The following is a 56,037-nucleotide window of genomic DNA, read 5'->3' as shown; positions in this document are numbered from 1 at the left end:
CTTCGTCATCCATGCCTTCGGGCAGAATGACGCCAGCGGCTGCAACGGCCTCTTTCTTCTCGGCAATCTTCTTCTGCGTGATCGGCAGAGCCACCGGGTTCATGATCGCCGAGGTCATGCCAGCACCCATTGCCATCGGCAGGAAGGCGTTGTTGATGCCATGGCGGTTCGGCAAACCGAACGAGATGTTGGACGCACCACAAGTGGTGTTCACGCCCAGTTCCTCGCGCAGGCGACGGACCAGAGCGAAAACCTGCTGGCCAGCGGTCGCCATTGCGCCGATCGGCATAACCAGCGGGTCAACGACGATGTCATGCGCGGGGATACCGAAATCGGCTGCACGCTCAACGATCTTCTTGGCGACATCAAAGCGGACATCGGGGTCTTCCGAGATGCCGGTGTCGTCGTTCGAGATCGCAACAACCGGAACGTTGTACTTTTTGACCAGCGGCAGAACCAGTTCCAGACGTTCTTCTTCACCTGTCACTGAGTTCAGCAGAGGACGGCCTTCGGCCGCATCAAGGCCAGCTTCCAGCGCACCCGGAACCGACGAGTCGATGCACAGCGGCACGTCAACCAGCCCTTGCACCAGCTCAACGATCTTGCGCATCAGCGGCGGCTCGGTTTCGTTCGGGTTGGGGTTCGAGTTGTAAACAACGCCCGCGTTGATATCCAGGACGGTTGCACCGGCCAGAACCTGGGCCAGCGCGTCTTTCTCAACGGTCGAGAAATCACCTGCTTCCAACTCTGCAGCCAGTTTCTTGCGCCCGGTCGGATTGATCCGCTCACCGATCACGCAGAAGGGTTCGTCAAAGCCCAGGACGGCGGTTTTTGTTTTTGATTCTACGACTGTACGGGTCATGTCCGATCCTTAGGAGTTTACAGGCTTTGCCGAGGCGCCGCCGTTGTTGATAGCCCAGTTGGCGTTGGTCTTGATGCCGCCAAGCGGGAAGAAGTGCACGTTGGTGATGTTGAAATCCGGGTTGGCCGCCTTGTGGTTCGCCAGTTCGGTGATCACATCGGTCGGCTCGTAAGGCAGCAGCAGCTTGGACACGTCCATCGCGCGCTTTTGCAGAACCTTCAGCGACGGGCCGACGCCACAGGCGATGGCAAATTTGATCAATGTCTGCAGCTTGGCTGGGCCTGCGATACCGATGTGAACCGGGATGTCGATACCTGCTTCTTTCAGGCTGTCGGCCCAAGCGATGATCGGCTTGGCATCAAACGCGAACTGAGTGGCCAATGCCATTTCGGCGTCTGTGGTTTCCGAAAACTTCTGTTTCCAGCGCAGAGCGTCGTCGACGTTCTTGGTCGAACCGTCGGGATCGATGTCCTTGTTTCCTTCCGGATGTCCAGCCACATGCAGACGCTTGAAACCCGCCTTGTCGAACAAACCGGATTCCAACAGCTGCATCGAGCTGTCGAAATCGCCGTGCGGTTTTGCGACACCACCGGCCAACAGCAGAGCCTGATCAACGCCTGCCTCGCCTTGGTACATGGAAATCCAGTTTTCCAGCGTCGCGGCGTCCTTGATGATCCGCGCCGGGAAGTGCGGCATGACCGGATAACCTTCGTCCGCGATCCGCTTGGCGGTCTTGACCATGTCCTCGATCGGCGTGCCTTCGATATGGGCAATGTAGACGCGGGTGCCTTCGGGCAGCAGCGCGCGGAAATCTTCGACCTTTTCGGCGGTGCGCGGCATCACCTCGATCGAATAGCCTTGCAAAAAGGCTTCGACGGTCGGGTTTACAGGGCCGTTTTCGACCGCATCACGTTTTTTGAAGTTCAGCAAAGCCATTGCGGCCTCCCATATAGATCTGGGGCTCATGCCCAACCGTCATTGGCGATCAGCGCTTTGATGCGGTCCTGATCGTACTCCGTTTCCAGACGCGTGGCTTCGGCCTCGGCAATCTCGGACGGTTCGCCTTCGACTGCAAAGGGTTTGGCCTTGCGCCATTCGGCCAGATAGGCATCGCTGTCCTTGGCGTTCACCTTCATGGCCGCACGGTCGATGGCTTGCTCAAACCGCTCCTCCAACTGCCGCTTTGCGCCACGGCGGCCTTTGCCGACGATGACTTGGGCTGGAATGTCGCGCCAGTATACGATGGTGACGTCAGGCATTGACTTTGATTCCTCCTAACCAGATGGACCGGTTCTAAACGTCTATGTGGGGGCAAGTCGGTCGAATTTCGACACACGGCGCATTTCCAGCGACCTTTTTGCCCACGATGGGATACAGGGCTTGTAACGAACTCTTCATCAAACGCGCACATCAAAATTCTCATCACTTTAATGAGCGTCTTGCACGACGCAATCGCGCGACCTATGGTCGGGGTAACTCGAAAAACGGAGGGCGTTTAAGATGGCGCCCAAGCGTCCCAGAGGTGCGGGCGCGTTCCCGAAGGCGGTCGAAAGCCCCGCGCCAGCAAGACCCGATCCAGATGCGTTGTATGCGGCGCTGGATTTGGGGACAAATAGCTGCCGCATGTTGATAGCCCAGCCCAAGGGCAGCGGGTTCCATGTGGTAGACAGCTTCTCCAAGTCCGTGCAGTTGGGCGCGGGTTTGGAACGGACCGGACGTTTGTCCAGGTCTTCGATGGCGCGCACCATTCAGGCGCTGCGCATCTGTCAGCAAAAGCTGAAACGCAACAAAGTCAGGCGGATGCGCCTGGTCGCGACCGAGGCTTGCCGTCGCGCGAAAAACTCGCGGGATTTCATCCGACAGGTGAAACGCGAAACAGGTCTGACGCTGGAGATCATCCAGCCCGAGGAAGAGGCGCGTCTGGCCGTCATCTCGTGCGCACCACTCGTCTCGACCAAGACCGAACAGTTGCTCGTCGTCGATATCGGTGGTGGATCCACCGAATTGGTCTGGATCGACATCTCATCGGTTCCACGCCGCGACCGTCCAGCGGCAATCATGCGGTTACACAATGGATTCCATCCCGCTGAAAGCCCCTTTCCTGCCGCTAAGGTGGTGGATTGGATCAGCGTTCCCTTGGGCGTTGCGACTTTACGAGACCAATTCCACGACGTCGAAAACGACTCCGCTCGCTTTGCCCTGATGAGCTGGTTTTTCGAAGAAAACCTCGCCGATTTCGCGCCCTACAAGGACGAACAGGCCCGCGAAGGGTTCCAGATCGTAGGAACTAGTGGGACTGTCACGACCGTTGCGGCCTCACATCTGGGGTTAAAGCGCTATGACCGGACCAAGGTGGACGGCCTGCGCATGACCAGTGATCAGATTGACAAAGTCATACGTGGGTATCTGGAACTCGGCCCGCAGGGTCGACGCCGTGATCCCCGGATTGGGGATGACCGGCAGGCGCTGATCATGTCCGGCTCGGCCATTCTGCAGGCGCTGTTAAGGTGCTGGCCCACCGACCGCCTTTCTGTGGCGGACCGGGGGCTGCGCGAAGGCCTGCTTTATGCACAGATGAGCGCGGACGGCGTGTTGGAAGACGGACCGTTTTGACAAAGGCCGCATTCGATATGCCGCTTTCAACAATTGCCATCGCCTATCGCTCGTCCACAGCAGCTACTACTGTATGCACCCTGGAGGCTGCTGGGTTTGACGTTTTTTGCCCCGGCTTTCATATCGCAAACAATTTTCCTCACTTCGCGCTGGGCATCGGTGGTATATCCATCGCTGTACCAGCGGCCCAGATGCCAGACGCCTTGGCGTTGCTGAAGAGTTTTTCAGAAAACTCTATGGAAAACAGCACCCTTGGCGACAGAGCATTGAATGGGCTGGGGTGGCTATTCTGCGGCGTTTCTTCTCCTTGGCCGGATTTGCTATTGAAAGATGCACCGATATCATCGGCTTGATACCCTTTCGGCGAACAGATAGACGCCTTGCAGTCTTCAGGAGACCCCAACTATGGCCAAAACACCAAGTGGCAAAAACACCTCGGGCCGTGGCCAACGCGACCTGAAGGTGAAAGTCAAAACAGCGCGCGGGCGCAAGCTCAGCTCGACCCGTTGGCTCGAGCGGCAGTTGAACGACCCCTATGTGAAGCGCGCCCAGGCCGAGGGGTATCGCGGGCGCGCGGCCTATAAGATTCTGGAATTGGACGACAAGTTTCGTTTTCTCGTTCCCGGCGCGCGCGTGGTCGATCTGGGGTGTGCCCCGGGTGGCTGGCTGCAGGTGGCAGTGAAACGCGTCAATGCTCTGGGTGAGAAGTCGGGTAAGCGCATCGGAACGGTACTGGGTGTGGACCTGCAAGAGGTTGAACCCGTGGCCGGTGCCGAAGCGCATGTTCTGGATTTCATGGAAGACGACGCCGATGTGAAGGTCAAGGATTGGCTGGGCGGCAAGGCCGATGTGGTTATGTCGGACATGGCGGCGGCCTCATCCGGGCACAAGCAAACCGACCACCTGCGCATTATGGCCCTGTGCGAAACAGCTGCCTATTTCGCGTTTGATGTTCTGGATGAAGGCGGCACGTTTGTCGCGAAGGTTCTGGCAGGCGGTGCCGAGGGCGATCTGCAGAAACTGTTGAAGCAGAAGTTCGACAAGGTCGCGAATGTTAAACCCCCCGCATCACGGTCGGACAGTTCCGAAAAGTTCGTGGTCGCGACGGGATTTCGCGGCTGAAATCAATCGTCCAGCCAGCTCCGATCGCCCGCCAGCACCTGCTCGCGCAGCGAAGCAGAAGCTATGCCTTGCAGCAACAAAGCCTCGCCGTGGTTGATGTATTCGGGCGGCTTTGCCCGCAACTCTTCGACCCTCTGTGACAGGGCCAGCGGCCGTTTCAACTGAGACGTATGGACCGGTTTAAGAAACATGTGTCACCTGTAAGCTGGCGCAAATCTTGCCTCAGCTTCATCAGTATCCCTGAAATTTGCCGGTAACGTGGCGGAATCCGGGCCAAGCCATGCCGTATCAGCGGCCCAGCTGCTCCTTGAGCTGTTGCAGGTTTGGATCGTCTGGAACAATCTCCAACCCCTGTTCCAAAACGTCCAGCGCCGCCTGCGGTCCGCGATTGATCTGCGCCAGTTGCACCAGCATCGGCCACGCCTCGGCACGTTGCGGGTCTAGTGCAACGACCTCCTGAAAAGCCTGTTCTGCAGCCAGAGAGTTGCGGAACGTCAGGGCCATCCCGCCCAACACAAGATGCGTTTCGGGAAAGTCCAGACGGTTGGAAATCGCGCCCTGCCATTCCGACATGCCCTGCCCTGACAATTGCTGCTGTTCTGCAGTCAGGGCTTGTGGCGGAATGGTGAGGACCTCTTTCGCAGCAGAGATGCGCACGTTCTTCAAAGGATCAGAAAGCAGCGGCTCAAGACGCTGAATCTGGTCGGGCAAGCTGGCCTGACGCTGCAGAGGCGCCGCATTGGCGCGAACCAGCGGGTCTTCATCGGTCAGCAACGGGGCCGTTCTGGCCGCCACGTCCGCGGACCCAAATGGCTGAAGAAGGTAAGCGGCTGTTGCCCGTACGATGCCCGGCTGCTCCGGGTCAATCGCGATGCCCAGCAAATCCTCGGGACTGTCAGCGCGCCCAAGCGTGGCCGCCTCAAATGCCGATCCGAAATGCGGTTCTCGGTGTGCGCTATCGGGGAACCAGCTTTCGATTTGCTGCGCAGCCCAAGCCTGACCCTGATCCTGATGGCAATCTGTGCAAGCATCCTGTCCCAGCCCCAGATCAGGACGCGGAATACGGAAGCTGTGATCGCGCCTGCCGTCCACGCCCATGTAAACACGCTCGATCATATGGCAGGACTTGCACTGCGCGCCGTCGCTGCCCGCGGGGTGGTTATGATGTTCGGGGGTGTCGTACTCTTTGGCCGTCAATGTCGGAAAATCTGGGTTCCCGGCTGGTGAATGGCACTGAGTACAAATCCCGTTTCCGTCCGCTTTCAACGTTGCACTGTGTGGTTCGTGGCAGTCCATACAACCGACGCCGCGATCATACATCTTGGACTGCAGGAAGGAGCCGTAGACGTACACCTCATCCATAATCTGTCCGTCGGGTTGGTACAGCCCCGGTCTGAGCACGGCGAGGTTATACGCGTCATGGTAGGGTGTTCCGGGTACAGGATTGCCATCCCGGTGCGCCTCGCGGCGGGAATGACAGCCCGCGCATTGCTGGATCTCTGCTTCGGTCTGACCCCTGCCCCAATCCATGCTGAAACCCGTATCGCCGAGACCTGCGGCAAGGCTTTGGCCCCCGACCCAGTCAATATGCGCCGAACCGGGCCCGTGGCAGGCTTCACATCCTACGCCAATCTCAACCTGTACTGAGCTGTATGCCCGGGTTTCAGGCTCATAGTTCTTTTTGAAACCAGTCGCGTGGCATTCCGCGCATCGCGCGTTCCAGTTTTTATAAGGCCCGGTCCAGTGCAACCCATCGTCGGGCGGCAAGTCCTGATCGGGGTAAAGGTGGAACCACTGCTTGTTCTCGGTATCCCAGACAACATCAAAGCTTTGCAATCGACCGGGTTCGGTTTCGAAAAGGTATTGTTGCAACGGCTCAATGCCTACAACAGAGTGAACGCCATAGGTGGTGGCCACCTCGTCTTTTTCGGTGACTTTGGCCTGCAACGAACCACTCGTATCGGTGAACTCGACCGACATGCCGTCATGGTCGAACCGCGTCCCACCAAAATCCGCGACGACCGCGCCATCGTCGACCTCGGTCCAGGCCAGCGCATGGTGAGATGTAGTCCACGCCGCGGCTTCGTCCTCGTGGCATTCGACGCATTGATCCGACCCGACATAGACGGGCGATTGACCAAAGGCTGCAATCGGTAAGAACAAACAGACGCCAAACGCCAAAAATTTCACTGATTACCCCGATTCTGTTCTTTTTCCAGATCCATCAGAGCACCGTTGTATTCGGCACCAAGGATCAAAATGGCAGCGCACAGGTAGAGAAAGATCAAGGCAGCCATGACACCAGCCAAACCGGCGTATGTGGCACTGTAGGTGGCAAACTGGGCGATGTAGATTGAAAACCCCCAACCTCCTGCGGCCCAAAGACCCAGTGTCAAAACCACCCCCGGCAGGATTTGCATCAACCTGTGTCGGCGGGTTGGCAGGATCATATGTGCCAGCACAACGATGCCTGCGGGCACCGCAACTGTAAACGTCCAGCGCAACCGGTCCACAGACAACCAGTCGGAAACGTTCAAATCCGTCTTCTCAGTTACCAACTGTGTGTAAAACGGTAAAACGACCTCGACCGCTGCGATCGCCAGGATAACCACACCGCCAACGATCACGAGACCAAGGCACAACAGCCGCGTTTTCCAGAACGGCCAGACATCCTTGTCATGATAGGCTTGGTTCATAGCTGCCCGCACCGCCATGACACCGTTCGACGCAAAGAAGATCGCCAAAAGACCACCCAGGGTGATGACGCCTGAACCAGACTCTTGCAGCACGGCACGCAGCTCGGCCACGATGGGGCCTGCGACATCTTTTGGCCAGGCGCCAAAGATCAGTTCGATCAATTCATCGGTGACATATCCTTGGGACAAAGACCCGGCCAATGCCACCGTGAACAATACGAACGGGAACAAGGCCAGCATCAAAGACATGGCGACGTGACTGCTCATCACAAAACCGTTCTTATTGTTAAATCGAACGATCGCCAGCCAAAGCGCCTGAACAGGCCGGCCAAGAGAGGGAATCACACGTGCGCTCATTCCCAGACCCTAACCCGCCTCGCCATTCCTCTGAAACGGCAAATCCCGCGTAAGTGTAAATTATCTCGCTCAAATATCTGGGCACATTGCAGAATCTTGCCCGCGCGTGCAGGATCACCTTCCAGAGCGATCACCAATCGGTGTAATGTGCCAAACGGCACGACAGGCGGGCTAATCAATGACTTTGGAACCAGACCAGAACTCTGCGGCACCGCGACTGAAGCTGTCGGTTGTTCGGGACACGACGATTGTAGCCACGCTGATCGTGCTGGGTTTGTACGCAGGTTCCGCCTTTCTGATCCCGCTTACAATGGCACTGCTGATCAACGTTCTAATCATCGCTCTCAGCGACCGGGTCATCGCGCTGACACGGGTGCCGGTCTGGCTGGCCAATCTGGCGGGAGTCACAGTCGTGCTGGCCGGTTTGTTCGTGATCATGTACATTCTCGGCAGTCAGGCGACCCAGTTCGCCCGGTCGATAAGCACCTATGAAAACCAATTCGACGGCGCGGTTCACCGTATTACCGGGCTGGTGGGCAATGACGTTACCAAGTTCATCCGCGACAACCTCGTCAGCATCGACATGTCCTATGTCGCGCGCGTGCTGCTCAGCGGTGCGACATCTCTGCTGAACCAGTTCTTTCTGATCAGCCTTTACGTGGCATTCCTGATGGCCGAGCGTTTGGCCTTTCGAAAAAAGATCCAGCTGGCAGCGGGCAATCCTGAAACCGGGGCCGAGTTCACGTCAATTCTGGATGCGATCACCTTCAGCCTGCAACGTTATGTCGGCGTAAAAACTTTCATCAGCCTGGTCACGGCAGGTATTAGCTATACCGTCTTCAAAGTCCTTGGGCTTGAATACGCGGAAACATGGGCAGTTCTGACCTTTGCGTTGAATTTCATCCCGTCGATCGGTTCGATTATCGCTGTGATCTTTCCGGCCATGATCGCTCTGGTTCAGTTTGAAACGATTGGGCCCTTCCTGATCATCGTCTTCGGTTGCGGCACCATTCAGTTTCTGATCGGCAACTTTCTGGACCCCGCCTTGCTCGGTCGGTCGCTGAATATGTCCACGTTTCTGGTGATCCTGGCGTTGACCTTCTGGACAACCGTCTGGGGGCTGATCGGCGCGTTCCTCAGTGTTCCCCTGACGGTCTGCATCCTGATCATCTTCAGCCATATCCCCGCGCTCAGGCCTGTGGCGATTTTGATGTCTCTGGACGGCCGTCTTGGCGACGACAACGCGCCCGCGCGCCAGCATTGATCGATGCAGAGCCCTGTTTTCATAGGGTCCGAAATCTATCGCCATTCGACTTATGGCTCCAAACATCCGCTGGCTATTCCGCGTGTTTCCACTGTCATCGACCTTTGCCGCGCGCTGGGATGGCTGACGGCGAAAAATTACCGGGTTAGCCCCTGCGCGAAACCAAGCGCCCTGCAAAGGTTTCATACACGCGACTACATAGCTGCCCTGCAGATGGCAGAGCACGATCAGAGTGTTTCGGATGAAGTCCGTACCAAATACGCGCTGGGCACGCTGTCAAATCCGGTGTTTCCGGAAATGTACCGACGCCCGGCTACAGCGGCCGGAGGGTCCATGCTGGGCGCGGAGTTGATCCGGGACGGCGGCATCGTATTCAATCCGGCCGGTGGCACGCACCATGGCCTGCCCGACCGCGCCAATGGGTTTTGCTATTTGAACGACCCAGTCCTGGCAATCATGACGCTTTTGCAGATGGGTCTGAATCGTGTCGTCTATGTCGACATTGACGCGCATCACTGCGACGGGGTCGAGGCCGCCTTTCGAGGCGCAGACAAGGTCCGAATGATTTCGGTCCACGAAAACCGACGTTGGCCCTTTTCCGGCACGCTCATGGATGATGCAGGCGGCGCATCTTTGAACCTACCGGTACCCAAAAACCTGAATGACGACGAGTTTTCAGCCATTCTTGACCAGTTGATCCTGCCTGCGACCGAAGCGTTTCAGCCCGAGGCAATCGTTCTGCAATGCGGAGCGGACGCCGTCGCCGAAGATCCGTTGTCGCGCCTGACGCTGTCAAACAACTCGCATTGGCAGACGGTCGCCGCGTTAAAACACCTTGCCCCGCGAATACTTGTTCTGGGCGGCGGAGGGTACAACCCATGGTCCGTCGGACGGCTGTGGACCGGTGTTTGGGCCACGCTGAATGGGTTCGATATTCCCGACGGCCTGGATGCCGAGGCACAGGCGATCCTTGAGGGCCTGACGTGGAACCGAGCGGCAGGCCGGCAACCTTCGCCCCACTGGGTGCAGACCTTGCGCGACGCACCAAATCACGGTCCAATCCGCCCTGAATTGAAGGAGGATCTGCGTCAACTGATCGCGCGAATTTCCCGGTAGAATGCCGAAGCAAACGCTGCTAAATTGCCGTTGTTACAAAGCTTTTTTTACCACACCGCATCCTGACAAAACTCGATGTCAGCTCCGTAATCTGGCGCCGATTGGAACTACGAGATGAATGCACTTAATCAGATAATTGAACTTAAATCCCGTATGGGACAGGCCATCATCGGGCAAACCGAGGTGATCGACCGCCTTCTGATCGGAATATTGGCGAATGGAAATTTGCTGATCGAGGGGCTGCCCGGTCTGGCAAAAACCCGCGCGGTCAAAGCCATGGCCAAAAATCTGGACGCCAGTTTCAGCCGGATTCAGTTTACACCCGATTTGCTGCCTTCGGATGTCACCGGCACCGAGGTTTTTCAGCAGACGGACGACGGCGGTGCTTTCCGCTTCGAGCCGGGCCCCATCTTCGCCAATATCGTCCTGGCGGACGAGATCAACCGCGCCCCGGCCAAGGTCCAGGCTGCTTTGCTTGAGGCGATGGAGGAACGGCAGGTAACCGTTTCGGGCACAACGCATAAGATGGAACCCCTGTTCATCGTGATGGCAACGCAAAACCCGATCGAACAGGAAGGCACGTATCCTTTGCCTGAGGCACAGATGGACCGGTTCCTGATGCATGTGCAGATCACCTACCCGCCGGTCGAGGACGAGGTTGAGGTGATCCGTCTGGTGCGGAACGAAGAGATCGCAGCCGGAATAAATGCATCCAACCAAATCCCACAGACCATCCCACAAGACGCCGTTTTCGCCGCGCGAGCGGAGATCGGACAGATTCACGTGTCTGACGCGATGGACCGGTACATGGCCGATCTCGTGCAGGCGACGCGAACCCCGGGCGCGCTCAGCGAGGAACTGGCAAGCTGGATCGACATCGGGGCCAGCCCACGCGCCTCGCTGGCTCTGGACAAGTGCGGCCGCGCACATGCGTGGATGAACCAGCGCGACTATGTCGACCCGGCCGATGTTCGCGCGATCGCACACGACGTTTTCCGCCACCGCGTCACGCTCAGCTTTGAGGCGCAAGGTAACGCCAAATCGGCGGATGACGTGATTTCGGAAATCCTGCAGCTTGTCGCGCTGCCTTGACCCCTGAGTAACACCGCGTGACCCAGACCGCCGCATATCCCGACGACCCGCGCATCCACGTTGATGCGAACCACCTGTTGCGGTTGGGTCCCAAGTCGCGTGCGCTTAGCCTCTTGCCCCGACAACCGGCCCGATCAATCTTGAACGGCCGACATGCCTCGCGCCTGCGCGGGCGCGGACTGAATTTCGAAGAACTGCGAAACTACCTACCCGGAGACGACATCCGCACAATCGACTGGAAAGTGACCGCTCGCACAGGAGAGCCCCACGTTAGGGTCTATACCGAAGAGCGCGACCGCCCGGCCCTGTTGCTGGTTGATCAACGGGTTTCGATGTTCTTCGGAACTCAGGTTTACATGAAATCGGTTATCGCGGCCGAGGCAGCGGCCACTGCGGCGCATCGCGTGCTTGGACAGGGCGACCGGGTCGGCGGGATCGTCTTTGGCGACACCGATCTGGCCGAACACCGTCCACAACGGCGACCAGCCGCCTTGACGCGCTTTCTGGCCTCTGTGGGGTCTTTGAATTCAAATCTTCACGCGTCGCTGCGTCCAGAACCGACGGTGACTCTGAATGATGTGCTGAAACAGGCCGCACGGATCGCGCATACCAATTCGCTGGTAAGTGTATTTTCGGATTTTGACGGGCTGAACGAGACTTCGGAAAAACTACTTCGCAGACTATCGGCGTCCAACGATCTTATCTTGTTCAATATTTCCGACCCGAGCTCTCGCGAGATAGCTCCGAACCTCAGAATGACCGTGTCCGACGGCGACCGCCAGATCGAGATCGACAGCTCGGACCCTGAATTGTCGCCTCGCATAAGCGCAGCGTTGAAGGACCGTTTAGCACAACTGCAAGTCTGGTCGCGCCGCTATGGCTTTCCGATCGTGCCTTTGACCACAGCGGAACCAACACTCGACCAACTCCTCAGGCTGTTCGGTCATCGCGGGGGCCGATGATGAGCGTTGATGTCGAAGGCAAATCGCTGGTTGAACTGCTGGACATGCTTGAACCCGCCCCGGCACCCGACCCGATTTCGATGATGCCGCAGACATGGGGCTGGGCTGGGCTTGCGCTTATCCTCACGGGATTGATCGTGCTTGGTGTAAACGCTGTTCTGCGCCACCGCCGGGCAAATGCCTACAGGCGCGAGGCGCTGGTAGAGCTGGCGGCCGCGGGCGACAGCGCCGCTAAAACGGCCGAGATTCTACGCCGCACCGCGCTGGTCGCCTTCCCGCGCAAGCAAGTTGCTTCGTTGCATGGTGATAAATGGGTGAACTTCCTTGACCAAACATCTGAAAAAACATCATTTCAGGAAAACACATGCCGCGCCCTTAGCGAGGCACCTTACAGAGAGGATTCGACTGACCCAAACCTGACAAAGCTTGCGCGGGACTGGATCAGAACCCACAAGCGAGAAAGGACTACGTAATGTTTTCCTTTGCAGCACCTTGGGTCGTTCTCCTGCTGCCGCTGCCCGTAATGGTGTACTGGTTCGCCCCTCCGCACCGAGAGAAAAGCAGCTCAATCCGCATCCCGTTCTTTCGCCACGTCGCGCAAGCTGCTGGGGTCGAGCCTAAATCCGGATCCGTCATCCTGAGCCGCGCAAAGCTGCAGACCGGAATCGTTGTACTGATCTGGCTTCTTCTGGTGACTGCAATGGCCCGCCCTGAAAAGCTGGGAGAGCCCGTGGTCATCGAAAAATCGGCCCGGGACGTTGTGCTCGCTTTGGACATATCCGGCTCGATGGATCAACGCGATTTCACGTCGTCAGACGGAACGCCCAAGCAGAGGCTGGCCGCCGTCAAGGATGTGCTGCGGAGTTTCATCGCTGAACGTCAGGGGGATCGCATGGCGCTGATCATCTTTGGCACCCGCGCGTTTGTACAAGCTCCGTTCACGGAAGATCTGAATAGTTTGACCGGGTTCCTGGATCAAACCGCAGTGGGTATGGCCGGGCCGAACACCGCTTTGGGGGATGCCATCGGATTGGGAATTCGCACCTTCGAGTCAAGCGAGGTCGATCAACGCCTGATGATCGTGCTCAGCGATGGCGCAGATACGTCCAGCCGTATGACGCCGGTCAACGCCTCAGCCATTGCCGCGGATAAGGGCGTCGTTATCTACACGGTGGGTGTCGGGGACCCGAACGCTTCGGGCGAGGATCGTGTCGACCTGGACGCTCTAAAGGAAATCGCGGATCGGACCGGGGGCGAGTACTTCTTTGCGGATGATGAGGACGCATTGACAGAGACGTATGAACGCATTGACCAGCTCAATCCCCGGGTCGTGGAAACACAAAGCTACCGCCCGCGCGAAAGCCTTGCACATTTTCCCCTTGTTCTGGCCTTGGTAGTGATGCTTGGCAGCATTGCCGGCCTGCATTTCGCGCAGCGGCGCAAAGGTGCCGCATGACCGAATTGTTGGCAGAATTTCACTTTATTCGCGCCTATTGGCTGCTTTTCCTCATTCCGATAGCCGCACTGTGGTGGTTGACGCGCCCTAAGCCACAATCGCGATCCCAACAATCCGCCGGCATCGCGCCGCATCTTGCCGCTGCACTTAGATTAGGGGCCGAAGACGAACGGCGCGTGTATCCGATCGATGTCGCGATGATTGCTGCAATCTTTACCACTTTGGCGGCGGCAGGACCGACATGGTCCCGTGCGCCCAACCCGCTGGTCGCGGATACTGCGCCATTAGTGATCGCGCTAAAGGTCACGGACAGCATGGACGAGCCCGACCTTCCTCCTTCACGCCTCGAACGGGCAAAGTTCAAAGTTACCGACCTGATCAATGCCCGTGCGGGCGCACGCACCGCTTTGATTGCTTATGCCGGGACACCGCATCGCGTTGCGCCCTTGACCGAGGACGCCAATATCCTCCGCCCCCTGCTGGAAGGTCTCTCGCCAGCCGTCATGCCAAAACAAGGTGACGCCGCTGCGGACGCGCTGGCCATGGCTGACTCAATTTTGGGCGAAAGTGAAACGCCCGGGGCGGTCTTGTTTGTCTTGGATGACCTCGCCCCATCGCAACTGGCCGGTTTCGAAGACGCGACTACACCTCTTTTCTTCCTCACAATGCTGCCCGGAGATCAGCGCATCGCGCAATTGGATGGCCTAAAAAATGCGACGGTCGTGCCGTTTTCGGGCGATGATAGAGATATCAACAGGTTACAACGTCAAATTCAGTCCGCCTATTCAGCCGCAGTGGACGATGATGACCGCGTGGATTGGCAGGACCGAGGTTGGATTCTTGCGTGGCCTGCCGCACTTTTGTCGTTGCTGTGGTTTCGACGGGGTTGGGTCATCAGATGGGCTTTTCTGGCGCTGTTCTTCACGACCCCTTCGGGTCCTGCGTTGGCCGATGGATGGCGGGATTGGTTCCTGACCCCGGATCAGCAGGGACAAATCGCGATGAACCAGAAACGCTATGACGAGGCGGCTGACCTGTTCCAGGACCCCTATCACGAGGCGTATGCAAGGCTGAAAGAGGGACAGTATCCCGAAGCAGCAACAATCTTTGCGGAGCTTGATACGCCAGAGGCCGCATTTTCCGAGGGTATGGCCAGAATTCGAAATCGGGAGTATCGCCCCGCCATAACGGCCTTTGAGACAGCGCTGGAACGTCGCCCGGACTGGCCTGAAGCACAGCACAATCTGGAAGTTTCCAAAGCCGTCCTCGAATACGTCGAAACGACCCGCGAACAGTCGGACACAGGCGAAGAAGCGGGGATTGGCGCCGACGATACGGTCTTTGACAATGAGTCCGGCCGAGGAGAGAACACAACCGTTCAGGCCCCGACCGAAGGCGCGCAAACCATGTCGGCAGATCAGTGGATCAGCACCATTGACACGGACATGCAGGACTTTCTTCGCAACCGCTTCCTTCTGGAAAATCAGGAGCAGCAGCAATGAGGTACCTCCTTCTTCTCATGCTAATGCTGCCGGTGCCGCTGTTGGCACAAACAGAGATCCAACCTCAGGTCACTGCCGAAGCGCCGACCGAGCCGGTTACCGTCGGTCAGCCCGCAATTGTTCGGATAAAAGTTCTTGTCCCGACGTTCATGCCGTCTCCGCCGGTGTATCCTTCTCTGGAGAAAGAGAACCTGCTTGTGCGCCTGCCAGAACGCGCCTCGGGCCCGGTCAGTGAAACGGTGAACGGCGAGACCTGGACGGGTGTCCAGCGCAGCTATCGCTTGTACCCGCTTCAAGCGGGTCAAATCATGTTTGGCGCTCAGGATATCGTCGTCACCTTTGCAGATCCCGATACGAACGCGCCAACGCAGGTGAGCGTCCCCCTGCCCGAGATGACATTGAACGCAATCGTTCCTGATGGCGCCCGTGATCTGGACCCGCTGATCATCGCAACGGGTTTCGAGGTGGATCAGCAGATCGAAGGCTCGACCGAGATGGAAAACGGCGGGGCTGTCACGCGCCGTCTGACCGCCAATATATCAGGGACGACACCTTTCCTGATCCCCGAATTGATACCCGAAATTCAGGACCCTCTGTTGCGCGCCTATCCAAAGGAACCGCGTTTTGCGGAAAGCGAAGACCGGGGGATATTGTCCGGGCAGCGCGTGGATGAAATTACCTATCTCGCGCAGGACGGCGGCCAAACCGAACTGCCGCCCATTTCGGTTCGCTGGTACAATCTGGAAACCGATCAAGTAGAAACCATCGACATCGAACCGGTCGAGTTGACCCTAGCGCCACCCAAATGGCAGCCGCCAGACGCGGAAACCATTCTGACCGTTCTCGTTTGGATCGCCTTGCTGGTATTGGCATTCTGGGGCGGGCTGCGCTTCTTTGGTCCTCGCGTCAAAACGTGGAACCAAACACGGCAGCAAAAGTACCAGGCGTCCCCCGAGTTTGCGTTGAATGCTTTAAAGATCGCGCTTCAAGAACGAGATTTTTCAAGCACTTACGCGGCATTGGAAATGTGGAAAGCACGGAGTGCGTTCCCCGAAATGGCTTTCGGCCTCGAGAGAAGACTGGCCAAGATAGGGGCCGCGATATACTCGACAAACAAGGGGGATGCAGGTGCAGATTGGTCAGCTGCGATTTCCGAACTCAAGGTCCTGGCGCAAACACATCGCCACCAGTCAGATCCGCTTCCACCGCTCAACCCGTAGCATCAGCACTGACAGCTGGAGATCAATTGCCGTCTGTCTATAAGACGAACCCGGCCGTAACCAAGCTCGATCAAACCCAGATCCGCAAGGCGGTGCAGATTCCGGTGCAGTGTCGGCTGAGATACGGCGACCATCGCTGCCAGCTCTTCCTGTGAGACAACAATCCACCCATCAGACTTCGATGCCCCCTCGTCCAGATGCAGAAGGCGCAGCACCAACCGTTTTTCTGTGCCCGTTACCGCAAGGTTGGCCATGATGCGCAAAGCGGTCTGCATGTTCTCGTGCGACAACGCGTAAAAGTCGCGGACGTAATCGGGATTATCGCGCACCAACCTGTCGAGGCGCGAAGACGGAAAGAACAAAGCGCGCGTGTGCTGCGTTGCGAAGACACTCACCAGCCTTAGCGCCTCGGCAAACAGCGCAAGATCACCGATCCAGAACCCGCCGCCCTGGCGGTGAACCACGAATTCCTGACCATCATCCGCCGGCGCCATGACCTGAACGGCACCTTCCAAAACCGCATAGACTCCATTGGCCGGGTCCCCGATGTGATAAAGAGGCTCGCCGGTCTCAAACGACTTGGTAATCCCACAAGCGAGGAGGTCCGATTGAAAACGAGCACCGCGCGACCCGAACCACCCCGACGCCAACAACTGTTTCCTGTCATTGGGATTATCAAACATTAGTATTCTTCGATCTCATCATATGATAGGTTTCCGGTCATTATCATAGCTTAAGGTATAGCTATTCGATTCTCGACTTAATCCTAGATTTTCCGTTCGAGAATCAACACCTTGTTGGCGGACCTAATACGAACTTGGGCGCCTTCAATTACTTTTTTATCAACGGGTCATTAAGACTCGGTCAGTTCTGGAGCACACTATGTCACCACCTCGATCGATCGCAGAAAATTGGCGCAGCAAACTGCGCGTGTTCGCTGTAGCTTCCGTTGCCGTTGCATTGGCCCTGCCTGCATGGGCACAGGATCAAAAGCCCAATATACTGGTAATCTGGGGCGACGATATCGGGCAGTCCAACATCTCGGCCTACACGATGGGCCTGATGGGATATCAGACTCCGAATATCGACCGGGTCGCGAAAGAGGGCATGATCTTCACCGACTATTACGGCGAACAGTCCTGCACCGCCGGTCGCTCTTCTTACATCATGGGCCAGTCGGTATTCCGCACCGGTCTGTCCAAGGTCGGCCTTCCGGGTGCAGATCTGGGCATGCAGGTCGAGGACCCGACCATTGCCGGCCTGTTGAAAGACCACGGCTATGTCACCGGTCAGTTCGGCAAGAACCACCTTGGCGACAAGGATGAGCACCTTCCGACAAACCACGGTTTTGACGAGTTTTTTGGCAACCTCTACCACCTCAACGCGGAAGAAGAGCCCGAAAACGAGGATTACCCCGGCGACGCGGTTCTGGCGGATGGCCGCACGTTCCGCGAAGCGTATGGACCGCGTGGCGTGATCAAGTCCAAGTCGGACGGCACCATCGAAGATACCGGCCCACTGACCAGAAAACGTATGGAAACGGTTGACGAAGAAACCGTCGCGGCCGCGGTTGACTTCATCAAGCGTGCCCACGAGCAGGGCCAGCCCTTCTACGTCTGGTGGAACGGCACGCGTATGCACTTCCGCACCCACGTCAAAGACGAGATGCGCGCGCAAGCGAATGAAATCGTAGGCGGCGTTGCGGACGAGTACACCGCTGGCATGATCGAACACGATATGCATGTCGGGCAATTGCTGGACCTGTTGGATGAACTCGGCATCGCTGACAACACCATCGTGCATTACTCGACCGACAACGGTCCGCATATGAACACGTGGCCGGATGCAGCGGCAACGCCGTTCTGGGGTGAGAAGAACACCAACTGGGAAGGCGGATGGCGCGTGCCTTCAATGGTTCGTTGGCCCGGACAGATCGAAGCCGGCTCGGTCACAAACGAGATCGTGCACCACATGGACTGGCTACCGACCTATCTGGCGGTTGCAGGTGATCCCGACATCAAGGAAAAGCTGAAAGCTGGGTATAGCTCGTCCGGCATGGGCCGTGACTACAAGGTGCATCTGGATGGCTACAACATCCTGCCCCTTTTGACCGGCGAGACGACTGAAAGCCCCCGCGCCGAGATATTCTATTTCTCGGATGACGGTGACCTGACGGCGTTGCGCTATGACGACTGGAAGCTGATCTTCCTTGAGCAGAAAGCATGGGCAACGCTGCGTGCGTGGATCGAACCCTGGACCGAGCTGCGAATTCCGCTGATCGTGAACCTGCGTCGCGACCCGTATGAGCGCGCGTATCGTACATCCAACACCTACTATGACTGGCTTCTGGATCGGGCTTACTTCCTGGTTCCGGCCCAGCAATACGTGGGTAACTTCCTTGCAACCTTCCAGGAATTCCCGCCGCGCCAGAAAGCGGCAAGCTTCAACCTGGATCAGGTCATGGAAAAACTAACAACGCCGACCAACAACTAAGTCGAGCGAAGAAAATCTCGGGGCCGCCACATAAAGGGCGGCCCTTTTCACATTGAAATTTAATGAGAAGTTCATGCGACATTTTGTTCTAAGCGCCCTGCTGTCCTGCGCCCCGTTGACCTTGCTTGCGGACCCGCTGCCCAGCTGGAATGCAACTGAAAGCAAACAGCGGATCATCGAGTTTGTCGCCGCCGTCACTGATCCGGACAAACCGGAATACGTCACACCCGCCGAACGAATTGCCGTGTTCGACAATGACGGAACCCTATGGGCGGAACAGCCGGTCTATTTTCAGCTGTTCTTTGCCATGGATCGTCTTGCCAAATTGGCCGAAGCCGACCCATCGATCCTGTCCACGCCCACCTTACAGGCCGCCGCGAACGGAGATATTAAAGCCGTTCTGGAAGGCGGCCATGACGGTTTGATCGAGGTGATAAATGCCTCGCACTCCGGCGTCTCGGTGGATGAGTTTCAAGACGCGGTTGCCGAATGGCTGGACACCGCCCGGCACCCGGACACGGACCTGCCCTATGATCAGATGACCTATCAGCCGATGGTCGAGCTTTTGCGGTATCTACGCGATGAGGGATTCAAGACCTACATCGTTTCCGGCGGCGGTCTGCACTTCATGCGCGTCTTTGCCGAAGAAGCCTATGGCATCCCGCCTGAACAGGTATTGGGTACCTATACCGACACGACCTATGACAGCGCCGAAGGTGCGCCGGTCATCACCAAGGCCCCCAGCATCGCATTTGTTGATGACAAGGAAGGCAAACCGATCAACATCGAGCGCACAATCGGCAGACGCCCGATATTGGCCGGCGGAAACTCGGACGGCGATTTCGCCATGCTGGAGTGGACCATTGCGGGCGACGGACCAAGGCTTGGCGTACTTGTTCACCACACGGATGCAGAACGCGAATGGGCCTACGACCGCGAAAGCCCGATCGGGACTCTGGTCGATGGGTTGGATAAAGGGCCGGACATGGGCTGGGTGATCGTAGATATGGCGCAGGACTGGTCGCGCATCTACACTGGGGCGAACTGAACCGTAACGGAGCCCGATAACCCCATGTGGACACTGCTTGTTTCCGTCTTTCTGTTCGCGCTGTATGTCACGGCAGTTGTCTTCGCGGTTCGGGCGGCCCAGACCGCGCGCACGCCTCAGGGTGCGGTCGGTTGGGTGGTTTTTCTGATTTCTGCGCCGATGTTAGGCGTACCGCTCTACCTGTTTCTGGGGCACCACCGCTTTAGCGGGTACCGTATCGCGCGCAAGGAAAGTCAGCGCGTGGTCGAAGGGATCAAAACCTTTGCCGACTACTCAAGGCCGGACCCTGAGAAGATGCTCATCAACCCCCGACCATTCGAGGCTCTGGCGCATTTGCCCGTGTCGCGTGGCAACGGTGCGGAACTGCTGGTTGATGGGCAGGCGACCTTCGACTCGATATTCCAAGCTATCGATGCGGCGAAGTCGTACATCCTGATCCAGTTCTACATCGTGCGCGCCGACGAGTTGGGCCAAAAACTCAAAGCCAGGCTGATCGCCGCAGCAAAGCGCGGTGTCAGCGTCCGGTTCATGATGGACGGTGTCGGAAGCTATTCGCTGCCTTCGGACTACATTGAGGAAATGCGCCAGGCCGGAGTCACGATCGCAGACCCACGCGAACAACGCGGGCCAAAGTTCCGTTTTCAATTAAATTATCGCAACCACCGCAAGTCGGTGATTATCGACGGCGAAACAGGTTTTATCGGTGGGCACAACGTCGGGGTCGAGTATCTTGGGAAGGATCCGCATTTTGGCCACTGGCGCGACACGCATATCAAGATGACTGGCCATATCGTCCGGCAGTTGCAACTGATCTTCATCGAAGACTGGCACTGGGCCCACGAAGAAGACCTGATCGATCAGCTGGACTGGGCCGGATCCGAGGCAGGTCAGGACATGAACGCCCTGCTGGTGGCGACCGGGCCGGGTGATGAAAACGAAACCGGGGCGCTGATGTTCTTCGCCGCAATCACCGAGGCTCAGAATCGGATTTGGATCGCGTCGCCCTACTTCGTGCCTGACATCGACATCATGACCGCCCTGAAGCACGCGGCGTTGCGGGGCGTCGATGTGCGCATCCTCGTGCCCGACTCCATTGATCACCGCCTGCCCTGGCTGGCGGCCTTTGCCTATTTCGACGAAATTCGCGAATGCGGTGCCAAGGTGTTTCGGTACAAAGATGGTTTCATGCACCAAAAGGTGTTTGTGGTCGATGACGCCTTGGCTGCAGTCGGAACGACCAACCTGGATAATCGGTCATTCCGGCTGAACTTTGAGGCCATGGCCCTTTTCTTTGATACCAGAGCAGCCGAGGCCGTTGACGCAATGCTGCAAGTGGATTTCGAGAAATGCTATGAGCTGACGCGCACCTTGGGTCAGCAACCTGCCCCAATTCGCCTTGGCGCGCCGCTTGCCCGATTGTTTGCGCCGATCCTTTAGGCGATGAACCGTTCCTGAAACACGCGTGTCATCAGGGCGACCATGTAAGCGGTCGACAGTCCAAACGCCAACAGGCCAGTAACTGCGGCAAACGTTCCGAAAATACGCAGGTCTTCACCCAGAACGATATCGCCGTAACCAAGCGTCGTGAACGACACGAGAGAGAAATACAGCGCCGTGTTCCAATCGGGCAGGACGCTGCCGAACACCCAGACAATCGCCCAGATCCAGACCTGAATGGTATGGGTCGCAACAATAAAGGCCAGGGCGATGGCGATCGGACCAGCGGTTGCAAGAATGACGCCTTTCTTTTCCCATCGCTCGACAAACCTGTTGATAGCCAAAGTGCACATTGTCAGCAGGATGATTTCGACCAGAAAGCAAAGTCCAAGAAAGGTGCTTCCCCAAAGAATCTGCTGCGACAAGGTCATGTTTTTCCATCCTGAATTGCGCCGACGGCCAACCGGTCCACAATGACCTGCGAGCACCAGTGAAACAACCCGCGCCGCGCCGATCCTTAGTGCGGCGAAAGGAACCGATGGTGCGTCACCTCTGGACAGTTGGCGAAACTGTTGCAAATCCTTGTGAAAATGGGGACGCACATGCTTCTGAAATTCGATCAGGTTCAGAAATCCTATCCCGGTGGTCGCCCGGTCCTGCGGAATGTGTCGCTGTCACTGGATCGCGGGCAGACGCTGGCCCTGACCGGCGAAAGTGGCAGCGGCAAGAGTACGCTGCTGAACCTTGCCGCCGCGCTCGACACAGCAGATGGCGGAGAAATCACGTTGGATGGTACTGCGCTGTCAAATCTGGATGACTCGGGACGCGCAGCCCTGCGCCGCACGTCTTTGTCGTTGGTTTTTCAGCAGTTTAATCTGATCCCTTCACTCACGACCGGCCAGAACCTGTCTTTTCATGCCCGTTTGGCGGGGTGTCATGATCCGGATTGGTGTGCCCACTTGGCTGATCGGTTGGGCTTGTCGGATATGCTGGATCGATACCCGGAGAACCTGTCGGGCGGGCAGCAGCAGCGCGTCGCCATCGGTCGCGCCATGGCCGCACGACCCAAACTGCTTCTGGCGGATGAGCCGACGGGAAACCTCGACGAAACAGCCAGCTCGACCGTGCTCGACCTGATGTTGGCTTTGGTCGCCGATACGGGCGCTGCGCTGCTTTTGGTCACCCATTCGCACGAGATCGCGGCGCGACTGGATCGGCGGGCGCACCTGACAAGCGGGCATGTCGAATGACACTGACCGTCATACAGGCGCTGGCCTCGCACTGGCGTGCACACCGTCTGCAACTGGCGACATTGCTCATTGGGCTCGCTTTGGCGACCGGGTTGTGGTCCGCCGTTCAGGCCATCAACGCCGAGGCACGTGCGAGCTATGACCGCGCCGCCGATCAATTGGCCCTTGGTCAGTATGACGAGCTTCATGACCCGACCCGCCCGATCCCTCTCTCGCGTTACGTCGACCTACGGCGTGCCGGATGGCAGGTCGCAGCCGTACTGGACGGACATCTTCGCATCGACGGGCGAGCTCTGCGCGTTCTTGGGGTGGACATGGTCGCCTACCCAACCCTGCCCGCAGTCACGCAGATGGAGCAAAACGGAACACCGCCCGACCCCGCCGACATACTGACTGCGCCCGGTCGGTTGTTGGCAAGGCCAGAATTGGAGCCGCTGCTGGTCGGTCAGGCGTCTTTTCCACCGGTGGTGACAAGTGACGCGCTGCCGCCGGACCTTATTCTGACAGATATCGGCGTCGCGGAAACTCTTCTGGACCGGCGCGGGGAAATTTCCCGCCTCATTGTTCTGCCGGAACAACCGGGCAATGTGGCGCCGCTCGCGGAAATTGCGCCTGAGCTGGAGCGGACAGCGGCTGCGTCGCAGCTGGAAACCGCTCAGTTGACAGACAGCTTTCATCTAAACCTGTCGGCCTTTGGTCTTCTGTCTTTTGCAGTCGGGTTGTTCATCGTGCACGGCACCGTGGGGCTGGCCTTTGCACAGCGACGGGCAATGATCCGGACGCTGCGGGCCTTGGGGGTTTCGGTGCGACGCCTTGTCTGGCTGATCATGGCCGAGTTGTCGGTGTTGGCGATCATCGGTGGCACACTTGGCCTGCTGCTGGGCTTCTTCCTTGCAGGCGCTTTGCTGCCAGACGTCGCGGCGACCTTGCGGGGTCTGTACGGTGCGCCGGTCAGCGGGCAGATAACTTTGCAACCGCAATGGGTTCTGACCGGTCTCGCGATGGCTTTGGGAGGCACTTTTCTGGCCAGCGGACACGCATTGTTCCGACTGTCACGCATGCCAATTCTCAGCGGAGCGGGTTTGCAGGCTTGGCGCAGTGCCGCCTCTGGCAATTGGGTGACAGCCCTCGCGGGATTGGCTGCCATTGTTGGCGGGATTGCCACCCTACTTGCTCTTGGAGGATTGATTGCAGGCTTCGCAATGGTGGCCGGGCTGCTGATCGGGTCGGCGCTTGTTTTGCCCTTTATCCTGTCGCGCATTTTGATCGTGCTCCAACGCGCTGCACGGGGGCCGGTCGCCCAGTGGGTATGGTCAGACATGCGCGCGCAACTGCCGGGTCTGTCTCTGGCACTGATGGCGCTTTTGCTGGCGTTGGCCGCGAATATCGGCGTGGGGACAATGGTGTCCAGTTTTCGGCTTACCTTTGTCGGCTGGCTGGATCAGCGCCTGACATCCGAGCTGTATGTGACCGCTGCCGACGATCAACAGGGTCAACTCATCTCGGACTGGCTGACCCCTCAGGTCGACGCTGTGCTGCCGATCCGCAGTGTTGAACTGGCGCATCCAACAGGGCCATTGTTCCTTTATGGTGTTATTGACGATCAGACCTATCGGGAAAAATGGCCTCTGATTTCGTCATCGCCCGGTGTTTGGGATCGCGTCATAGACGGGTCCGCCGTGCTGATCAACGAACAGCTTGCCCGCCGAGAAAACCTGTGGCCCGAAGACGTGCTGGCGATTACTCCAACCACCTCTATGACTATCGCGGGTGTCTATTCCGATTATGGCAACCCAACCGGTCAGGCCATCGTTTCAATGTCTCAATTCGACCAGATCGCACCCGGGGCCGAGACGCGCCGGTTTGGCGTTCGTATCGCACCCGAGCGGGCCACGGATCTGGCGCAAGACCTGCGAGACCAATTCGACCTGCCGCGCCGCGCGGTCGTGCAACAGGCCGCGATGAAGGCACAATCCATGGACGTTTTCGAAAAGACATTCGTGGTGACGTCAGCGCTGAACATACTCACGCTGGGGGTCGCAGGGTTCGCCATTCTGACCAGCTTGTTGACCTTGTGGACGCAGCGCCTGCCGCAGATTGCTCCGGTCTGGGCGCTGGGGCTGACACGTGCCAAGCTGGCCCGGCTCGAGCTGTTGCGCAGCGTACTGCTGGCCGCTCTGACGGCCATCTTTGCGCTGCCGTTGGGGTTGGTCCTGGCCTGGGCTTTGTTGGCCGTCATCAATGTCGAGGCGTTTGGCTGGCAATTGCCGATGTACCTTTTCCCGGCGGATTGGGTGTACCTATTGCTGTTGACGCTGTGTGCAGCCGTTATCGCAGCGGCCTTGCCCGCAATCCGATTGTTGCGTCTGCCCCCTGCGGACCTGCTGAGGGTGTTTGCCAATGAGCGTTAGGATTTGCCTGATCCTGCTAATCCTGACCCTGCCGGGCATTGGCCGCGCGCAAGGTTATGCAGGGCTTGGCGGTTCCGCCGAAGGGTTCACGGTGCCTCAGCCCGACTACCAGTTTCAATTCCCGCAGGATCATGGCCCTCACCCGTCTTATCGGATTGAGTGGTGGTATCTGACGGCGAACCTTAAGGGTGAGGACGGGCGCGACTATGGAATTCAGTGGACTCTGTTCCGGTCGGCGCTGAAACCGATTGAGGCTGAGGGTTGGCAAAGCCCACAACTCTGGCTAGGCCATTCCGCCGTAACCACACCCGACACGCATTACTTCGCCGAGCGTCTGTCGCGTGGCGGTATTGGTCAGGCGGGCGTTACCGCCGACCCGTTTGAAGCCTGGATCGACGAATGGCATATGCGCGGCCCGGACTTGGAAACCCTAAGCCTGTCAGCAAATGGGGCGGACTTTGGGTACGATCTGACACTTGAAGCCAAGGGACCGCTCGTTTTTCACGGCGAGGACGGATATTCGGTCAAATCTGCCGATGGACAGGCCAGCTATTACTATTCTCAACCGTTTTATGACGTCGAAGGTACCTTGCACTTGCCGGGTGGAGATGTCGCCGTAACAGGAAATGGCTGGCTGGACCGGGAGTGGTCCTCACAACCTTTGGCAGCGGATCAAAGCGGATGGGACTGGTTCTCACTCAGTCTCGACGACGGCGACAAGATGATGGCCTTTCGCCTGCGTGGGGACCGTGGCGACTTCACCGCGGCCACATGGATCGGGCCGGACGGCAATACCACGGCAATACCTGATGGCTCCGTCGCGTTTGAGCCACTGACAACCGCCCGGGTCGCCGGGCGAGATGTTCCCGTTCAATGGCGCGTTACGCTGCCCGATCGTGATCTGGATGTCGAGGTTTCGGCTCTGACGCCCGACGCCTGGATGGCGACACGGTTCGAATACTGGGAAGGTCCTGTTCAAATCACCGGCAGCCATTCCGGGCGCGGGTATCTTGAGATGACCGGGTACTAGGCCCCACTCTGTATGCCGTCACATGACAACGGCGACGCTTTTCCAACGTATCCAAGGTGCAAGGATGAGTATTCGCGCCAAGTCTGCTTTGCACCCAATGAAACAATGGCCTTTCCCCAGTCAAGGTCATACGTTGCTCATGAATTTCCAATCGCAGAAGAATTTGAATGATCAAATACAGCCTCTTGTCTCAGTAACCCGGTAGCAACTCTGTAATTGAGTGGTTTGGTCGTACCCCGAACTTTCATGATGCAGAAATAGTTAACCTTGACCTCAGGCAGTCTAAGACCAGTTCCATGGGCCTGCACTTGTGAAACACTACGGATTCCATTGACGACAACGGGCGTTGGCTAACTGACAAGCACGCCCTTGTGAAAATCGCTTTCGAAAAGGTGGACAAAATCGAATTGTCAGATTTTGACTTTGAACACATCGGTATCGTTTATACTCTCGAGATTTTAGGGCCACCTGCGTCAACGGAAGCCAGATGGACAAGTTCTGTCGGGGTTGAAGGCAGAATCACGGGAAGCGGAGTGTCCGTCTCCTTTTCTTCGTACCGAACCAAGAACACTTAGTCGCAAAGTTGTTCCTGGCACCTACCCTTTGATCAGAACTGACCGCGGCTAAAACGATACTGCGACCGAGGCGAACACCCAATGCGCTCGCCTTGAAGGAACTCCGCTATCGCACCACGTAAACCGAGACGTTCGAATGCCGCACGACCCGCGCGGCGTTCGGGCCCAGCAGATAGTCCTTGAAATCGGGTTTGTGCGCCCCGATCACAATCAGATCGCTGCCCGCGCTTTCGGCGGTTTTCAGGATTTCCTGATAGGCTGTACCGGTCGCGACCACATGGCGGATCTTCTCATTCCTATCCGCCCCAAGGGCCGAGATGCACATCTCGGCCAGTTTGGTATGGGCCTCTTCCATCGCCTTGTCGTGAAAATCGCTTTCGAAGAAGCCGGAAACCCAACTTTCCCCAAAGTCCGGAAGGACAGTGACAACATCCAGCTGTGCGTTCTCTTGATCGGCCAGAGCAGCAGCTTTTTTCAGCACGTGCGTATCAAGATCGCCGTTGCTGATGTCGATGGCACAAAGAACAGCGTTTGTCATGCGGGCACCTCTTGTCTGGCGGCTCGGCCGCGCTGAAGGAAAGCGATCAGGCCCAGCAGAAGAAGGGCCGGAATATAGATCAGTTGTTTCGGAGGCTGGCTGGACGGCAAGCTGACCGAGGTCAGACGCACGGCCTCATCCCCGTAATAATCGAAGATGTCCAGATCGTCGGCTACCGGGGACCCGAACATCGGCTCTTCCAGTTTCATCAGACCGTCTTCTTCGATCAGCAGAAGGCCCATAGCGTCAACGCGTGCCTGACCACCCTCTTCGCTTCCAACAGGCACAACCACGGTTGTATCCGTCATTTCCAGCGTATCGAAGTCCGGCCCGCTGATGACCATTCGTATTTCGGTGCCCGGCGGCGTGTTTCCGATGGTTTCCACGAATGCCGACGGCTCGACCGAGGTAAATGGCGGTGAGATGCGGTTCATGAAAAAGTCGGGCCTGAACAGCGCGAAGGCCACCAGGATCAGTGCAATGCTTTCATAGATGCGGCTGCGGGTCAGGAAGTACCCCATAGTACCTGCGGTGAAGACGAGGATCGCGATTGTGGCGAATATCGCCACTGTTATCCCCTCGATCCACGTCACATCGATCAGCAGCAGGTCCGTGTTGAAGATGAACACAAACGGCAGCGCCACGGTCCGCAGGCTGTAGAAGAAGGCCGTGAAGCCAGTTTTGATGGCATCGCCCCCCGACACGGCGGCAGCCGCAAAGCTAGCCAGACCAACCGGTGGCGTTACGTCCGCCATGATCCCGAAGTAGAACACAAACAGGTGCACCGCGATCAGCGGAACGATCAGGCCGCTTTGTGCGCCAAGTTCCACGACCACGCCAGCCATCAGCGAACTGACCACGATGTAGTTCGCCGTGGTCGGCAGACCCATGCCAAGGATCAGGCTGAGCAGGCCGACCATCACCAGCATCAGGATCAGATTGCCACCCGACAGGAACTCGACCAGATCGGCCATCACCTGCCCGACCCCGGTCAGGGTCACGGTGCCCACGATCACGCCTGCAGTTGCCGTGGCAAGTGCGATACCGATCATGTTCCGCGCACCATCGATCATGCCCTGCCAAAGGTCAGCGACACCGTCGATGAACGTGTTGTACACATTGCTTTGCCCACGGAAGATCGCCTTGAGAGGCTTCTGCGTCAGCAAGATCACAAACAGCAGCGCCGTCGCCCAGAAGGCCGACAGGCCCGGCGATTTCTGTTCGATCATCAGGAAGTAGACCAGAACGATTATCGGCAACAGATAGTGCAGACCGGCTTTGTAGATGTCCGCGATGACCGGCAGGGTGACTTCTTTGGCGTTCGGATCATCCGGCTCCAGGTCCGGCACGGTGGCCGCCAGCTTCAGCAGCACTACATAGACCGCGCAAACAATCAGGCTAAGGACAAGACCCGCCATCGACGGCACCCAATTGGTCACCGCTTCCACCGGGAATTGCGAGCCATAGCAGAGGCCGGCAAAAATCAGGAAGAAGGACAGCATCCCAACCACGGTGCGTGCCAGATGCACGTCGCGGTCGCCCAACGTGGGCATGTTCCGCTTCACCGCTTCAAGGTGCACGATGTAGACCAGCGCGATGTAAGAAATCGCGGCGGGCAGGAAGGCGTGGGTGATGACCTCGACGTACGAGATGCCGACATATTCCACCATCAGGAAAGCCGCAGCACCCATCACTGGGGGCATGATCTGGCCGTTCACGGAACTGGCAACCTCGACCGAGCCCGCCTGTTCACTGCTGAACCCGACGCGCTTCATCAGTGGAATAGTGAATGTCCCGGTGGTCACAACGTTGGCGATGGAAGAACCCGAAATCAGGCCGGTCGCCGCCGAGCCCACAACGGCTGCTTTGGCAGGACCACCGCGCAGGTGGCCAAGAGCGCCAAACGCCATCTTGATAAAGTAGTTCCCTGCCCCGGCCTTATCCAGCAGCGCGCCGAACAGAACAAACAGGAACACAAATTTGGTGGAAACACCCAAGGCGATTCCGAAGACGCCTTCGGACGTGATCCACATGTGGCTCATCGCCTTTTTCAGACTTGCGCCCTTCCAGCGGATAACTTCGGGCACCCATTCTGAGGACCCAAAGAAAACGTAAGCAAGGAAAATCGTCGCGATAATCGCCATTGCCGGGCCAAGCGCGCGACGCGCGGCCTCAAACAGCAACAGCAGACCGACCAGTGCGACCCACTTGTCGGTATCATCCGCAAGACCACCTGCGTCGACGATCTTGTTGTAGAAGAAATACCCGTAAAGGGCGACAAAAGTACCCAGCAGGCCCATGATCCAGTCCTGAATCGGGATGTAATCGCGCGGGCTGGATTTCAGCGCTGGATAGGCCGCAAAGGCCAGGAACATCGCAAAGGCCAGGTGAAACTGCCGCGCGTTGTTCACAACACTACCCGGCAGGACGTAATTCGCCAGCGGCGAGGCCAGAACGACCTGAAAGATCGACCAGATCGCGGCCACAACGGCTAGAAAAACTCCGACATTACCGACCGGATTACGCCCGCCCGCATCGGACGAGGCTACAAGATCCTGCAGCTCTGCTTCGGATAGCGGTTGGTTGGATTGTGTGTCGGAACTCATGAAATGTCTCCCCGTCGCGGCCATTTTGGCCTTCTGAACCACCCGATTTGTTCGGGTTTGGGTGGCAGGGCGCCGTTAGGCACCCTGCATTAGGTCTGGTTTACTGAATCCAGCCTTTTTCTTTGTAGTACTTCTCGGCGCCCGGATGCAGCGGAGCCGACAGGCCGTCTGCGATCATCTCTTCGGGCTTGAGGTTGGCGAAGGCCGGGTGCAGCTTTTTGAAGTCGTCGAAGTTTTCGAAGACCGAGCTGACAACCGCATAAACCGCGTCATCCGACACGTCTGCCGAAGTCACGAAGGTCGCGCCAACACCAAAGGTCGCGGTGTCGCCATCCGAACCACGGTACATGCCACCGGGGATGGTTGCGGTACGGTAGAACGAGTTGTCGTTGACCAGCTTGTCAACTGCGTCGCCGCTGACATTTACCAGAACCGAGTCACACGCAGTCGTGGCTTCCTGGATCGAACCTGACGGGTGACCAACGGTGTATACCATCGCGTCGATCTGGTTGTCGCAGAGGGCTGCAGACTGTTCAGCCGCCTTCAGCTCGGTCGCCAGTTCGAAATCGTCGGTGGTCCAGCCCATTTCGCCCAGCAGGACTTCCATTGTGCCGCGCTGACCGGAACCGGGGTTGCCGATGTTGACGCGCTTGCCCTTCAGGTCCTCGAAGTTGGCAATGCCGGAATCAGCACGGGCCACAACGGTGAACGGTTCGGGGTGCACCGAGAATACCGCGCGCAGACCTTCGAACGGGCCAGCCTCTTCGAATTTCGAGCTGCCGTTAAACGCGTGGTACTGCCAGTCGGACTGAGCAACACCAAACTCCAGCTCACCTTCGCGGATGGTGTTGATGTTGTAAACCGAACCACCTGTTGACTCGACCGAGCAACGCACACCGTGCTCTTTACGGCCCTTGTTCACCAGACGGCAGATCGCACCACCAGTGGGATAGTAAACGCCGGTCACGCCGCCGGTACCGATAGTGATGAATTCTTCTGCATAAGCGGCCGGAGCCATAAGAGCAGCGGTAACGACCGCACCCAGGCTAAGCTTGCTGCTGTTTTTCATTTTTGAGAACTCCCAACTCTTATTGTGGATGGGAAACCGATCAGCGACCCCCATCCAGGGACCTTGCCGGTACGGCAAGCACACCCGTCTTGCAACGGGTCAAGCATCTGAAAATTCAAAGTCTCCCAACATATTTGACGTTTCATTCAGACACTCTGCTTGTCAACCCCTGCACCGGGACAGATCGCCCAGATCAGCAGATGTGAGGGAAAATCCGCAAGTTTCCCCCTATTATCCAGCGCTTTTGGACAGATCGACGCTGCCCTGGGAACCTACGAGCGGCGGCTTGCTAAATGCGTATAAACACTTTGAAAGTCGGAACGGCCAATCTAGGCTCGAGCAAACGACCAAGTGTTTCAAAAAACTGGTGGAAGGGGTTCTGGACAGTGGACCGAAAATCTCCCAGCCCGATGCTAATGATCGCTCTTGCCCTGAGCGCATCGATTGCCGCTTGGGGCATAGCCGACCCTCAGGGCCTTGGTCGCATTGCTACGTCCGCTGTGGCCACGCAGTTCGACAGCCGAGGCTGGTTCATCATGCTTGAGGTCAGCGGTCTATTGTTTGTGGCATTGTATCTGGCCTTGTCGCGGTTCGGGGACATCCGTCTAGGCCCCGACTCGGCGGAACCGGAGTTTTCGACCTCCGCATGGATCGCAATGCTGTTCGCGGCGGGCATGGGTGTGGGGCTTTTATTCTATGGGGCGGCCGAGCCCCTGACGCACTACGAAGTGCTGCGCCAGTTCAATAGCGATCCCGAAGCCGCCAGCTATGCGATGTTCGTGACCTATCTGAACTGGGGATTTCATGCTTGGGCAATTTACGGGATCGTTGGATTAGTCATCGCCTATTTCGCCTATCGTCGCCATCGCAGTCTTTTATTGAGCGCGCCAGTCACGGACGCGCTGGGAGAGGCAGGATGGACGAAGGCGATGGCCTGGGTTTTTGACCTGCTGTCGATCGTTGCGATTGCTGTAGGACTGGCAGGTTCTATGGCAATGGGGGTTTTCCAGATTCAAACCGGCTTGGCCGGGTTGCTCGGTGTCGAGTCTCCGGGCGTGCTGACCCTGCCCGTTTTTGCTGTGCTGTGCGTCGCGTTCATAATCCCTCTGCGGCGCGATTTGGGCGACGGGATGGCCCTGCTGTCAAACGCGGCAATGCTGATTGCTGTCGGGATGATGGTATATCTTTTGGTCCTGGGTCCTACCTCGTTTTTGATGGATGGCATAGTTTCAGGTTTCGGACGGTATCTTTTCGGCGTCCTACCCGCAGGGTTTTCAACGGCAGAGTTCTTCGACGACATCGTAACCGACTGGTTTCAGGGGTGGACACTGAACTACATGATCTGGTGGCTAGCCTGGTCGCCTTTTGTCGGAATCTTCATCGCAAGAATCTCGCGCGGTCGTACGATCCGCGAATTTCTGATCGGGGTCGTTGTCACCCCGACACTGTTCTCAATCCTGTGGTTCGGGGTTTTCGGTGGCTTGGGCTTTTTCGATGCCCTGCGTCAGGAAGGAGCCTTGTCGGCGGTCAACGCTGAAAACCTTGACGCAACCACATTTGCACTGCTCGAACGGTTCCCACTGGATGGCATTACAAGGACAGCAACAATTCTGGCGGCGTTTCTTTTCGTAGTTACCAGCGTCGTCAGCGCGGGATTTACGCTCGCAATGATCGGAACCGGAGGCGACGATAACCCTTCCCCAAGGATTCGAACGATCTGGGGCATAATCCTCGGCGCTTTAGGGCTGGCCATGATTCTGGTTGGCGACATCTCACTGGTCAGATCCATCATCGCCCTGTCTGCCATTGCCTTCGTGTTTATCGTGCCGATCCTCGTTATCTGCCTGTTCAAATGTCTCGCGCAGGAGGACCAATCATGAGCGGCCAGTTGATCGACACCGCACTGAACCTCGGCGTTTTTGCCTATATCGGTTTTTTGGCATGGCTGATCCTGCGAAACGACCGGCGCTAAACACGTCAATACGCGGCTGCCGCACGTCTGGGGAGACATTTTTTGGTTTTCGGATGCGGTGTGGTGCCCAAGGAGAGACTCGAACTCTCACGATGTTACCATCGGGGGATTTTGAATCCCCTGCGTCTACCATTCCGCCACTTGGGCCACGAACATTGGATTAGCGTTCATGTTCGGGAAGGTCCAGAGGCAAAAATCAACCGATATTCAATTTGTTTTCCCTGGACAGTGTTGACGCCCCTTCGGGTGCATGGTTTGGCTTGCCCGACACGAGAACGGGATTTTGGCACCTTATGTTGCGATCGCTATATGACTGGACCATCCGTCTGGCCGAACATCCGCATGCACTGTGGGCGCTGGCTATCGTGGCATTCGTCGAAAGCTCGTTCTTTCCGATTCCACCCGATGTCCTGATGATTCCCATGATCCTTGCGCGCCCGTCACGCGCCTGGCTGATCGCCACCGTGGCGCTGGTTGCTTCAGTGTTGGGCGGGATGCTTGGGTATGCGATCGGCGCGTTTTTCTATGAGAGCATCGGCCAGCCCATCCTCGAATCTATGGGCAAGGCGCAGGCCATGGAAGAGTTCAACGCCAAGTTCAACGACTTCGGCTTCTGGGCCGTGTTGGGAGCGGGCGTAACCCCCTTCCCGTACAAGGTGATCACCATCATGTCCGGCTGGACGGGCATGCCACTGGGAACGTTCATCGCCACATCGATTCTGGCGCGGGCGCTCAGGTTCTTTGTTGTCGCCGGGTTGCTCTGGGGCTTTGGCGATCCCATTCGTAACTTCATCGAGAAACGTCTGGGCCTTATGTTTACCCTGTTCATCATCCTGCTGTTCGGTGGGTTCTTAGTGGTGCGGTATCTATGACGCGTAGAAACTTACTGATCCTGATTGCCGCTGGCGGGTCCGCTGCGCTGCTACTTGGCGCATGGGGCTTCCAATATTTGGGCGGGATGGCCCCGTGTAAAATGTGCATCTGGCAACGCTATCCGCATGGCGCGGCCGTCGTGATCGGCGTGTTAGCCTTTGCCTTTCCCGGTGTTCGGCTATTACTTCTGCTGGGTGCTGCCGCGGCAATGACCACAGCGGGCATCGGCATGTTTCATGCAGGTGTCGAGCAGAAATGGTGGGAAGGCCCAACCAGCTGTAGTTCTGGTGATATCGGCGGATTGTCGACGCAAGAGTTGATGGATCAGATCATGTCCGCGCCGCTGGTGCGCTGCGATGATATCCCATGGGAGATGTTCGGCCTGTCGATGGCCGGGTGGAACGCTCTGCTCTCGGCTGGTCTGGTCCTGATTTGGCTGGCCGCGTTCCGCGCGAAGTAAACGTTACATCTCGTCCAGTTCGGCATCCCAATACAGAAAGTCGATCCAGCTATCGTGCAGGTGGTTCGGTGGGAATTTCCGGCCGATATTCCGCAGTGCCTCGGCATCCGGCTGGCGTGGGGGTTTGCGCAAGGTCATACCCGCCTGCCGCAACGATTTTGAGCCCTTTTTCAGGTTACAGGGGCTGCAAGCTGCCACCACGTTTTGCCAGCTTGTGACACCACCTGCGGCACGGGGAACAACATGGTCAAAGGTCAGGTCGCCGCGGCTGCCGCAGTATTGGCAGCAGAATTCATCCCTCAAAAATAAATTAAAGCGCGTGAAGGCCACGCGCTTTCTGGGTTTTACATAGTCTTTGAGGACAACGACCGACGGTATTCGTATCTCGGTACTCGGGCTTCGAACGACCTCGTCGTACTCGGCCACGATGTCGACCCTGTCCAGCCATGCCGCCTTTATCGCTTCTTGCCAGGGCCACAGGGACAGTGGGTAGTAGGACAAGGGGCGATAATCGGCGTTCAAAACCAATGCCGGATGGTGCTTTAGGGCACCCGGTTCCCTGACAAATTCGGTTCTGAAGTCTCCGTCCATATCAGAATCGCTCCTCGCTCTGCTCTGCCCGTTTTTGACATCAGAGCGGGGAACACCCGCCCCGGCCTTAGCTTAACTATATATCGTGTTAAAACTCTGACAAGCCCTGAGTTTCCACAATATCTCGGGGATTGGTAAAGCCGAATCCGTAACAACATCGTGACAGTTATCCACAGGTTGCGTTCGATGTGCCCGACAGGCTAAGGCGAGATCATGAGCTGGTTCATCCGATTCAACAAACCTTTCGATGTGTTGCCGCAGTTCACGGACCGCGCAAACGCGGAGACTCCGCGCAGCACGCTGTCGGATTTCATCGACCTGCCCGGTGTTTACCCGGCCGGGCGCCTGGATCGGGACAGCGAGGGCCTTATGCTGCTGACCGACAATGGCAGGCTGCAAGCACAGATATCTGACCCTAAGCACAAGATGGCGAAAACATATTGGGTTCAGGTCGAAGGCGTGCCAGATGCGACCGCCTTGAAAGCGCTTCGTGACGGGGTCGACCTGAAGGACGGGCCGACTCGCCCTGCCAAAGCCCGCATGATGGATGAGCCAGAAGGGCTGTGGCCGCGCAATCCTCCGATACGTGTTCGCCAGACCGTGCCGGATTGCTGGATCGAACTCACTTTGCGCGAAGGTCGAAACCGGCAGGTTCGGCGCATGACCGCTGCTGTCGGCCACCCGACCCTGCGCCTGATCCGGGCGCGCATCGGTGACTGGACGCTGGACGGGTTGGAACCCGGCCAATGGGACAGTCTGTCGGCACCTGCACTGACCGCGCCGCCGCAGCGCAAACGAGACCGCCGCCCGCGCAGGTGACGAAAACGCCCTTTTGTGATAGGCTTAGGGCATGAAAGTCACCCGAAACACGCCGCCCCCTGAAGGCATCCTTGAAGCTGCGCTCTATGTTGACGATCTGGACGCAGCCGAACGGTTCTATGGGGAAATACTGGCGTTGGAGCAAATTCAACGCGTCGCCGACCGGCACATTTTTTTTCGAGTTGGCGGTTCGGTATTGTTATTGTTCAACGCGGATGAGACGGAAAAGCTTCCGGGTAATCCCGATCTTCCTGTCCCGCCGCACGGCGCCCGTGGGCCTGGACATGTCTGCATGACACTATCGCGCACTCAGATCGACGAAATGCGCAAGCACTTGCTGGAATGGAACATCCCCATCGATGCCGAGTTTGATTGGCCGAACGGAGCACGATCGCTGTACATCCGGGACCCGGCGGGCAATTCAGTCGAGTTTGCCGAGGGCCACCTGTGGACCTGATCCCTTAGCGCAACGGCTGCTTCTCTCCGCCAACGACGCGGTAGATGTCGCTGGAAACAACTCCGACCTCGCCCAGTACAGCCTGAAACTCTGCCATGTGAGGGGCCGCAAAATGCGCCTCGAGCGCGGCCTGATCCTGCCATTCCTCATAGACGCGAAACCGGTTGGCAAAACCAAGAATCAGACTGAATTCGTAGACGAGACAGCCGGGTTCTCTGACGGTCTCCGCCACCATACGCCGCGCTGCGGTTGCGGCTTTTTCCACACCACACGGTGATACCTCGACTGTTCCCGTAACAATCAGCATGCCGCCCCTCTCGTCAGTTCAAATCGCTTCGAGATTCTGTCAACCGGCGTACCGTCCTGCAGGGCGACACCATACGCGACCGAGTAGTCCCGAAATCCCATCTTGTCGTAGTAGTTGAGCCCCGGCCGATTGTCGGCCCGGATGGTCGCGCTGATCGCGGTGAACCCAAGCGCCGCTGCCTGGGTCGAAGTTTCAGCAAAAAGGGCGCGCCCTGCCCCTTTCAGCACCGGCTCGCGCCGGGTGAAGGTCGCGATATCAACGCAATCATCCGGCAGGTCGTCATGAACTCCAAGCCATTGGAATCCGGCCACCTCGCCCTGATCGTCGAGAGCAACGTGGCAACAAATCTTGTCCACCCCGTTCAGGTAGGCTTGGGCAAACAGCGCTTCTGTAAACGGTTCTTCCAACGCGGTCGTGCATCCAATCGCAATGATTTCATTGAGGATGCGACACGCCGCGACCACATCCTCTTGCATCATGGGGCGAACCGCGATCATCGCTACAGGCTCAGCTTGTCGCGCATGAAGGCCAGCGCAACGCTGAGGCCGTCCGGAGCAATCCCGTGACCAGTCCCCTTCATCACATGCGCATAAACCTCCTTGAACCCTGCGGCCTGCAGCGCTTCGGCTGCTTCGGGCAGCGATTGAGGCGGCACCACGTCATCGGCGTCGCCGTGCACCAGCAAAACAGGCATCCGGCTAACGGTTTCATCGGGCAACAGATCCGGCTCTAATAAGCGGCCCGAGAATGCGACGATCCCGGCCACAGGGTCTTCACGGCGCGGGGCGACGTGCAGGCTCATCATTGTGCCTTGGCTAAAGCCGAACAGAACCACCTGCTCGGGCAGCACGTCTTCGTCCACCATCAGGGCATCGAGAAAAGCGTTGAAATCCTCGACCGCCATTTCCATGCCACGACGCGCTTCTTCCTCGGAAGAGCCATCGATCCAAGGGATCGGAAACCACTGGAACCCATTGGGCATTCCGGGAATTTGTTCTGGCGCATCTGGCGCCACGAACAATGTGTCCGGCAGATGCTCGCCCAGCGGATCGGCAAGCCCCAGCAAGTCTGCCCCGTTGGCGCCATATCCGTGCACGAACACTACGACCGAGCGTGTGTCGCCCGAAACCGGCTCTTTTCGGAGTGCATTCAAAACGCGTGTCATCTGATCCCTTCTCGTTCCTTAGCCACCCGGTAATAGGCCCACAGAACCCGCGCCGCAACCGAACGCCAAGGCGACCACGCCTCGGCCATTTGCCGCAACTGTTTGTCTGCTGGCCGTTCGGGCAAATCGTAGAGGATGCGCGCCGCTTCTTGCAGTGCCAGATCGCCGGGTGCGATCACATCGGCGCGGCCGAGCGAAAACATAGCGTAGATCTCGGCGGTCCAAACACCGATACCGGGCACTTCGGTCAGAATAGCCACGACATCTTCATTAGAAGCGTCCCGTAACGCGTTGTAATCAATACGCGCCTCGGCCAGGGCGCGCGCGTATCTGATCTTCTGGCGGCTTAACCCAACTGCGCGCAACTCATCATCCGTGGCCCACATGATTTTGCGAGGGCCGGTCAGTTTCGCATCCTTCAGTCGTTTCCAGATCGCATTGGCCGAGGCGACGCTGACCTGTTGGCTGACGATTGCGCTGAGCAATTGCGCGAACCCGTCGGGACGACGGCGCAGGGGCAACGGACCGGTCTGCTCCATCGCGTAGGCCATACGCGGGCAAGTGTCGGCCAGCCAGCCCGCTCCTTCCTCGACACAGTCAGATGTTTCGATGATCCGCCCTACGGACATGTGCCCTCCGGCCTTGGGTTTCGGATGCACGTTAGGCTGCTTTGCCGCAGATGCAACCCGCTTGTGCGCAATCGTTTTCGCCGATACGCATGTGCCCATGACGATGACATCGATCACCCCGGACAACAGTCAGGCCAAACGCAACGTCGCTGTTCTGGTCGCCGCGCAAGCCTTGCTGGGCGCGCAGATGCCCATGATTTTCATTGTCGGAGGGCTGGCAGGTCAGTCGTTGGCGACAAATGCATGCCTTGCGACGTTGCCTATTTCTCTGATCGTGCTGGGGTCGATGCTGGCCGCCACCCCGATTTCGGCCATCATGCAGCGGTGGGGGCGCCGCGCCGGGTTTCTGGTTGGCGCAACAGCGGGTGCCTGCGGTGGTCTGGTCGGAGCATATGGCCTCTTTCTGGGATCGTTCCCGGTTTTCCTGGTTGGAAGCTTGCTGACAGGAATCTACATGAGCGCGCACGGTTTCTACCGATTTGCAGCCGCCGACACGGCATCGGACGAGTTTCGCCCAAAAGCAATCTCTTACGTTATGGCCGGAGGGCTGGCGGCGGCCATCATTGGGCCGCAGATCGTCAAGTTGACTTCGACCGCTTATGTCATTCCGTTCCTCGGCACCTATATCGCCGTCATCGCAGTCAACGTCGTCGGTTCGGCACTGTTCTTTTTTCTCGATATTCCGACACCGCCCAAACCCGCGGCTGATGCGCCCAAAGGTCGGTCGCGGATCGAGTTGCTCAAAACGCCCCGCATCGCGGTCGCCATCATTTGCGCGATGGTATCTTACGCGCTGATGAACCTTGTTATGACCTCCACGCCGCTGGCGGTTGTGGGCTGTGGGTTCACCGCCAATGATGCGGCAGATGTCGTCACCAGCCATGTGCTGGCCATGTACATCCCCAGCTTTTTCACCGGTCAACTGATCGCGCGGTTTGGCGTCGAACGGATCGTGGCTGTGGGCCTGTTCATTCTCGCCGCGGCCGGAGCCGTTGCTTTGCAAGGGGTTGAACTGGGCAACTTCTTTGTTGCGCTGATCCTGCTGGGGATCGGTTGGAACTTTGGCTTTATTGGCGCCACCACGATGCTGGCTGAATCGCATGACGTGAGCGAGCGCGGTCGCATGCAGGGCCTGAACGACTTGTTGGTGTTCGGCGGCGTGACCTTTGCCTCGCTGGCTTCAGGCGGATTGATGAACTGCTCGGGTGGCTCGGCGATTGAAGGTTGGACCGCTGTGAACGTCGCAATGGTACCGCTGCTTACCTTGGCAGGCGGCGCGCTGTTGTGGCTAACGATGCGGCCCCGTACAGCTTAATCGTCAAGCCGTTTCAACGCGGCAAATGCATCGTTTTTCTGCGCCTCAGCGATGCCCTCATCAATATGCTTACGGTAAATGTCCCACATTTGCCGCCTTAGGGCCCGGCCCTTGTCAGTGACACGCAGAATCTTCCCCCGCCCATCGCCTGTTGCCGCGTGACGCGTCAGCAAACCGCCTTCTGCCATTCTCGCGACCTGACGGGAAAAGCTGGATTGGTCGAACAACAATTGCTGCTCTAACTGCTTGGGCCTCAAGCCGTCTGGCGCCCTTTCAAGCTCCCACAGCACGTCGTACCAATGCAGTCTTGGGTATCCGGCCGCCACCAACGCACGCTCGGCCCGGGAAAAGATCCGGGTGCGCGTTTGGTTCAGCGCAATCCAGGCCGCTTCTCTTTCGTCAAATCCGCTCATCACGCCTCCGCGAGGATTGTGTTTTTGCTTTGCTCATCCACTTAGATGCATTTACATGTTTTTCTATCAACCCAGCAAATCAGAGAAACACTATGAAACCGCTCTACGCAACCGCACTTGCATTAGCACTGGCGACCCCTGCCGTTGCCGAAACATATCATTTCGATCAAGGACACACGGAAATCAGGTTTTATTACAACCACGCCGGTTTGACCGAGCAGTCCGGTGAATGGACCGCGGTCTCTGGCACAGTCGAGTTTGACCCTGAAAACGTTACTGCAACCAGCGCGGATATTACGATTGATGCCTCCAGCGTTGAAACCGGTTGGGGGCCGCTCAACGATCACCTCAAAAGCAGTGATTTCTTCGAAATCGAAACTTACCCCGAGATCCGCTTTGTCTCGACCTCGGCGGTTCAAACCGGTGCGAGCACCCTGCGGATGATCGGAGACCTGACGATCAAGGATAAGACAAAACCCGCATCGCTTGAGATCAATCTGACCTTTATGGGCGCACACCCCTTGGCCGGGTTCTTCGACTACTACAAAGGCGAATGGGTCGGGGTCGAAGCCTCAAGCCAGTTGTTGCGCAGCGATTTTGGCGTTGGGATGTTCGCACCGGGAACATCGGACATGGTCGACCTGAAAATCTCGGCTGAAATGCGTGCCGGCGGCTGGGAATAACTACCAGCGTCCCGTCGCCGCCCGGGCCATCAAGGACAGGCGGCGGCGAATTTCCCCCGGACCAAGCGCGCCTGCAGCCACCCGTTCAGGGCGCTCTATGACCTGCTTCAATATCAATCCGGTCTGCCACCCTGCGTGAAGCGCAGCCGAGGCCTTTTTCGAAACGGCCTGTCGATTTGACCGGGCCCGGTTCAATCTTTCAGCCGCCTTTTCGGCCAGACGCCGAACACCCGCAGGCGTCCCATCCAGCAAAGGTACTCGTCCGCGCGCCTCAAGGTCTGGAATGGCACGAAACCAATTGGCGACGCCCATGGCATAGCCGAAATCCCGCACGACATCCTCATCCGCCGGACCCAAAGCCTGTGCGGATACAACCATGAGCGTCCCCGCACTGTGGTTGATATAGGCGTCGAAATGCGCGTCATCCTCAAACGGATCACGATAAATATCCCAACGCCTTACAGCGACATATTCATCAAACATCGCCGCCAGATGCGGGGATAACGCGCGCGACAGCGGAGTAACCACCTCGTGCCGCCGTACATTTGGACCTTCGGCGATCTCCTGCAAGGCGTCGCGCCACCATTGCAGGCGCATCTCTGCGATCATCGGCTCTTGCGTGACCCATGGCGCGCGGGCCACCTCGACGTTCAGAGCATAGATCGGAAACAAAACCGCCCGCGCCGCAACCGGCGCGGCCATGGCCGCCATGAATCGGTCAGGATCAGCCCGATGCAGCAAAGCGGCGCACGCCTTGACGTCATCGTCAAACTGCACGCTCACTCGGCCACCGCTGTCTGTGGACCGCAATCCCGTACCAATTTCCACTGGATCGCATCCAGCAGTGCCTCGAACGAAGCATCGACTATGTTTGCACTGACGCCCACCGTGGACCACCGACGCCCCTGCCCGTCTTCGCTGTCGATTATGACGCGCGTCACGGCCTCGGTGCCGCCCTGAGTTATTCGCACCTTGAAGTCCACCAGATGCATGTCATCCAGTATCGGAGAGTACTGCCCCAGATCCTTGGCCAGAGCTTTCGCCAAAGCGTTTACCGGGCCGCGATCACTGCCATCGCCATCCAGCGACTCGCTGACCGACAGTTTCTTTTCACCATCGACTTTCACAACAACAACCGCCTCAGACAGGCTGACCATCTTGTTGTACTTGTTCTTGCGCCGTTCAACGGTGACCTTATAGCGCTTGACCTCAAAGAACTCGGGCAATTGCCCCAACTCGTCGCGCGCCAGCAGTTCGAAGCTGGCCTGTGCTGTGTCGTAGGAATAGCCGTCCGCCTCGCGCAGTTTGATCCGCTCAAGAATACGCCCCAAAGCTGGATCGCCTGCCTCGACGGTCAAACCCGCCTCGGTAAGACGCTTGCGCAAATTCGACTGCCCCGCCTGGTTCGACATCGGGATGATCCGGGTGTTGCCAACCGACGCCGGGTCGACATGCTCATATGTCGAAGGGTCTTTCAGAATCGCGCTCGCGTGCAGCCCCGCCTTGTGAGCAAAGGCCGAGGCACCGACATAGGCTGACTGCTTGCTGGGCACCCGATTCAGGATGTCATCCAGCATCCTACTGACACGCGTCAGACCGGCCAAAGCCTCGACACTGACACCGATATCGAAACCCGACGCGTAAGGCTCTTTCAACAGCAAGGTCGGGATCAGAGCGGTCAGATTTGCATTGCCACAACGCTCACCCAACCCGTTCAAAGTGCCCTGTATCTGTCGCGCCCCCGCATCTACGGCAGCCAGAGAACAAGCTACCGCGTTTTCCGTATCGTTATGCGTATGGATGCCCAGCCGATCCCCCGGAAGGCCCGTGGCAATCACCTCGGACACGATCCGCGACACTTCGGCGGGCAAAGCCCCCCCGTTGGTGTCGCACAGAACGACCCACCGCGCGCCCGCTTCCAGCGCAGCCCGGCACACCTCAATCGCATAGGCGGGATTGTCCTTGTACCCATCAAAGAAATGTTCGGCATCAAACAGCGCTTCACGCCCCTGCGCCACGATATGCGCGATCGAGGCGCGTACGTTCTCGACATTCTCCTCCAGCGGGATGCCAAGGGCATGGGTCACATGATAGTCGTGCGACTTGCCCACCAGACACACCGCCTGCGTGCCTGCGTTCATCACCGCCGCCAGCACATCGTCATTCTCGGCCGACCGGCCGGAGCGTTTGGTCATCCCAAAGGCGGTCAAACGGGCCGACGTTTTCGGCGCCGCATCGAAAAACGCGCTGTCCGTCGGGTTTGCACCCGGCCAACCGCCTTCGATGTAGTCCACACACAACACATCCAGTGCCTGCGCGATCTGCACCTTCTCAGCGGTCGAGAACTGGACACCCTGCGTCTGCTGCCCATCGCGCAGGGTTGTGTCGTAGAGGTAGAGGCGTTCTTTGGTCATCGCTTGCTCCCGCTGGCCCTCAGTCATCGTTTACGCCAGCTTGGCGCGGCAGGAATGATTTTGGTCAACCATCAGACATTCTCCAATTTTGCCGCATCAAAGCCTGCGCCGGGCACCAGCTCTACGCCCTCTTTGCTCATACGAACTTCTAGGCCAGCAGCTAGGTAGGCAGCTTTCAGGCGATCCACTTCCGAGAAGTCCTTGTTTTGCATCGCAACGGCGCGCGCATCCGCAAGTTTCGTCGCGTGAGCAGACAAATCCAATGACCCGGTATCCGCCCAAGCTCCGATCTCTTCGGTCAGCAAACCCAACACCTGAGCGCTCGCCAACAACCCGGCAGCGTCACCTTCGGCCGCCATCCGGTGCAGTTCGGTCAAAGCGCCCGCAGTATTCAGGTCATCACTCAGCGCAGCAACAACCGCGGGTGCCGCGCTGGCGGCGGGCTCAATGCCCGCTGTCAGCGCCCGCCACTTGCGTAGCGTCGCCTCAGCCTCGCGGGCCTTTTTTTCGGTCCAGTCCATCGGCTTGCGATAATGGGTCTGCAGGAACACAAAGCGGATCACCTCACCCGGCACGCCCTGCTCCAACAAGTCATGTACAGTGAAGAAGTTGCCCAGAGATTTGGACATCTTCTTGCCTTCGACCTGCAGCATTTCGTTGTGCAGCCAGACGCGCGCGAACTCACCATGCGGGTGGGCGCACTTGCTCTGCGCGATCTCATTCTCATGGTGTGGGAACATCAGGTCGTTGCCGCCGCCGTGAATGTCAAAGCTTTCGCCCAGCAGCTCATAGCTCATGGCCGAGCATTCGATGTGCCAGCCCGGACGACCTCGGCCCCAAGGAGAATCCCACCCAGGCAGATCATCTGTCGAAGGCTTCCACAGCACGAAATCCATCGGGTTTTTCTTGTAGGGCGCAACCTCGACGCGGGCACCCGCGATCATGTCATCGACGGATCGGCCGGACAGCGAACCATACTGCTCTTTCCAGCTATCCACCGCGAACAGAACATGCCCCTCGGCCGCATAGGCGTGACCCTTTGCGATCAAATCTTCAATCATCGCAATCATTTGCGCGATGTACTGAGTCGCACGCGGCATCTCATCGGGCTCCAGCGCACCCAATGCGCCCATGTCATGCAAGTACCAGCCGATGGTTTCATCCGACCGTTCCTGCACCAACTGCTCCAGCGTTCCGTCGGCACCCGCCTTTTGACGCGCCAAAGCCGTTGCGTTGATCTTATCATCGACGTCGGTGAAATTGCGAACATAGGTCACATGATCCGGGCCGTAGACATGGCGAAGCAAACGATAGAGCACGTCAAACACAACAACGGGCCGGGCATTGCCCAGATGGGCGCGGTCGTAAACTGTTGGACCACAGACATACATCCGCACGTTTTCGGGATCGATCGGAACGAAATCCTCTTTCGTCCGCGTCCGGGTATTGTGCAGTTTGATCGTCGTCATCAGTCGGCTCCTAAGAACAACAAAGCGTGTCGCGTTGACGCGGGCTTAGCAACTTGTCTCAGGGATGAAAACGAAAGAAACCGGCCCGCTTGATAAATCAGCAGGTAATGCAGCAGATAATGATGCAAGTCATCCGGTTCATGATCTCCCCCTAGCACGGACAGGAGGTCGAGCCAAGACTTGAGTTCGACCACCGGTTCGCGCACCGTGTTGATATGAGCCGAGATCTTGTTAATTCGATCTGCCGTGCATTGCCCGGAGCTGATCTGTCCGACCCGTGGGGCGGAGGCCATGACGCCTGGAAAGTCGGTGACAAGATGTTTGCGTGCATTGGCACCGCCAACGACGGTGTGTCCGTCAAAACTCCGGAAATTGAAACGGCACAGATGCTGATAGACGCCGGAATTGGTGCAAAGGCCCCCTATTTTCACCGCAGTTGGATTCGGCTGCCCTTCGATTGCGACGAGGATGAACTGCGCCACCGACTGACCTCATCCTATGATCTGGTCCGGTCGTCATTGACCAAAAAAGTGCAGGCCACTCTTCCCCCGCGAAGCTGATTGACTTTTCCCAAGGCCTCTGGCCCTGTCTGCGCTGAAGACAAGAACGGAGCGTGCCATGAAACTGTCGCAGTGTATCACTCATCTGACCGGGGGCGGCAGCGACGGTTGGGATGTGTTCTACCGCGCGCGCCGGCTGATCAGCGAAGGTCATCCGATCACCGAACTGACGATCGGTGAGCATGATATCCGCACGGACGAAACCATTCTGGACGCCATGGATATCTCTGCCCGGCAAGGAAACACCGGCTACGCCATGGTCCCCGGCACCGATTTGCTGCGAGACACCGTGGCAGCGCGCATTCAGGCCCGCACCGGGACAAAGACAACCCGCAACAATGTGCTCATAACTCCGGGGGGCCAGTCTGCCCTTTTTGCCGCGCATGTTGCCGTGTGCGACCCCGGGGATGTCGGTCTGTATCTCGATCCTTACTACGCCACCTATCCCGGAACGATTCGGGGCTCGGGCGCGACGGCGCGAGCAATCCAGGCGTCTGCGGCAGACGCATTCCAACCACGCGCCGAAGATGTCGACGCGGCGGCTGACGGTGCGGTTTCCCTATTGATTAATACGCCCAACAATCCCACCGGAGTCGTCTACTCAAAGCAGACACTTGAAGGAATCGCCGAGGTCTGCCGCAAACGCGACCTCTGGCTGATTTCGGATGAGGTCTATGACACACAAGTCTGGGATGGCGCGCATATTTCCCCGCGCACCCTGCCCGACATGACCGAGCGAACGCTGGTGGTCGGGTCGATGTCTAAATCACATGCCATGACCGGTTCGCGCTGTGGCTGGGTTGTCGGGCCGGAAGAGGTGATCTCTCATCTGATCAACCTCGCCACGCATACGACTTACGGGGTGCCCGGGTTCATTCAGGACGCGGCCAGCTTTGCGTTGAATGCGGGTACCGACTTTGAAGAAGAAATTGCGGCTCCGTTCCGCCGTCGCCGCGCACTGGCGATTGACATTCTGGCCGCGCAAAACACCGTCGGCCTGGTTCCCGCGCAAGGCGCGATGTACCTGATGCTCGACATCCGCGCCACCCGGATGAGCGGTGAGGCTTTTGCCAACGCACTGCTGGATACCCACGCGATCGCGGTCATGCCGGGCGAAAGCTTTGGTCAAGCGGCCGCCGGACATGTCCGGGTTGCAATGACCATAGAAGACGACCGTTTCGCCGCAGCCCTCAAGACGATCTGCGATTTCGCAACTGGGTTGGCGGAAAGTCACGCGGCGGAATAGAGGGAATCAGAAGCGGAATGTGGTCCGGAGGTTGAAAACGTTGGCATCAACTCCGCCCTCGGTCCGGGTTACATCGTCAAAGTTCTGACGCAAGGCCTCGCCGCTGATCACAAAGCTTTCGCCGATCGGGTAGGCAAGGCCGATGCCGTAGACAGCTGCGGTATCATTATCTTCCGACGCGTCCAACCGGGCCGCGCCGACGACGACATAACCCAGGGCGGGCCCAAAATCATAGCCGCCCCGCAGTTTCAGGCGGGTCATGCTGTCCAGGCTACCTTCGCCCTGCCCCAAATCCAGCGAAAGACGATTATATTCAAGCTCGCCGCCCAAAACAAAATTGCCGAAGTCATAGTCATAGCCGACGAGGGGTCCGAAGACCGTATCGTTTCCGCTGGACCCGCCGGGGCCATCTGCATCCGCATAGCCAAAGCTGAAACCCGCATATGCACCTGTCCAATCCTCGGCCAAAGCAGGTACAGCGCCGATCGCCGTCCAAGCAAAAATGAGGGTCGTCAGGGCTTTCATCAACCTCTCCAAATAACCTTGCAAAAAGCCTAGGTCGTTACCGGGGACCGTCACATCAAACTTGGTCGGCAATCCTTAACAATAAGTTGAGATCACAAACCGGCCTTAAATAAGTTATAGAAGCATAACAGATTTTTCCAACTTCGGTAAAAAACTTTACCCAAGGGCAAGAACGTGATGCCGCCAAGGCACAACACTTCGCTTTTGGCTCCTCAGGTCGCAAACAGGACAGATTGTTGTTCCCCATCTTGAAAAACTGCGCCTCACCAACTGAGGACCCGCATGCAAAGTGACATTTGGAAAATTCGCCTGATCAGCCGTACCATTGGTGCGGATCGCGGGCGTGCCGCGCGGGGGCGGCCGGAAACAGTCTGAGTACACTCACCCTGAACGTACTTTATCGACCGGACTCTTAAACTATGAACGAACAAACCCGTAACACATCGCGCAGCGGCGGACGTGCCGCGCGCCGTGCAGCCCGTGCATCGGCACTGCCGGAACATCTGCGCCCCATTCGTCCTGGAATGGAGGGCGGAACTCTGAAAGTGCTGACCCAAGCACAAGTCGAAAAAATCCATGAAGCTGCGCTGACTGCATTGGAAACCATCGGCCTGGCCGACGCCCCCCAAAGCGGGATCGACTACCTTGTCGGCGCCGGGTGTATTTTGGGTGATGACGGCCGCATCCGATTCCCTCGGGCTTTGGTCGAAGACACCATCGCCAAAGCCAATCGATCGGTCACTTTACACAGTCGGGACGGCAAAACCGATCTGGAACTGTCGGGAAACCGGGTGCACTATGGCACCGCCGGCGCAGCCGTCAGCATGGTCGACGTTCACGGACAGGAATACCGCGATTCAACCGTTCAGGACCTGCACGACGCCTCCCGGATCTGCGAACAACTTGAAAACATTCACTTTGTCCAGCGTCCAATGGTGTGCCGCGACATCGCTGACAACCTTGAGATGGACCTGAACACCATCTACGCAACGACATCCGGCACGTTCAAACATATCGGCACATCGTTTACCGAACCGAGCCACGTCGCACCCGCGGTGGAAATGCTCCATATGATTGCCGGTGGCGAGGATAAGTGGCGCGAACGGCCGTTCATGTCCAATTCGAACTGCTTCGTTGTGCCCCCCATGAAATTCGCGACGGAAAGCTGCGAAGTGATGGAAGAGTGCATTAAGGCCGGCATGCCCGTCTTGCTACTGTCCGCCGGCATGGCTGGTGCAACCGCGCCTTCGACTGTCGCTGGTGCGATCACGCAAGCCACAGCTGAATGCCTGGCCGGCCTGGTTTATGTAAACGCCGTAAAGCCCGGCGCGCCCGCAGTTTTTGGCACCTGGCCCTTCGGTCTGGACCTGCGCACCGGCGCGATGTCCATCGGTTCGGGCGAGCAGGCCTTGCTGACCGCTGGCTGTGCCCAGATGCACCATTTCTACGACCTACCGGGCGGTGCCGCAGCGGGAGCGTCGGACGCGAAACTGCCAGACATGCAGGCTGGATGGGAGCAGATGTGCTCAAACGTCATGGCCGGACTTTCCGGGCTGAACATGGTGTATGAGGCCGCAGGTATGCACGCCTCACTACTGGGCTTCTGCTTTGAAAGCCTTATCCTTAGTGATGATCTGATCGGTCAGGCGCAGCGCTGCGTGCGCGGGATCGAAGTGACGGACGAAACACTGGCGCTGGATCAGATTGCCGAAGTCTGCCTGGGCGGACCGGGCCACTATCTTGGAACAGATGCCACACTCAGCCGTATGCAGGCGGATTATGTCTATCCGACCTTTGGCGATCGGTCTTCCCCTAAGGAATGGGTGGAATTGGGTAAACCAGACCTGATCCAAAAGGCGATCAAACGGAAGGAAGAAATTCTGTCCAACCCGTCCGCCGCCCGGTTCGATCCGCTTCTGGACGCCGAGCTTCGCGGCAGATTCAACATTCACTTACCGTCGTAACTAATTGAAATAAGGCGGCCCGAGGGGATCGGGCCGCCGATGCCTTCGTAGGATCAGCCGTTGCTGGGCGGTAGCAATCCAGCTTCCTGTGCGACGGCAATTTCATCTGCGTCCAGCGAACCATCGCCATTTGCGTCCATAGCCGAGAAACCGTCAGCGTCGACTTCAGGCAGAACAGCCTGAACCTCTTCGATGGTCAGAACTCCATCGCCATTTGTATCTGCTGATGCCTGCGCCGAAGCCAGTGCCGGCAGACCAATTGCGATTGCGGAAATGAGTGCGAGGTTTTGCGGTTTCATTGTGATGCCTCCTGATTAGATTTGTATGTGTGTTTTGCGTCCGGACAGGCACCAGAAACACCCATTGGCCCTACGCCGTCACCCCAAACTGTCGAGGCAACCGAATTCGCGCTATTCTCCGCGTGTTTGTCTGAGTCGCGTCCGCAATCAACCGCTGGACGAAATGCGCGAAACGAGTTTCGGCGAATCTTGCCCGACGCGCCTTACCCGATCCGGCAAGGCCCTGCCTAAACCGGCGAGTCGGCAGCCCAAAAAGAAAGGGGGCCGAAGCCCCCTGTCAGTTTCGCCTTCCAGGCTCATTTCGTTGACCGCCCGGTGTTTTTTTGCCTGCGGCCTGGACTGCGCATGGGACGAGCGCACCCGCCCCGTGAAAGAGTGGGAGGGAGCAAATATTCCGCCCCACCCTGTTCCCGGCCAACACGGGCATGTCGACCGAGTGGAACAAGGCATCCTTGGTAAGTCTTGGCGCCTTGCTCCGTGTTCGTCGGGATCGGATGTCCGAGGGGAAATCCTGATCCCTACACCCCGCGTGGCGGGGCGTTTGCCTTAGCTACACCCGCTGGTTGCGCCGCAGGTGTTGCATTTCATGCAGGTTCCGTTCCGTACTAGAGTGTAGTTTCCGCATTCGCCGCAGGGATCGCCCTCGTAGCCCTGCATCTTGGCCTTGGTGCGGGCATCCATGCTGGTTGCTACCGCGGTTTCCGTAACAGGCGCCTCGAATGTGGGCGCGGTTTCGGCCATGCCGTTCACCTCGGCCTGACCGCCATTGAAGACCATCAGGTCCTGCGGCAGGCGCTTGCGGAGGTATCCGGTCGAACTGATTTGTTTCAGCACTTCCAAAGACTTGGACGCAGCACTATCGCTTATCTCGGACACGTTGGACAGGCCATCTTCTTCACCCCGACCCAGATCATCGAAGGTTGCGCCTTCGGGCTTCACGTGGGCCAGATCGGTGCGGTCCAGATAGGATACGGCCAGTTCGCGGAAGATGTAATCCAGGATCGAAGTCGCGTTCTTGATCGAGTCGTTGCCCTGCACCATCCCTGCCGGTTCGAACTTGGTGAAGGTAAAGGCATCCACGAACTCTTCCAGCGGCACGCCGTATTGCAGACCGACCGACACCGCGATGGCAAAGTTGTTCATCATCGCCCGGAAGCCAGCGCCTTCCTTGTGCATATCGATGAATATCTCACCCAGCTTGCCGTCCTCGAACTCACCGGTCCGCAGGTAAACCTTGTGACCGCCCACGATTGCCTTTTGGGTATAGCCCTTGCGGCGATGCGGAAGTTTCTCGCGATGGCTGCGGATCATTTCTTTTACCACAACCTTCTCGATCACTTTCTCGGCCAAGACGACTGCTTTTTCCTGCGCCGATCCGCTTTCCAGCACTTCGGCCGCTTCATCATCATCCTCGACCAGCGCCGCCGCCAGCGGTTGCGACAGTTTCGAGCCGTCGCGATAGAGCGCGTTGGCCTTCACACCCAGCGACCACGAAAGTTCGTAAGCCTTCTGGCAATCCTCGATGGTTGCGTCATTCGGCATGTTGATCGTCTTCGAGATCGCACCCGAGATGAAGCTTTGCGCCGCGGCCATCATAGTGATGTGGCTATCAACCCCAAGGAAACGCTTGCCTTTCTTGCCGCAAGGGTTGGCGCAGTCAAAAATCGAATAGTGCTCTTCCCTCAGGTGCGGCGCGCCTTCCAGCGTCATGGTTCCGCAGACGTGGTCGTTCGCTGCGTCGATATCGGCCTTGGTAAAGCCCAAGTGGCGCAGCAGGTCGAAGGTCGGGTCGTTCAACTTGGTCGCCGGGATGCCCAGAACGCCGGTGCAAAAATCCTCGCCCAGCGTCCACTGGTTGAAGACGAAGCGGATGTCGAAGGCGCTTTCCAGCGCGGCATCCACTTTGGCCAGCTCATTCGGGCCAAACCCGTGGCCGGTCAGCGAGGTGTGGTTGATCCCCGGCGCGTTGCCGATTGTGCCGTGACCAACGGCATAACCCACAATCTCTTCAATCTGAGACGAGGAATACCCCAGCTTTTCCAGCGCCGACGGCACCGAGCGGTTGATGATCTTGAAGTAACCGCCACCGGCCAGCTTCTTGAACTTAACCAGAGCAAAGTCAGGTTCGATCCCGGTGGTGTCGCAATCCATCACCAAACCAATGGTGCCGGTGGGTGCGATCACGGTCGCCTGCGCGTTGCGGTAGCCGTTCTTTTCGCCGAGGCTCAGCGCTTCATCCCAAGCCGACATGGCCAGATCGATCAGACGCTTGTCTGGGCAGTTGTCGTGGTCCAGAGGCACCGGCTTTACGGCCAGTTTCTCATAGCCCTCGGTCACACCCTGCGATGCGCGGCGGTGGTTGCGGATGACGCGCAGCATGTGGTCTGCGTTGCGCTCATAACCTTTGAACGGGCCAAGCTCACCGGCGATCTCTGCCGAGGTTGCATAGGCCACACCGGTCATGATCGCAGTCAGTGCGCCACAAATCGCCCGCCCCTCGTCGGAGTCATAGCTGTAGCCCATGTTCATCAGCAGACCGCCGATATTGGCGTAACCCAGACCCAAGGTGCGGAAGTCATAGGACAGTTGCGCGATTTCCTTCGACGGGAACTGCGCCATTGTCACCGAGATTTCCAGCGTCAGGGTCCACAGACGCGAAGCGTGCATGTAATCCGCCGCCTGGAACTCGCCATCCTTGAGGAAGGTCAGCAGGTTCATCGACGCCAGGTTACAGGCCGTATCATCGAGGAACATGTATTCCGAGCATGGATTCGAACCGCGGATCGCGCCATCTTCGGGGCATGTGTGCCATTCGTTGACGGTGTCGTGGAACTGGATGCCCGGATCGGCACAGGCCCATGCCGCATGGCCAACCTTTTCCCACAGGTCGCGCGCCTTGACGGTCTTGGAGACCTTGCCATCGGTGCGGTTAATCAACTCCCAATCGGCGTCTTTTTCAACAGCCGTCAGGAACGCGTTGGTTACACGGATCGAGTTGTTCGAGTTCTGGCCCGAAACCGAGCTATAGGCTTCCGAATCCCAGTCCGTATCATAGGTCGGGAATTCGATACTGTCGTGACCCTGTCTGGCGTAATCGAGAACACGTTTGATGTAAGTCTCGGGGATCGCAACCTTTTTAGCTTCGCGAACCGCTTTCTTCAGGCCGTCATTCTTGTTGGGATCATACGCGTCGTCCTGCGCGCCGTCCCAGCTGCGGATGGCCTCGAAAATGCCGTTCAGCATCTTCTCGTGCATCTTCGATCCGGCAACGATCGAGGCCACCTTCTGCTCTTCGATCACCTTCCATTCGATGAATTGCTCGATGTCGGGGTGATCTGCATCGACGATTACCATCTTTGCTGCTCGACGGGTTGTTCCGCCTGATTTGATCGCGCCAGCGGCGCGGTCGCCGATCTTGAGAAAGCCCATGAGGCCCGAGGACTTACCGCCACCCGACAGCGCCTCGCCTTCTGCACGCAGATGGCTGAAGTTGGTCCCGGTGCCCGAGCCGTATTTGAACAGGCGCGCCTCGCGCACCCACAGATCCATGATGCCGCCTTCGTTCACCAGATCATCATCGACAGACTGGATGAAGCATGCGTGCGGCTGCGGATGTTCGTAAGCGGATTTCGATTTGGTCAGCTTGCCGGTCTTGTAGTCGACATAGTGGTGCCCCTGCGCCGGGCCATCGATTCCGTATGCCCAGTGCAGACCGGTGTTAAACCACTGCGGGCTGTTCGGTGCGGCACGCTGGGTTGCCAGCATATAGCGCATCTCATCGAAATAGGCGCGTGCGTCTTCCTCGGTCGAGAAATAACCGCCTTTCCAGCCCCAATAGGCCCATGCACCGGCCAGACGGTCAAACACTTGCTTGGAAGACGTCTCGCCATCGAACTCAGCGCCCTCCGCGGGGACCGAGCGCCACAGGAATTCGGGGACGTCCTTTTCCTTGACCTTTTTCAGCTTGGACGGCACGCCCGCCTTACGGAAATACTTCTGGGCAATAACGTCGCTTGCAACCTGACTCCAGCGCGCGGGCACTTCGATGTTATCCAGGCGAAAGACGATTGTGCCATCCGGGTTTCGGATCTCGGAGGTCGCAGAGACAAAGTCCAGATCTGCGTAAGCATCCTGCCCCGGTTTCGTAAATTTCCTGTCAATCTTCATGTCCGCCGCCCTAGATTCAATCAACTTGTCCGTTGGCATCTGGTCCAGAGACACGGACCGATCGCCTTGCCGTAATAATTCAGGCGCAATAGACCGGACGCTGCATTCCGCAGCGCAATACCGACCTAACGGTTGCACGTTACTATGATGTGCTTTCCGACCCTCGCCCTGTGCCCTACCCTGGTTTTTCTACCAGATTTTGTGGCATCGCTTCCGGCCCATACAACTTGGCGTATCTACCCATAGATCGTCAACGCCATTTTTAAGCCATTTTTGATATCTTTTGTGTTGACCGAATTCTGACACCCGCCTGCGCGGCGCTGAGGCCCGATTCCTCCACAGGTTCATCCACTGCGCCTTTGTAAAACCCCAGACGAATTAACCCTGTTTCCCGGCATAGTTATCGGCATTTGATAAACCAACGCTAAGATGGGTAGGCTGTTTAAGAATCAGGGCAGAGCTCATCCGAAGCCATGCGCCAGTTCGGGCTTTGAGCGTAATCAGTAAAAGGAATCAGAACTGATGTTATCGTTACGCTTTCTTCCGGTTCTGGCTCTGATCGTGGCCTGCACACCACAAGATGTGCCCCCGCCCACTCGCAGTGCCCAATTCGAGAAATACCCTGAAAAACTGTTCGATACGTTTGAAATCAGCTGCGACGGCCCCGGTGAGCGGTTTGAAAATGTTGGGAATCGGGTTTTCGAATGTACCGAGCTTCTCCCTCCGGAAACAACGGCCTTTCTGATTCTTAACTATGACGGCTATCCGCAGGACCTGCCCAAAAGCGTAATGCGCCTGACGTCGACCAAGAACAATATGGGCTACCGCGTGGATGCCGAGCTGTTCTTCAATGTACCACAAAGAAACGGCCCATCGGTCCGCGTACCGGTGGAAAGCGAAACACTCGATAAGGCGCTTGGCGCGCTTTACCAAGCGATGGGTGGTTTACCAACGTAAGTGAAAAGAGTGGTCGGGGCGGCAGGATTCGAACCTACGACCCCCTGTACCCAAAACAGGTGCGCTACCAGACTGCGCCACGCCCCGGACCGTGCGCCTTCCTAACGATGCCGATCTGATTTGAAAAGCCCTAACAGGACCAAATTGCAGGACCTTGCGAAAAAATTTCATGCCGCATCTCGGTTCCCGGTTTAATCGAGTAGCGCGCCGCCAGTCCCGCGTTGATTTCGAGCACCGCAAAGACAGAATCGCCGCCTTCAATCGGCGTCAGGTCTTCGGGAATCGCCCCTTGGTGGACACGAGTCACCACGCCGGATCGGTCGAGAAAAATGATATCCAGGGGAATCAGCGTATTCTTCATCCAAAATACGACCGGCTGAGGCGGATCAAAAACGAACAACATGCCCGAGCGGTTGGGAAGGTTCTCGCGGAACATCAGGCCCCGCGACCTCTCCTGCGGAGTGACCGCGAGTTCAATATTGAATCGAATCTGTGCCGAGTCGTTTCGAATATCGACCCGATCCGGTCGACACTCTGCCAAAGCCATTCCGGACCAAAGCATCAAAGATACAACAAGACCCGGAACAAGCTTAGACATGAATCACTCAGTCATCCAGTGCCGCTTCCCAGGCCAGAACCTGTGCGGCCATTCGCCCACGCTTGCCATCAATGACTCGCATCGCAAGCGCTTCGCCCGGTTGCAGGTCTGACAGCCCCGAGCGGCGCAAGACTTCGATATGCAGGAATACGTCTTCACCGCGACCAAAAACATTGGCAAAACCAAAGCCTTTGCCTTTGTCGAACCACTTGACGCGCGCAGCCTCCAGCGGGGCTGCGGCGATCTCAACCGGATCAAGCTCGGCAAAATCTGCCAGCATCATCGTGTCCGTGCGCGCAGGCGGATCAACACTGATGACTTCGACCGCCTGAACACCACGGTCGGTGCGGTGAGTCATAATCTCAATACCAGCACCATCCGCAACCGAACTCTGACCGAAGTTGCGCAATACGTTGACGTGCAACAAAATATCCGGACCGCCTTCGTCAGACACGACAAATCCGTAACCCTTTGCAGGGTCGAACCATTTCACGTGTCCACGGACGCGGTACATGTTGTTCAGATCTTCTGGCACGGCGTTCCCATCGCGAAAATTATCATTTCGTTAAGGGTCCGATGTGTATGGGAATGGCCCGCAAATTCAAGCTGAAAAAATCCCTTTGTTTCAGTCGCTTGCATTTCACGATACGCGAACGTCATGGATTCAACCTTTGTATTTGCCAGTCGGAACCCTCTTGATCTCGCTGCCACCGGAACCTGTCGTGCAACCGAAACGCCCCATCGGCCCAAAATTCGATCTCGGTTGGCACCAGCCTGTAGCCACCCCAGAAAGGCGGACGTGGTGGGTTCGGACCCAATTTGGCCGTCACCTTGGCCACCTCAGCCATCAGAGCTGACCGGCTGCTAAGCGGCTGAGATTGCTTGGATGCCCAAGCCCCCAGTCGGCTTTTCAACGAGCGGGACGCGTAATACTCATCCGCCTGCGGCCCGCTTTCTCTGGTGATTGTACCACGAACTCGGATTTGCCGCCGCAGAGATTTCCAATGCATCACAAAAGCCGCTTTGCCTGCGCTGTCCAGCTCGGCCGCCTTGGCACTTTCATAGTTAGTGTAAAAGACAAAAGCCGCCGGTTCGATCTCTTTCAACAGAACCATGCGCACGTTCGGCATACCATCCGGGTCCACGGTCGCCAGCGCAATCGCGTTCGGATCGTTCGGTTCTTTTTCCTTGGCCTCGGCCAGCCACCGCTCCGCTATCACAAACGGATCGGTGCCGGCGAAAATGCCGTCACGTTCGCTCATTCCCATCCCCTGGAAACTATTGTGGCCCACCCTAGGGCGAGAACCCGCCACGGGCAAGAGCGCACGGCCTTGATGCAGCGCATCCAATGGCATAAACCATCCAGACATGACGCGAAGACAGGCGGAGAACCGAACATGTCAAATCAGTTGATGGCCGGCAAACGCGGCCTCAT

At 57.8% G+C, this 56,037-nt stretch carries 55 protein-coding genes and 2 tRNA genes (2 of these 57 only partly in view); 29 read left to right on the top strand and 28 right to left on the bottom strand.

Going from position 1 to position 56,037, the window contains the following annotated elements; all coding sequences use genetic code 11:
* The 3 genes in view from ACR0AA_RS02840 to ACR0AA_RS02830 are tightly spaced (at most 26 nt apart) and all read right to left on the bottom strand, a layout consistent with a single transcriptional unit that may run on beyond the window.
* Positions 1-862, bottom strand: partial view of a methyltetrahydrofolate cobalamin methyltransferase gene (locus tag ACR0AA_RS02840; protein ID WP_480755392.1) — the 5' portion only. The gene continues 194 nt to the left of window position 1, outside the view; only the first 862 of its 1,056 coding nucleotides appear in the window; it begins with the start codon at positions 860-862; its stop codon lies off the left edge, out of view.
* 9 nt (positions 863-871) lie between these two features.
* Positions 872-1,798, bottom strand: a complete 927-nt coding sequence (locus ACR0AA_RS02835; protein ID WP_480755391.1) for a methylenetetrahydrofolate reductase — start codon at positions 1,796-1,798, stop codon at positions 872-874.
* Between the two features lie 26 nt (positions 1,799-1,824).
* Positions 1,825-2,121 (bottom strand): virulence factor, encoded by a 297-nt coding sequence (locus ACR0AA_RS02830; RefSeq protein WP_480755390.1) that lies wholly within the window; start codon positions 2,119-2,121, stop codon positions 1,825-1,827.
* Between the two features lie 241 nt (positions 2,122-2,362).
* Between ACR0AA_RS02830 and ACR0AA_RS02825 the strand changes: the two genes are divergently transcribed.
* From ACR0AA_RS02825 to ACR0AA_RS02815, 3 genes are read left to right on the top strand one after another with little or no spacing between them, the layout of a single operon-like run.
* The gene (locus tag ACR0AA_RS02825; RefSeq protein ID WP_480660281.1) at positions 2,363-3,475 is read left to right on the top strand and encodes a Ppx/GppA phosphatase family protein; all 1,113 of its coding nucleotides are present in this window, start codon (positions 2,363-2,365) and stop codon (positions 3,473-3,475) included.
* Positions 3,472-3,828 (top strand): hypothetical protein, encoded by a 357-nt coding sequence (locus tag ACR0AA_RS02820; protein WP_480660283.1) that lies wholly within the window; start codon positions 3,472-3,474, stop codon positions 3,826-3,828. The genes ACR0AA_RS02825 and ACR0AA_RS02820 overlap by 4 nt, the downstream gene beginning before the upstream one ends.
* A 52-nt stretch (positions 3,829-3,880) precedes the next feature.
* On the top strand, positions 3,881-4,597 hold the full coding sequence (locus ACR0AA_RS02815; RefSeq protein ID WP_170424660.1) for an RlmE family RNA methyltransferase: 717 nt from the start codon (positions 3,881-3,883) through the stop codon (positions 4,595-4,597).
* Positions 4,598-4,599: 2 nt separating this feature from the next.
* Here the strand turns inward: ACR0AA_RS02815 and ACR0AA_RS02810 are convergent, their stop codons facing one another.
* From ACR0AA_RS02810 to ACR0AA_RS02800, 3 genes are all read right to left on the bottom strand, one after another.
* On the bottom strand, positions 4,600-4,788 hold the full coding sequence (locus tag ACR0AA_RS02810; protein ID WP_480660285.1) for a hypothetical protein: 189 nt from the start codon (positions 4,786-4,788) through the stop codon (positions 4,600-4,602).
* 97 nt (positions 4,789-4,885) lie between these two features.
* Positions 4,886-6,787 (bottom strand): cytochrome c3 family protein, encoded by a 1,902-nt coding sequence (locus ACR0AA_RS02805; RefSeq protein ID WP_480755389.1) that lies wholly within the window; start codon positions 6,785-6,787, stop codon positions 4,886-4,888.
* Positions 6,784-7,650: a YihY/virulence factor BrkB family protein gene (locus tag ACR0AA_RS02800; protein WP_480755388.1), complete on the bottom strand. Its 867-nt coding sequence runs from the start codon at positions 7,648-7,650 to the stop codon at positions 6,784-6,786. The genes ACR0AA_RS02805 and ACR0AA_RS02800 overlap by 4 nt, the downstream gene beginning before the upstream one ends.
* A gap of 178 nt (positions 7,651-7,828) precedes the next feature.
* Between ACR0AA_RS02800 and ACR0AA_RS02795 the strand changes: the two genes are divergently transcribed.
* From ACR0AA_RS02795 to ACR0AA_RS02760, 8 genes are all read left to right on the top strand, one after another.
* Entirely contained in the window at positions 7,829-8,914 is a 1,086-nt protein-coding gene (locus tag ACR0AA_RS02795; protein ID WP_480660291.1) for an AI-2E family transporter, read from the top strand.
* 3 nt (positions 8,915-8,917) lie between these two features.
* The gene (locus ACR0AA_RS02790; RefSeq protein ID WP_480660293.1) at positions 8,918-10,030 is read left to right on the top strand and encodes an acetoin utilization protein AcuC; all 1,113 of its coding nucleotides are present in this window, start codon (positions 8,918-8,920) and stop codon (positions 10,028-10,030) included.
* A 114-nt stretch (positions 10,031-10,144) separates the two neighbouring features.
* Positions 10,145-11,122 (top strand): AAA family ATPase, encoded by a 978-nt coding sequence (locus tag ACR0AA_RS02785; protein ID WP_480660295.1) that lies wholly within the window; start codon positions 10,145-10,147, stop codon positions 11,120-11,122.
* Positions 11,123-11,139: 17 nt separating this feature from the next.
* Positions 11,140-12,084, top strand: coding sequence for a DUF58 domain-containing protein (locus tag ACR0AA_RS02780; protein WP_480755387.1), 945 nt, complete (start codon positions 11,140-11,142; stop codon positions 12,082-12,084).
* Complete coding sequence (locus ACR0AA_RS02775) at positions 12,084-12,557, top strand: DUF4381 domain-containing protein (RefSeq protein ID WP_480660299.1); 474 nt, start codon at positions 12,084-12,086, stop codon at positions 12,555-12,557. The genes ACR0AA_RS02780 and ACR0AA_RS02775 overlap by 1 nt, the downstream gene beginning before the upstream one ends.
* Positions 12,557-13,540, top strand: a complete 984-nt coding sequence (locus tag ACR0AA_RS02770; protein WP_480755386.1) for a VWA domain-containing protein — start codon at positions 12,557-12,559, stop codon at positions 13,538-13,540. The genes ACR0AA_RS02775 and ACR0AA_RS02770 overlap by 1 nt, the downstream gene beginning before the upstream one ends.
* Entirely contained in the window at positions 13,537-15,042 is a 1,506-nt protein-coding gene (locus tag ACR0AA_RS02765; protein WP_480755385.1) for a VWA domain-containing protein, read from the top strand. The genes ACR0AA_RS02770 and ACR0AA_RS02765 overlap by 4 nt, the downstream gene beginning before the upstream one ends.
* On the top strand, positions 15,039-16,262 hold the full coding sequence (locus ACR0AA_RS02760; protein WP_480660305.1) for a hypothetical protein: 1,224 nt from the start codon (positions 15,039-15,041) through the stop codon (positions 16,260-16,262). Before ACR0AA_RS02765 ends, ACR0AA_RS02760 begins: the two co-directional genes overlap by 4 nt.
* A gap of 2 nt (positions 16,263-16,264) precedes the next feature.
* On the opposite strand, the gene ACR0AA_RS02755 is transcribed toward ACR0AA_RS02760, so the two are convergent.
* Complete coding sequence (locus tag ACR0AA_RS02755; protein WP_480660307.1) at positions 16,265-16,945, bottom strand: Crp/Fnr family transcriptional regulator; 681 nt, start codon at positions 16,943-16,945, stop codon at positions 16,265-16,267.
* A gap of 199 nt (positions 16,946-17,144) precedes the next feature.
* On the opposite strand from ACR0AA_RS02755, the gene ACR0AA_RS02750 reads away from it, so the two are divergent.
* The 3 genes from ACR0AA_RS02750 to cls all read left to right on the top strand — a co-directional run bounded on the left by ACR0AA_RS02750 (position 17,145) and on the right by cls (position 21,240).
* Entirely contained in the window at positions 17,145-18,755 is a 1,611-nt protein-coding gene (locus ACR0AA_RS02750; protein ID WP_480660309.1) for an arylsulfatase, read from the top strand.
* 73 nt (positions 18,756-18,828) lie between these two features.
* A complete protein-coding gene (locus tag ACR0AA_RS02745; RefSeq protein ID WP_480660311.1) occupies positions 18,829-19,803 on the top strand; it encodes an HAD family hydrolase in 975 nt (324 codons plus the stop codon).
* 24 nt (positions 19,804-19,827) lie between these two features.
* Positions 19,828-21,240, top strand: coding sequence for a cardiolipin synthase (gene cls, locus ACR0AA_RS02740; protein ID WP_480755384.1), 1,413 nt, complete (start codon positions 19,828-19,830; stop codon positions 21,238-21,240).
* On the opposite strand, the gene ACR0AA_RS02735 is transcribed toward cls, so the two are convergent.
* Entirely contained in the window at positions 21,237-21,671 is a 435-nt protein-coding gene (locus tag ACR0AA_RS02735; RefSeq protein WP_480660314.1) for an ion channel, read from the bottom strand. The genes cls and ACR0AA_RS02735 overlap by 4 nt on opposite strands.
* Before the next feature lie 171 nt (positions 21,672-21,842).
* On the opposite strand from ACR0AA_RS02735, the gene ACR0AA_RS02730 reads away from it, so the two are divergent.
* Genes ACR0AA_RS02730 through ACR0AA_RS02720 form a run of 3 tightly spaced genes read left to right on the top strand, consistent with a single transcriptional unit; the run spans position 21,843 to position 25,931 of the window.
* Entirely contained in the window at positions 21,843-22,490 is a 648-nt protein-coding gene (locus ACR0AA_RS02730) for an ABC transporter ATP-binding protein (RefSeq protein WP_480755383.1), read from the top strand.
* Positions 22,487-24,901 carry an ABC transporter permease gene (locus ACR0AA_RS02725; RefSeq protein WP_480660318.1) on the top strand — a complete coding sequence of 805 codons (2,415 nt, stop codon included), beginning with the start codon at positions 22,487-22,489 and terminating at the stop codon, positions 24,899-24,901. Before ACR0AA_RS02730 ends, ACR0AA_RS02725 begins: the two co-directional genes overlap by 4 nt.
* Positions 24,891-25,931, top strand: a complete 1,041-nt coding sequence (locus ACR0AA_RS02720; protein WP_480755382.1) for a lipocalin-like domain-containing protein — start codon at positions 24,891-24,893, stop codon at positions 25,929-25,931. The genes ACR0AA_RS02725 and ACR0AA_RS02720 overlap by 11 nt, the downstream gene beginning before the upstream one ends.
* A gap of 681 nt (positions 25,932-26,612) precedes the next feature.
* Here ACR0AA_RS02720 and ACR0AA_RS02715 read toward each other — a convergent pair.
* The 3 genes from ACR0AA_RS02715 to ACR0AA_RS02705 form a co-directional block, all read right to left on the bottom strand.
* Positions 26,613-27,044 carry a universal stress protein gene (locus ACR0AA_RS02715; protein ID WP_480660322.1) on the bottom strand — a complete coding sequence of 144 codons (432 nt, stop codon included), beginning with the start codon at positions 27,042-27,044 and terminating at the stop codon, positions 26,613-26,615.
* Positions 27,041-29,650: a TRAP transporter permease gene (locus tag ACR0AA_RS02710; protein ID WP_480755381.1), complete on the bottom strand. Its 2,610-nt coding sequence runs from the start codon at positions 29,648-29,650 to the stop codon at positions 27,041-27,043. Before ACR0AA_RS02710 ends, ACR0AA_RS02715 begins: the two co-directional genes overlap by 4 nt.
* Before the next feature lie 100 nt (positions 29,651-29,750).
* A complete protein-coding gene (locus tag ACR0AA_RS02705; protein WP_480660326.1) occupies positions 29,751-30,719 on the bottom strand; it encodes a TAXI family TRAP transporter solute-binding subunit in 969 nt (322 codons plus the stop codon).
* A gap of 386 nt (positions 30,720-31,105) precedes the next feature.
* On the opposite strand from ACR0AA_RS02705, the gene ACR0AA_RS02700 reads away from it, so the two are divergent.
* On the top strand, positions 31,106-32,599 hold the full coding sequence (locus ACR0AA_RS02700) for a BCCT family transporter (RefSeq protein WP_480660327.1): 1,494 nt from the start codon (positions 31,106-31,108) through the stop codon (positions 32,597-32,599).
* Positions 32,600-32,752: 153 nt separating this feature from the next.
* Here the strand turns inward: ACR0AA_RS02700 and ACR0AA_RS02695 are convergent.
* Positions 32,753-32,838: transfer RNA gene (locus ACR0AA_RS02695), tRNA-Leu, on the bottom strand.
* A gap of 146 nt (positions 32,839-32,984) precedes the next feature.
* On the opposite strand from ACR0AA_RS02695, the gene ACR0AA_RS02690 reads away from it, so the two are divergent.
* A complete protein-coding gene (locus ACR0AA_RS02690; RefSeq protein WP_480660329.1) occupies positions 32,985-33,563 on the top strand; it encodes a YqaA family protein in 579 nt (192 codons plus the stop codon).
* On the top strand, positions 33,560-34,024 hold the full coding sequence (locus tag ACR0AA_RS02685) for a disulfide bond formation protein B (RefSeq protein WP_480755380.1): 465 nt from the start codon (positions 33,560-33,562) through the stop codon (positions 34,022-34,024). Before ACR0AA_RS02690 ends, ACR0AA_RS02685 begins: the two co-directional genes overlap by 4 nt.
* Positions 34,025-34,027: 3 nt before the next feature.
* Here the strand turns inward: ACR0AA_RS02685 and ACR0AA_RS02680 are convergent, their stop codons facing one another.
* A complete protein-coding gene (locus tag ACR0AA_RS02680) occupies positions 34,028-34,615 on the bottom strand; it encodes an HNH endonuclease (protein WP_239335047.1) in 588 nt (195 codons plus the stop codon).
* Positions 34,616-34,828: 213 nt separating this feature from the next.
* On the opposite strand from ACR0AA_RS02680, the gene ACR0AA_RS02675 reads away from it, so the two are divergent.
* Positions 34,829-35,434 (top strand): rRNA large subunit pseudouridine synthase E, encoded by a 606-nt coding sequence (locus ACR0AA_RS02675; RefSeq protein ID WP_480755379.1) that lies wholly within the window; start codon positions 34,829-34,831, stop codon positions 35,432-35,434.
* A 31-nt stretch (positions 35,435-35,465) separates the two neighbouring features.
* Positions 35,466-35,891 carry a VOC family protein gene (locus ACR0AA_RS02670; RefSeq protein ID WP_480755378.1) on the top strand — a complete coding sequence of 142 codons (426 nt, stop codon included), beginning with the start codon at positions 35,466-35,468 and terminating at the stop codon, positions 35,889-35,891.
* Positions 35,892-35,895: 4 nt separating this feature from the next.
* On the opposite strand, the gene ACR0AA_RS02665 is transcribed toward ACR0AA_RS02670, so the two are convergent.
* From ACR0AA_RS02665 to ACR0AA_RS02650, 4 genes are read right to left on the bottom strand one after another with little or no spacing between them, the layout of a single operon-like run.
* Positions 35,896-36,198: a putative quinol monooxygenase gene (locus ACR0AA_RS02665; RefSeq protein WP_480755377.1), complete on the bottom strand. Its 303-nt coding sequence runs from the start codon at positions 36,196-36,198 to the stop codon at positions 35,896-35,898.
* Complete coding sequence (locus ACR0AA_RS02660; protein ID WP_480755376.1) at positions 36,192-36,695, bottom strand: N-acetyltransferase family protein; 504 nt, start codon at positions 36,693-36,695, stop codon at positions 36,192-36,194. The genes ACR0AA_RS02665 and ACR0AA_RS02660 overlap by 7 nt, the downstream gene beginning before the upstream one ends.
* Positions 36,696-36,697: 2 nt before the next feature.
* Positions 36,698-37,363 carry an alpha/beta hydrolase gene (locus ACR0AA_RS02655; RefSeq protein ID WP_239335029.1) on the bottom strand — a complete coding sequence of 222 codons (666 nt, stop codon included), beginning with the start codon at positions 37,361-37,363 and terminating at the stop codon, positions 36,698-36,700.
* Positions 37,360-37,992 (bottom strand): DNA-3-methyladenine glycosylase family protein, encoded by a 633-nt coding sequence (locus ACR0AA_RS02650; RefSeq protein ID WP_480755375.1) that lies wholly within the window; start codon positions 37,990-37,992, stop codon positions 37,360-37,362. The genes ACR0AA_RS02655 and ACR0AA_RS02650 overlap by 4 nt, the downstream gene beginning before the upstream one ends.
* A gap of 97 nt (positions 37,993-38,089) precedes the next feature.
* Between ACR0AA_RS02650 and ACR0AA_RS02645 the strand changes: the two genes are divergently transcribed.
* On the top strand, positions 38,090-39,307 hold the full coding sequence (locus ACR0AA_RS02645; RefSeq protein ID WP_480755410.1) for an MFS transporter: 1,218 nt from the start codon (positions 38,090-38,092) through the stop codon (positions 39,305-39,307).
* Here ACR0AA_RS02645 and ACR0AA_RS02640 read toward each other — a convergent pair.
* Entirely contained in the window at positions 39,304-39,720 is a 417-nt protein-coding gene (locus ACR0AA_RS02640; protein ID WP_480755374.1) for a MarR family winged helix-turn-helix transcriptional regulator, read from the bottom strand. The two genes, ACR0AA_RS02645 and ACR0AA_RS02640, sit on opposite strands and share 4 nt — an antisense overlap.
* 92 nt (positions 39,721-39,812) lie before the next feature.
* Here ACR0AA_RS02640 and ACR0AA_RS02635 point away from each other — a divergent pair, with 92 nt between their 5' ends.
* Complete coding sequence (locus ACR0AA_RS02635) at positions 39,813-40,403, top strand: YceI family protein (RefSeq protein ID WP_480660344.1); 591 nt, start codon at positions 39,813-39,815, stop codon at positions 40,401-40,403.
* Here the strand turns inward: ACR0AA_RS02635 and ACR0AA_RS02630 are convergent, their stop codons facing one another.
* The 3 genes from ACR0AA_RS02630 to cysS all read right to left on the bottom strand — a co-directional run bounded on the left by ACR0AA_RS02630 (position 40,404) and on the right by cysS (position 44,286).
* Positions 40,404-41,180: a squalene/phytoene synthase family protein gene (locus tag ACR0AA_RS02630; RefSeq protein ID WP_480661197.1), complete on the bottom strand. Its 777-nt coding sequence runs from the start codon at positions 41,178-41,180 to the stop codon at positions 40,404-40,406. It lies immediately after the preceding gene.
* Positions 41,181-41,182: 2 nt separating this feature from the next.
* Entirely contained in the window at positions 41,183-42,817 is a 1,635-nt protein-coding gene (gene cimA / locus ACR0AA_RS02625; protein WP_480755373.1) for a citramalate synthase, read from the bottom strand.
* Between the two features lie 71 nt (positions 42,818-42,888).
* Entirely contained in the window at positions 42,889-44,286 is a 1,398-nt protein-coding gene (gene cysS, locus ACR0AA_RS02620; RefSeq protein ID WP_480660348.1) for a cysteine--tRNA ligase, read from the bottom strand.
* Between the two features lie 215 nt (positions 44,287-44,501).
* Here cysS and ACR0AA_RS02615 point away from each other — a divergent pair, with 215 nt between their 5' ends.
* Positions 44,502-44,846 carry an MmcQ/YjbR family DNA-binding protein gene (locus tag ACR0AA_RS02615; RefSeq protein ID WP_480755372.1) on the top strand — a complete coding sequence of 115 codons (345 nt, stop codon included), beginning with the start codon at positions 44,502-44,504 and terminating at the stop codon, positions 44,844-44,846.
* 58 nt (positions 44,847-44,904) lie between these two features.
* A complete protein-coding gene (locus ACR0AA_RS02610) occupies positions 44,905-46,092 on the top strand; it encodes a pyridoxal phosphate-dependent aminotransferase (RefSeq protein ID WP_480755371.1) in 1,188 nt (395 codons plus the stop codon).
* Positions 46,093-46,098: 6 nt separating this feature from the next.
* On the opposite strand, the gene ACR0AA_RS02605 is transcribed toward ACR0AA_RS02610, so the two are convergent.
* Positions 46,099-46,617, bottom strand: coding sequence for an outer membrane protein (locus ACR0AA_RS02605; protein WP_480660354.1), 519 nt, complete (start codon positions 46,615-46,617; stop codon positions 46,099-46,101).
* Between the two features lie 419 nt (positions 46,618-47,036).
* On the opposite strand from ACR0AA_RS02605, the gene ACR0AA_RS02600 reads away from it, so the two are divergent.
* Positions 47,037-48,581: a trimethylamine methyltransferase family protein gene (locus tag ACR0AA_RS02600; RefSeq protein WP_480660356.1), complete on the top strand. Its 1,545-nt coding sequence runs from the start codon at positions 47,037-47,039 to the stop codon at positions 48,579-48,581.
* A 53-nt stretch (positions 48,582-48,634) separates the two neighbouring features.
* On the opposite strand, the gene ACR0AA_RS02595 is transcribed toward ACR0AA_RS02600, so the two are convergent.
* Complete coding sequence (locus tag ACR0AA_RS02595; RefSeq protein ID WP_480660358.1) at positions 48,635-48,880, bottom strand: EF-hand domain-containing protein; 246 nt, start codon at positions 48,878-48,880, stop codon at positions 48,635-48,637.
* 546 nt (positions 48,881-49,426) lie between these two features.
* Complete coding sequence (locus ACR0AA_RS02590) at positions 49,427-53,047, bottom strand: vitamin B12-dependent ribonucleotide reductase (RefSeq protein WP_480660360.1); 3,621 nt, start codon at positions 53,045-53,047, stop codon at positions 49,427-49,429.
* Between the two features lie 522 nt (positions 53,048-53,569).
* Here ACR0AA_RS02590 and ACR0AA_RS02585 point away from each other — a divergent pair.
* A complete protein-coding gene (locus tag ACR0AA_RS02585) occupies positions 53,570-54,004 on the top strand; it encodes a hypothetical protein (protein WP_480755370.1) in 435 nt (144 codons plus the stop codon).
* A gap of 10 nt (positions 54,005-54,014) precedes the next feature.
* Here ACR0AA_RS02585 and ACR0AA_RS02580 read toward each other — a convergent pair.
* The 4 genes from ACR0AA_RS02580 to pdxH form a co-directional block, all read right to left on the bottom strand.
* Positions 54,015-54,091, bottom strand: a tRNA-Pro gene (locus ACR0AA_RS02580).
* Between the two features lie 43 nt (positions 54,092-54,134).
* Positions 54,135-54,566 (bottom strand): DUF192 domain-containing protein, encoded by a 432-nt coding sequence (locus ACR0AA_RS02575; protein ID WP_480661198.1) that lies wholly within the window; start codon positions 54,564-54,566, stop codon positions 54,135-54,137.
* Between the two features lie 43 nt (positions 54,567-54,609).
* On the bottom strand, positions 54,610-55,116 hold the full coding sequence (locus ACR0AA_RS02570) for a cold-shock protein (protein WP_174823325.1): 507 nt from the start codon (positions 55,114-55,116) through the stop codon (positions 54,610-54,612).
* A 142-nt stretch (positions 55,117-55,258) separates the two neighbouring features.
* Positions 55,259-55,864, bottom strand: coding sequence for a pyridoxamine 5'-phosphate oxidase (gene pdxH / locus ACR0AA_RS02565; protein WP_480660364.1), 606 nt, complete (start codon positions 55,862-55,864; stop codon positions 55,259-55,261).
* Between the two features lie 135 nt (positions 55,865-55,999).
* Here pdxH and fabI point away from each other — a divergent pair, with 135 nt between their 5' ends.
* Positions 56,000-56,037, top strand: the 5' end (the start) of a protein-coding gene (gene fabI / locus ACR0AA_RS02560) for an enoyl-ACP reductase FabI (RefSeq protein WP_480660366.1). The gene runs 769 nt beyond the window's last position; only the first 38 of its 807 coding nucleotides appear in the window; it begins with the start codon at positions 56,000-56,002; the stop codon falls past the right edge of the window.

The organism is Ruegeria sp. CE8, from assembly GCF_056537465.1.
The sequence above is the reverse complement of the archived record's forward strand: the minus strand, read 5'-3'. Positions and strand labels throughout refer to the sequence as shown.

Coding starts and splice junctions, on each gene's coding strand:
- ACR0AA_RS02835 (WP_480755391.1), bottom strand. CDS start 1,798: ATGGCTTTGCTGAACTTCAAAAAACGTGATGCGGTCGAAAACGGCCCT.
- ACR0AA_RS02830 (WP_480755390.1), bottom strand. CDS start 2,121: ATGCCTGACGTCACCATCGTATACTGGCGCGACATTCCAGCCCAAGTC.
- ACR0AA_RS02825 (WP_480660281.1), top strand. CDS start 2,363: ATGGCGCCCAAGCGTCCCAGAGGTGCGGGCGCGTTCCCGAAGGCGGTC.
- ACR0AA_RS02815 (WP_170424660.1), top strand. CDS start 3,881: ATGGCCAAAACACCAAGTGGCAAAAACACCTCGGGCCGTGGCCAACGC.
- ACR0AA_RS02810 (WP_480660285.1), bottom strand. CDS start 4,788: ATGTTTCTTAAACCGGTCCATACGTCTCAGTTGAAACGGCCGCTGGCC.
- ACR0AA_RS02800 (WP_480755388.1), bottom strand. CDS start 7,650: ATGAGCGCACGTGTGATTCCCTCTCTTGGCCGGCCTGTTCAGGCGCTT.
- ACR0AA_RS02795 (WP_480660291.1), top strand. CDS start 7,829: ATGACTTTGGAACCAGACCAGAACTCTGCGGCACCGCGACTGAAGCTG.
- ACR0AA_RS02790 (WP_480660293.1), top strand. CDS start 8,918: ATGCAGAGCCCTGTTTTCATAGGGTCCGAAATCTATCGCCATTCGACT.
- ACR0AA_RS02785 (WP_480660295.1), top strand. CDS start 10,145: ATGAATGCACTTAATCAGATAATTGAACTTAAATCCCGTATGGGACAG.
- ACR0AA_RS02775 (WP_480660299.1), top strand. CDS start 12,084: ATGAGCGTTGATGTCGAAGGCAAATCGCTGGTTGAACTGCTGGACATG.
- ACR0AA_RS02770 (WP_480755386.1), top strand. CDS start 12,557: ATGTTTTCCTTTGCAGCACCTTGGGTCGTTCTCCTGCTGCCGCTGCCC.
- ACR0AA_RS02765 (WP_480755385.1), top strand. CDS start 13,537: ATGACCGAATTGTTGGCAGAATTTCACTTTATTCGCGCCTATTGGCTG.
- ACR0AA_RS02760 (WP_480660305.1), top strand. CDS start 15,039: ATGAGGTACCTCCTTCTTCTCATGCTAATGCTGCCGGTGCCGCTGTTG.
- ACR0AA_RS02755 (WP_480660307.1), bottom strand. CDS start 16,945: ATGTTTGATAATCCCAATGACAGGAAACAGTTGTTGGCGTCGGGGTGG.
- ACR0AA_RS02750 (WP_480660309.1), top strand. CDS start 17,145: ATGTCACCACCTCGATCGATCGCAGAAAATTGGCGCAGCAAACTGCGC.
- ACR0AA_RS02745 (WP_480660311.1), top strand. CDS start 18,829: ATGCGACATTTTGTTCTAAGCGCCCTGCTGTCCTGCGCCCCGTTGACC.
- cls (WP_480755384.1), top strand. CDS start 19,828: ATGTGGACACTGCTTGTTTCCGTCTTTCTGTTCGCGCTGTATGTCACG.
- ACR0AA_RS02735 (WP_480660314.1), bottom strand. CDS start 21,671: ATGACCTTGTCGCAGCAGATTCTTTGGGGAAGCACCTTTCTTGGACTT.
- ACR0AA_RS02730 (WP_480755383.1), top strand. CDS start 21,843: ATGCTTCTGAAATTCGATCAGGTTCAGAAATCCTATCCCGGTGGTCGC.
- ACR0AA_RS02725 (WP_480660318.1), top strand. CDS start 22,487: ATGACACTGACCGTCATACAGGCGCTGGCCTCGCACTGGCGTGCACAC.
- ACR0AA_RS02720 (WP_480755382.1), top strand. CDS start 24,891: ATGAGCGTTAGGATTTGCCTGATCCTGCTAATCCTGACCCTGCCGGGC.
- ACR0AA_RS02715 (WP_480660322.1), bottom strand. CDS start 27,044: ATGACAAACGCTGTTCTTTGTGCCATCGACATCAGCAACGGCGATCTT.
- ACR0AA_RS02710 (WP_480755381.1), bottom strand. CDS start 29,650: ATGAGTTCCGACACACAATCCAACCAACCGCTATCCGAAGCAGAGCTG.
- ACR0AA_RS02705 (WP_480660326.1), bottom strand. CDS start 30,719: ATGAAAAACAGCAGCAAGCTTAGCCTGGGTGCGGTCGTTACCGCTGCT.
- ACR0AA_RS02690 (WP_480660329.1), top strand. CDS start 32,985: ATGTTGCGATCGCTATATGACTGGACCATCCGTCTGGCCGAACATCCG.
- ACR0AA_RS02685 (WP_480755380.1), top strand. CDS start 33,560: ATGACGCGTAGAAACTTACTGATCCTGATTGCCGCTGGCGGGTCCGCT.
- ACR0AA_RS02680 (WP_239335047.1), bottom strand. CDS start 34,615: ATGGACGGAGACTTCAGAACCGAATTTGTCAGGGAACCGGGTGCCCTA.
- ACR0AA_RS02675 (WP_480755379.1), top strand. CDS start 34,829: ATGAGCTGGTTCATCCGATTCAACAAACCTTTCGATGTGTTGCCGCAG.
- ACR0AA_RS02670 (WP_480755378.1), top strand. CDS start 35,466: ATGAAAGTCACCCGAAACACGCCGCCCCCTGAAGGCATCCTTGAAGCT.
- ACR0AA_RS02665 (WP_480755377.1), bottom strand. CDS start 36,198: ATGCTGATTGTTACGGGAACAGTCGAGGTATCACCGTGTGGTGTGGAA.
- ACR0AA_RS02660 (WP_480755376.1), bottom strand. CDS start 36,695: ATGATCGCGGTTCGCCCCATGATGCAAGAGGATGTGGTCGCGGCGTGT.
- ACR0AA_RS02655 (WP_239335029.1), bottom strand. CDS start 37,363: ATGACACGCGTTTTGAATGCACTCCGAAAAGAGCCGGTTTCGGGCGAC.
- ACR0AA_RS02650 (WP_480755375.1), bottom strand. CDS start 37,992: ATGTCCGTAGGGCGGATCATCGAAACATCTGACTGTGTCGAGGAAGGA.
- ACR0AA_RS02645 (WP_480755410.1), top strand. CDS start 38,090: ATGACGATGACATCGATCACCCCGGACAACAGTCAGGCCAAACGCAAC.
- ACR0AA_RS02640 (WP_480755374.1), bottom strand. CDS start 39,720: ATGAGCGGATTTGACGAAAGAGAAGCGGCCTGGATTGCGCTGAACCAA.
- ACR0AA_RS02635 (WP_480660344.1), top strand. CDS start 39,813: ATGAAACCGCTCTACGCAACCGCACTTGCATTAGCACTGGCGACCCCT.
- cimA (WP_480755373.1), bottom strand. CDS start 42,817: ATGACCAAAGAACGCCTCTACCTCTACGACACAACCCTGCGCGATGGG.
- cysS (WP_480660348.1), bottom strand. CDS start 44,286: ATGACGACGATCAAACTGCACAATACCCGGACGCGGACGAAAGAGGAT.
- ACR0AA_RS02615 (WP_480755372.1), top strand. CDS start 44,502: ATGAGCCGAGATCTTGTTAATTCGATCTGCCGTGCATTGCCCGGAGCT.
- ACR0AA_RS02610 (WP_480755371.1), top strand. CDS start 44,905: ATGAAACTGTCGCAGTGTATCACTCATCTGACCGGGGGCGGCAGCGAC.
- ACR0AA_RS02605 (WP_480660354.1), bottom strand. CDS start 46,617: ATGAAAGCCCTGACGACCCTCATTTTTGCTTGGACGGCGATCGGCGCT.
- ACR0AA_RS02600 (WP_480660356.1), top strand. CDS start 47,037: ATGAACGAACAAACCCGTAACACATCGCGCAGCGGCGGACGTGCCGCG.
- ACR0AA_RS02595 (WP_480660358.1), bottom strand. CDS start 48,880: ATGAAACCGCAAAACCTCGCACTCATTTCCGCAATCGCAATTGGTCTG.
- ACR0AA_RS02590 (WP_480660360.1), bottom strand. CDS start 53,047: ATGAAGATTGACAGGAAATTTACGAAACCGGGGCAGGATGCTTACGCA.
- ACR0AA_RS02585 (WP_480755370.1), top strand. CDS start 53,570: ATGTTATCGTTACGCTTTCTTCCGGTTCTGGCTCTGATCGTGGCCTGC.
- ACR0AA_RS02575 (WP_480661198.1), bottom strand. CDS start 54,566: ATGCTTTGGTCCGGAATGGCTTTGGCAGAGTGTCGACCGGATCGGGTC.
- ACR0AA_RS02570 (WP_174823325.1), bottom strand. CDS start 55,116: ATGTACCGCGTCCGTGGACACGTGAAATGGTTCGACCCTGCAAAGGGT.
- pdxH (WP_480660364.1), bottom strand. CDS start 55,864: ATGAGCGAACGTGACGGCATTTTCGCCGGCACCGATCCGTTTGTGATA.